This window comes from Rhizobium sp. 2YAF20 (assembly GCF_052114685.1).
In the GTDB taxonomy this organism is placed as follows: Bacteria; Pseudomonadota; Alphaproteobacteria; order Rhizobiales; family Rhizobiaceae; genus Rhizobium.
The window spans coordinates 1-55647 of the sequence record NZ_JBFRFF010000027.1 but is presented as its reverse complement, the minus strand read 5'-3'; the positions used below and the strand labels follow the sequence as shown (position 1 = coordinate 55647).

Sequence of the window (55647 nt, the reverse complement as noted above, 5' to 3'; positions counted from 1 at the left end):
ACCTCATGGGGTTTCAGGAAGACCGCGGAAAATTCTCATGCGGGGTTCGAACGCACGACGTCAATCGAAATGAGCAAGCGCCTCGAATAGAACATCCCGCGCCAAAAGGCGTCATGTGACACTGTACCGTTGCAATGGGCAATACTACCGATCCGGTAGCACCCGGTTCGGCGGGCGATGACCGTCCATGAAGGCGCGGATGTTGATGATGACCTTGTCGCCCATCTCGATACGGCCCTCGATGGTGGCCGAGCTCATATGCGGCAGCAGCACAACCTTGCCTTCGTTTGCAAGCTTGATGAGCTTCGGATTGACCGCAGGCTCGTTCTCGAACACATCGAGACCGGCGCCGGCGATCTTGCCCTCGCGCAGGATCTTGATCAGCGCCGCCTCGTCGATGATATCGCCGCGGGCGGTGTTGATGACGTAGCTCGTCGGCTGCAGCAGGGCCAGGCGCCGCGCCGAGACGAGATGGTAGGTTGCCGGTGTCGAAGGGCAGTTGACCGAGACGAAATCGACGCGGGCGAGCATCTGGTCGAGGCTATCCCAATAGGTCGCCTCAAGTTCGTCCTCGGTCGCCGGGCTGACGCGCTTGCGATTGTGATAATGGATCGAGAGGCCGAACGCCTTGGCGCGTCGGGCAACGGCAGTGCCGATGCGGCCCATGCCGACAATACCGATGCGCTTGCCGAACAGACGTCGGCCGAGCATCCAGGTTGGCGACCAGCCCGCCCATTCACCAGGCTTGTCGGTCAAGATGCGCGCACCTTCGGCGAGCCGGCGCGGCAGCGCCAGAATCAAGGCCATGGTCATGTCCGCCGTGTCTTCTGTCAGGACATTCGGCGTATTGGTGACGGTAATCCCCCGGCGGGCGGCTGCGGCGACGTCGATATGATCGACCCCGTTCGAAAAGCTGGTGATCAGCTTCATCTGCGGACCCGCCTGTTCGATCAAGGCCGCATCGATGCGATCCGTCACGGTTGGAACGAGGACGTCTGCATATTGCACGGCGGCCACGAGTTCCGCTGTGGTGCGCGGGGTATCGTCAATATTCAGCTCTGCCTCGAACAGCTCGCGCATTCGCGTCTCGACCGCATCCGGCAGCTTCCGCGTGATGTAGACCTTCGGTTTTTTCTTCGTCGTCATGCGACTTGCGATGCCTTGTTCAGAGGTCCTTAACCAAGACCGGACATAGTTTTAGCGTTCCGGGCAGTTCTACCAGACCCGCAAGCGAAGACAAACAGAACTCGCAGGCGGTATCGCGGTTTTGACCCGGGCGGAGGCGCCCCGAAGCGGCGCTCGATTACGACAAGCGAACGGAAGCCCCATGCGCCGCAAAGTTATTCAGTCCTGCGTTATCCTGGCAATCGGCCTGGTCATGGCGTTCTCCAACGCTGAAGTCGCGGACGCGCAAGCCGCAAAGGGCGCGAGCGGACTGCCGCTGCCGCGTTTTGTCACGTTGAAATCAAAGCGAGTCAACCTGCGCATCGGCCCGAGCAGCGACTACGCCGTCTCCTGGCTTTACACACGCGAGGGCCTTCCGGTCGAAATCATTCAGGAATACGACAATTGGCGCCAGGTCCGCGATGCCGAGGGAACGGAAGGCTGGGTGAACCAATCGTTGCTCTCCGGCCAGCGCTCGGCGATCGCCGCACCCTGGATGAAAAACAAGGCCGCGTCCAAGGCGATCTACGTGAACATGCGCCGCGAACCTCTGCCCTCGAGCGCCGTCATCGCCAAGCTCGAGCCTGGCGTCATCCTGCATGTGCGCGAATGCAACGGCACCTGGTGCCGCGCTACCACCGACGGAAGTGACGGGTGGGTGGCGCAGTCAGAAATCTGGGGCGCCTATCCCGGCGAAGCCTTCAAAAACTAAGCAAGGCCCGCTTCGCGCGCAGCGTCCGCGAGCGACTTCGTCGGCCGCGGTCCGATCTGCTGGATGACGATGCCGGCGGCCAGGCATCCGAGCTTGGCGCAATCTTCAAGCGACCGGCCCTGCGTGTAGCCATAGAGAAAGCCCGAGGCAAACAGATCGCCGGCACCCGTGGTGTCGACCAGTTCCTTGAGCTTGATGGCATCGACCCTATAACGCTCCTTGCCACGGAGGATAACGGCGCCTTCTTCGCTCATGGTCACGGCAGCGATCTTGCAATCGGTAGCGATCCGCGTAAGCGCTTCCTCGAAATCGCGCGTCTCATAGAGCGAAAGCGTCTCTTCACGATTGGCAAAAACGATGTCCACGGTGCCGGAACGCATGAGGTCGAGGAACTCTGAGCGATATCTGCCGACACAAAAACTGTCTGACAAGGTCATCGAGACCTCGCGTCCATTGTCGTGTGCTATGCGGGCGCATTCGAGGATAGCCTCCTTTGCGCGCGGCGGATCCCAGAGATAGCCTTCGAAATAGGTGACCTTGGCGTCGGCAACGACATCCGGCTCGACATCCTCAGGACCAAGTTCGACGCAGGCGCCGAGATAGGTATTCATCGAACGCTCGCCATCCGGGGTTACAAAGATCATGGATCTGGCGGTCGGAGGGAAAGTGCCCTTCGGCGTCGTCTGGTAGTGCACGCCCTGGGCGCGGATGTCGTGATTGAAGATCTCGCCCAGCTGATCATCGGCGACCTTGCCGAAATAGGCAGCTTTGGCGCCGAAACTGGCGACACCGGCCGCCGTATTGCCGGCACTGCCGCCCGAGGCCTCGAGCGCTGGACCCATGCGGGAATAGAGCAATTCCGCGCGCTCGGCATCGATCAGGTTCATCGCAGCCTTGGTGATCTTATTGTCGATCAGAAACTGATCGTCGCAACGGGAGATAATGTCGACGATCGCGTTGCCAACAGTCAGTACATCGAAACGAGTCATTAAATGGGGAGCCCCGGATATTTGTTACAGCCGGTATCCGGTCTTATCGAATTTTGCGAAGTTTGGAAGAGGATTCACGTCGCTGAGCGGCTCCGAAGCCCGCAAGTTCATGTGGCTGTCACTTTTTCGCTGTAGATGTTGCTCAAGCGAGCCGGCATGGGACGAAACAATCCAAGGCCGGTGTGCGAAGGGCATGAAGCCCTTGCCCACGACACTGCAACCTGACCACGGATGAACTGGCGGGATGCAAGACGGGGGTACATTCCGGAAAGACCGGATGCGGAAAAGCGGGCCTGGCCCGCTTTTTTTGTTGTCAGATTTCTGCGTTCCGTCCGCCCCGGGCGGAAGAAGGCCGGGTCAAGACGACCCGGCTCTCGCTGATCTTAATTCGTTGCCGGTGCTGCGGGGGCTGCGTTCGGATCAGGCAATGCTACCGGCGTATCGGCGAGCGTGCGCAGATAGGCGATCACATTGGCTCGGTCGTCTTCCTTCGGGAGGCCTGCAAAGCCCATCGCCGTGCCGGGGACGAATTTCTTCGGCGCCGCCAGGAAGTGGAAGAGGTGGTCATAGCTCCACTTCTCGCTGCTGCCCTTCGAAAAGTCCTTCATGCCAGCCGAATATGCGAAGCCTTCATGCGAGCCGACGGGACGGTCGACGACACCCCAAAGGCCTGGGCCGACCTTGTTCGGCCCCCCCTTGGTGCCGTCATGACAGGCCTGACACTTCTTGAATATTGTTTCGCCGACCTTTGCGTCCGCCTTCTGCAGAAGCTGCGCGACCGGAGTTTCCGGTGCTGCAGCGGCAGCCTTGTCGCCAGCGCCGGCCGACGCCGTTTCATCGGCAACGATCGCGAAGCCGGGCTTTTCCGGCACTTCCGAACTGAATATCCCGCCTGACACGAGCGAGACGGACTTCAGCACGAAAAGCGTGGCAAGAAGCGCCCCAACACCCATGTTCACGTAAGATGAATTCATATGCAATGCTCCCCTCGCCGCCGGCAATACATCCGGCCCATCTTGAATTCGGCCGAAACCTATGTCTTTTGACTGTTCCTTGCAACCGACTAAACGGTCTCCAACATGAGACTTTTTGACACTTTTCCGCCGTGATTAGAAGGCCCCAAGATGACGCATTTGAATTTAGATACGGCCGGGGTGAATTTGGATAAGACCCTGGTTCTTATCCCGGCCCGTCTCGCCTCGACCCGGCTGCCCGGCAAGCCGCTCGCCGATATTTGCGGCCTTCCGATGATCGTACAGGTTGCTCTGCGTGCACGCGAGGCGGCGATAGGTCGCGTCGTCGTCTGCGTCGACCACGAGGACACCTACGACGTGGTCACCAAGGCTGGATTCGAGGTCGTCATGACCCGACAGGACCATCAATCCGGCTCCGATCGCATCTACGAGGCGCTGCAGAAGGTCGATCCAGGGGGCCTTTGCGAGATAGTCGTCAACGTTCAAGGCGATCTGCCGACGATCGATGCAGAAACGATCCGGGCAGCGCTTCGGCCGCTTGGCGATGCCAACGTCGACATCGCAACCTTGACGGTCGAGATCAAGGAAGAGCAAGAGAAGACCAATCCGAGCGTCGTGAAGATCGTCGGCTCGCCGATTTCGAAGAGCCGGTTGCGGGCGCTTTACTTCACCCGCGCAACGGCGCCTTCGGGCAAGGGGCCGCTCTACCATCACATCGGCCTCTACGCCTATCGCCGCGCCGCTCTCGAAAAATTCGTACAGCTTGGCCCATCGACGCTCGAGAAGCGCGAATCACTTGAGCAGCTGCGAGCACTCGAAGCCGGCATGCGCATCGACGTTGAAATCGTTGACACGGTTCCGCTCGGTGTCGATACTCCCGCCGACCTCGAAAAGGCGCGCCGCATACTTGCCGGCCACTCCCGCTGACGGATTTATCATGACAACCAAGACCAACAAGATTGCCTTCCAGGGCGAGTACGGCGCCAATTCCGACATGGCCTGCCGCGATATGTTCCCGACGATGGAGCCGCTGCCCTGCCAGACATTCGAGGATGCGTTCACCGCCGTTGACAATGGCGAGGCTGACCTAGCGATGATCCCGATCGAAAATACGATTGCCGGCCGCGTCGCCGACATTCACCATCTGTTGCCCGAATCACAGCTGCATATCATCGCCGAATATTTCATGCCGATCCGCTTCCAGCTGATGGTTCTGCCCGGCGTCACCAAGGCTGAAATCCGCACCGTGCACAGCCACATCCACGCGCTCGGCCAATGCCGCAAGATCGTGCGCGCCAACGGATGGAAGCCTGTGATCGCGGGCGACACGGCCGGGGCCGCCAAGCTCGTCCAGGAAACGGGCGACCGGTCGATGGCAGCCCTTGCCCCGCGGCTGGCAGCAGACCTCTATGGGCTTGAAATCGTCGCAGAAAATGTCGAAGACGTCGAGAGCAACGTCACGCGCTTCGTCGTGCTTGCCCGCGATGAAGAATGGGCCGAACGTAGCTCCCGCGAGGAAAAGATAGTCACGACCTTTGTCTTCAATGTCCGCAATATCCCTGCAGCCCTTTACAAGGCGCTCGGCGGTTTTGCGACAAACGGCATAAACATGACGAAGCTTGAGAGCTATCAACTCGGCGGCAAATTCATCGCGACGCAATTCTACGCCGATATCGAAGGCCATCCTTCGGACCCGCATGTCCGCCAGGCATTGGAGGAGCTGCGATTTTTCTCCGAAAAGGTTCGCATCCTCGGGGTCTACAAGGGACATCCGATGCGCGGTCAGTTGTAGAATCCTTCGTTCGACCCCTTTCCCGCAGGGGAGAGGGGTCGTGCAATTCACTTATCCGGCTCACAAACTCTCAAGCGGTGGCCGTCGGGGTCGAGAACGACGAAGGTCTGACCGAAATCCATCGTTGTCAGCTCCTGCGCAATCGGCAGGCCGCGGCTGCTCCACTCGCGATAATGCGCAGCAACGGCGCCCTCACCCGGCACTATGAAGGCGACCTCGCCGCGATTTCCAAGCGCCGACGGCTGCGGCTCGACGGAGCTTCTGCGCCAGAGGCCGAGCGTGAAGCCGCCATCCAGCGGAAATGCCACGAAATTTGGGCTATCGACTGCCGGCTCGCGGCCAAGTAGGTCGCGATAAAATGCGATGCTGTCGGCTGGATCCCGGACATAAAGGATGATGAGATTGGGGCTGGTCATGGTCGATGCTCCTTGGCTGGGACAATCGAACCTTACGACGACCTACTGACAGTTTGTGGCAGCAGTCTCAGGCGTTGCGGGTATATTCATCGAGTCCGCGCCATTCCTTCAGAAGGACGGCGCGGCGTCGGGGATAGCGAACCTCCTGCTGGGCCATGTCGATGATGCGGTCGGTGCGAAAATGGCGAAAATCGTTTCTAAGTTCGCACCAGGCGACCATGACGCGGACATGCTCGAAATAGCCAAGGGCGAAAGGCCAGACGCGCCGGATCGAAACCGCGCCGCGCTCGTCGCTGTAGTTTATTTCCAGGATGCGCTCCGACCTGATCGCCTTGCGAATGGCCGAAAGATCGGCCTTGTCCTCGCCGTGACGGCGCGGCCCGACCAGAAGCGTTGCCGAATCCACCTCCTGGCGCATGTCGTCAGGCAATACCGCGGCAATTTTAGCCATCGCGTCGGCGCCGGCGGCGGCCAGACGCGGTTCGGCAGCACGAGCCACCCAGCGGGAGCCCAAAACCAGCGCTTCGATTTCGTCCTCAGAAAACATCATCGGCGGCAGCATGAAGCCGGGCCTCAGGACGTAACCGATGCCCGCCTCGCCTTCGATCAGGGCGCCCTGCGACTGCAGGCTGGCGATATCGCGATAGAGCGTGCGCAGGCTGACGCCCGTTTCCTCGGCAAGCACCGCTCCGCTGACCGGCCTGCGGTATCTTCTCAAGGTCTGCAACAGCGTCAGCAGGCGTTCGGAACGTGCCATGGTGAATACTTGCTATCGCTTCCACTCCACCCAATCGCGCATCAGGCGATGGGCGATCGCGCCCTTCGGCGGGGAGGAATTGCCAGAAGGAGCCGATCGGTCGAGCATGGCAAGGGTTTCCTCTCGCGTGAACCAGCGGCAATCATCGAGCTCTGTTCCATCAAGATGGATCTCGGTCGATCTTGCTTCGGCATAACAGCCGATCATCAGCGAATGCGGCATGGGCCAGGGCTGGGAAGCATGATAGCGAACACGTCCGGCGACGATGCCCGCCTCCTCATGCGTCTCGCGGCGAACGGCGTTCTCGATGGTCTCCCCTGGCTCGACGAAGCCGGCAAGACAGGAATACATCCCCGGCGCAAAATGGTGGCTGCGGCCGAGCAGGCAAAGATCGCGTTGCTCGTCGATGGTCAGCATGATCACCACTGGGTCGGTGCGCGGAAAGATGATGTGCTCGCAGGCGACACAGACGCGCTTGTAGCCGCCGATGCGGCTTTCCGTCAGCGATCCACAGCGACCGCAGAAGCGATTATCGCTGTTCCAGCGGATCAGACTGACGCCTTGCGCGGCTTCGCCAAGAATCTCTCCCTCAAGCAGAAGATCGCGCCAGAGCGAGCGCATGTCGGCCGGCTTGAAGTGACTGGCGAGATCGTCGGCGTCGACGCGAACTGGCACCGCCAATCGTGGCTCTCCGGTCCTGCGGTAGCCGAGGAGAACGGCATTTTCCCAGTCCGGGTCAAGCTCGGTTAGCTCGTAACGGGCAAAAAGCGGATCGAGGACCTGGCCGTCATGCTTCAGCACCAACTTGTCCTTGGCGAAGGCGAGGATGTGCGTGCCCTCGGTAGCCACTGCCTTTAGAACCGATTCCTCGTCGCGGTGTTCTGCCTGCCGATCGAGCTGATTTTCCGCAAAAGCGGTCAAACTACTGGCTTCGGGATGCGGTGCATCCGACGAAAAGATGGAGTGGCTCATGGCGAAAGGGCTTCCTGCAGTCGGGCGACAAAGGTTCTCATATCATTGTCCGAATAGGGTTCCGCCTTGCCGTGGCCCCAGACGGGGCCTGGCCAGCTCGGATCCCCTTCGAACCGCGCAATGACATGAACATGAAGCTGACGAACGATATTTCCAAGAGCCCCGACGTTGATTTTTGTCGCCCCCGTCACCGTCTTCAAGGTGCTCGCAACAAGATTGGTCTCGAAGGTCAGCATGACCTGATCGAGCGGGGTCAGTTCGAATATCTCCGATATGCCGGCGCGCCGCGGTACGAGCACCAGCCATGGCCAGCGGCGATCCTTCATCAGGCGCAGGTCGCAAAGCCCCGTGATGGAGACGGATACGGTGTCATTTGCCAGGCGCTCGTCGAGCAAGAAACCGCGCAATTCAGTGCTCCTCCAGTGTTTTATCAAATGTTTAGCAGTTTTTTTTGGCCTTGGCTTGCTTTTGATGGCGATATTGCCGATATGTGCCTCCGGGAGGTTGGTGGTGGACGAGCCACTCGCCAACCGGGTCAGGTCCGGAAGGAAGCAGCCCCAACGAGCCCGGCACGGGTCATCGTGCCAGCCTCCCACCCTTTCTTAAAGCGATGCCCGGCTTAAAGCGATGCCCGGCATTTTCCGGGCGACAAGCAGGGCGATGAGCGACACCGAGCGACCAGCAGAAAACGCCGCCTCGACCGGCACCGGCTACCGGGTGCTGGCTCGCAAATACCGCCCCAAGGATTTCACGGACCTTATGGTCGGCCAGGAGCCGATGGTCCGCACACTCACCAACGCATTCGAGAGCGGCCGCATCGCACAGGCCTATATGCTGACGGGGGTTCGCGGCGTCGGCAAGACCACGACCGCCCGCATCCTTGCGCGTGCGCTGAACTACAAGACCGCCGAGATCGACAAGCCGACGATCGACCTGCGTATCCCCGGCGAGAACTGCCAGGCGATCATGGAAGGCCGCCATGTCGATGTTATCGAGATGGACGCGGCCTCGCATACCGGCATCGACGACATTCGTGAGATCATCGAGCAGGTGCGCTACCGCCCGGTTTCGGCGCGCTACAAGGTCTATATCATCGACGAAGTGCACATGCTGTCGACGGCCGCCTTCAATGGGCTGCTGAAGACGCTCGAAGAGCCGCCTGAGCATGTAAAATTCATCTTTGCGACAACCGAGATCCGCAAGGTGCCGATCACCGTGCTCTCGCGCTGCCAGCGCTTTGACCTCAGGCGGATCAGCGCCTCTGACCTGGTCGGGCTGTTCACCACCATCGCTTCCAAGGAAGGCATCTCGGCAGACGCGGAGGCTCTCGCGATGATTGCACGTGCCGCCGAAGGCTCGGCGCGCGACGGCTTGTCGCTGCTCGATCAGGCGATCGCCCATGGCAGCGGCGTGGTCCAGGCGGAAGCCGTGCGTTCGATGCTTGGCCTTGCCGACCGCGCCCGCATCGTCGATCTGTTCCAGCATATCGTCAAAGGCGATGTCGCTGCGGCACTTTCCGAATTCAACACGCAATATGAAGCGGGCGCCAATCCCGTCGTCGTTTTGACCGATCTTGCCGATTTCACGCACCTGGTCACACGCCTCAAATACGTGCCGGACGCCGCAAACGATCCATCGATCAGTGAAGTCGAACGCGTGAAAGGCGCCGAGTTCGCAAAAGGCGTGGCGGTCAGCACTCTGTCGCGGATCTGGCAGATGCTCTTGAAGGGTATCCCCGAAACGGAAAACTCCGCCCGGCCTGCCGGTGCCGCCGAGATGGTGTTGATACGTCTTGCCCACGCTGCGCATTTGCCGGCGCCGGAGGACGCTGCCCGCCGCCTGGCAGAATTTTCAACCGATACTAGTAGCCCCGTCAGCCGTCCTTTGCCGACGGCGCCGAACGGCGCGGCGAGCGTGGGCACCCCTGTATCCTACCAGAGCAGCATCACCGCGCGCTCAACCGAAGCGACGCCGTTGCAGAGCCGCATGGGCCAGACCGCTCCCGTTGCCAAACTGCGTGCCGTGCCGGACAGCCATCCTCAGGATATGCCGGTGGGGCGGACCGAAACAAAGCCCGTCGAGCAGCCGAAGCCGCTGGTATCGGTCAATTCGGTGGCCGACATCGTCGAACTCTGCGCCACTAAGCGCGATCCGAAACTCAAGGCCCTCGTGCGCGCCTTCTTGAAGCCGGTTCGGTTGGAGGCGGGTCGGCTCGATGCCAGCCTTGCACCCGGTGCGCCGACCACACTCCTGAACGAGCTCGCGGTCAAGCTGAAGGACTGGACCGGCATCCACTGGATCGTCAGCTTCAGCCGCGACGAAGGTAGTCCGACATTGGTCGAGGCAGAGGCGCAAGCGCAGCAGCAGCGCGTCAGCGATGCGCGCCAGGATCCGGATGTCGCGGCGATCCTCACCCAGTTTCCCGGCGCCAAGATCATCGATGTTCGCGTCCGCGCCACAGAGCTTGAAGACGAAGAGCTCACCACGGCGCCGGCAACGGCGGAATCCGATGAAGGCGACATCCTCCCGGGCGACGATATCGAATTTTAAGGCAACCCTGAAGAAGAAGGAGCCACCGACATGCGCGACATCATGGGCATGATGGGCAAAGTCAAGGAAATGCAGGCCAAGATGGAAAAGATGCAGGCGGAAATCGCCGACATCCGGGCCGAAGGCAAATCCGGCGGCGGTCTTGTCACCATCACCCTTGACGGCAAGGGCGAAATGCTCTCGCTGAAGATCGACCCTTCGCTCTTCAAGGAAGACGACGTCGAAATCCTCGAGGACCTGGTCGTTGCGGCTCACAAGGATGCCAAGGGCAAGGCTGAGGCGCTCGCCGGCGAAAAGACCAAGGAACTGACGGCCGGATTGCCGATCCCGCCAGGCTTCAAGCTGCCGTTCTGATTGGTGCCCTGTTAAGCGGAGGATCGTCCGATGTCACTGACCGCCCTACTTGTTTTTGCAGGCGCCCTGTTCATGGCGGCCGGGTCGCCGGGACCGAGCGTCGCTGCGCTCGTGGCCCGGGTTCTCGCCAAGGGCTCGCGGGAGGTCCTGCCGTTTCTCTTTGCGATGTGGATAGGCGAGGCCGTGTGGCTGACCTTTGCCGTCGCCGGTCTGACTGCCATCGCCGTGACCTTCCATTGGGCGTTCGTCGCCATCAAATGGGTAGGCGTCCTCTATTTGCTCTATCTTGCCTGGAAAATGTGGCGCGCGTCGCCTGATGTGAACCAAGGCGAAATGCCCGAAGAACGCAAGCCGATAAGGCTTTTCGTCACCGGTCTGACGGTGACACTCGGCAACCCGAAGATCATGATGTTCTACGTCGCGCTGCTGCCGTCGATCATCGACATCAGCGCGGTCAGCCTCAGCGGCTGGATGGAGCTGGTCGCGACAATGTGGATCGTGCTCCTTACGGTCGATCTCCTATGGGTACTGCTCGCCGCCAGGGCCCGTGGATTCCTCAAAAGCCGACGCGCCGTCAAAATCGCCAACCGCGCCAGCGCCGGGACGATGGCCGGCGCCGCAATTGCGATCGCGATGCGCTGATCTACTTCGTATTCGTATGATGTTTTGTGTGGTGGTGCTTGACCGGCTTCTTCGCCGTTGCCACCGGTAGTGGCGCAACATAGGCCAGCTTCAATGTGGCAATGCCGGCGGCGACGTTGAGCCCCGTCGTTCCTTCGACGGAGACCGGCTGCAGGGCGACCGAGCCGTCGAAACCGCCGACGAGCGCATTTGCCCCGACGCCGAGCCCCACGGTCGCGTTGGCGGCAGCTCCCGAATAGCTACCCTGAAGCACGCCCTCGAGATGACTCGTCGGGGCGTAGACCAGCCAGATCATCGAACCGCCCGTCAGGCCGCCTAGATCAACGCCGAGCTTGGTGATGTTGCCGCGATAATGCTCGATGGGCCCTGGCGACGACGGGGTGAACAGGCAGTCGACGTCGCGCTTAGAACCGATAATCACGCTTAAGCCCGCCGAGATGTCGCAGGTCAGCGATCCGGCCTGCACGCGGGTCGGCGCCGACATTGCGGGAGTGGCTCCTGCAGACCCGGCGGCAAGCACTGCGGCGACAATGAGCTTGGAAACAGACATAGGGAATTCTCCTCACGAGTGTTCAGTCCCAAGGGTAGATAGAGGAGATTTCCAGGCCGCCAGGTGGCAAGGCCGAAATTTTAAACTTTGCCTTGCTTCGCCACTTTGGCAGCAGTTTGAATTTTCGTGGTGTGCTTACTCGCTGCCGATTCCGTTTCAGCAACATATGGGATAAGAACGCGTCATGGCAAAGCGAGTCACCGGCCCCGAAATCGAAAAACTGATACAGCTTCTGGCAAAGGTGCCGGGGCTCGGGCCACGCTCGGCGCGCCGGGCCGCCCTGCATCTGATCAAGAAGAAGGACCAGCTGCTTGGCCCCCTGTCACACGCCATGGGCGAGGCCTACGACAAGGTGAAGATCTGTTCGCGCTGCGGCAATGTCGATACGGTCGATCCTTGCACGGTCTGCACCGATGAGCGCCGCGATCAGAGCGTCATCATCGTGGTCGAGGATGTCGCCGATCTATGGGCGCTGGAGCGGGCAAGCGCTATGAATGCAGCCTATCATGTGCTCGGCGGCACACTGTCGCCGCTTGACGGCGTAGGCCCTGATGACCTCAACATTCGGGGCCTCGTGGCCCGCGTCGCAGAGGGAGGCATCCGCGAGATCATCGTCGCGGTCAACGCTACCGTCGAAGGGCAGACCACAGCACACTATATAACCGATCAACTGGCGGGCCTCGACGTCAGGATCACGCGCCTTGCCCACGGCGTGCCCGTAGGCGGCGAGCTCGATTATCTCGACGAGGGCACGCTAACGGCGGCCCTGCGGGCACGGACAGTGATTTGAGGAAACGCCGCCAAATGTGCATCACAATTCGCGCCTTCTTGCTTGTGGCCTCTGTCATTGCCGCATTGTTTCCCCTTCCTGCACTCGCCGCCTCCAAGGGCGATGTCGAAGCGCAGTTCGAGACCTGGGTGAACAAGGACCTATGGCCAGACGCACAGAAGGCTGGCGTCTCGGACAGGATATTCAAGGCGGCGTTTGCCGGCGTGACATTGGAATGGGATCTGCCGGATCTTGCCCCGCCCGGCTTCCCACCACCGAAGCAACAGGCGCAGAGTCAGGCCGAGTTCTCGTCTCCGGCTCCCTATTTCGACGAAGGCCGACTTCAGAAGCTGGCGACCACCGGGCGCGGCTTTGCCTCGCAATATGGCGCAGTGCTGAAGCGCATCGAAAAGACCTATGGCGTTCCAGGACCCATCGTCCTTGCCGTCTGGGGACGCGAGACGGGCTTTGGCGCTGCAAAGATGCCGAACTCGGCAATCGAAGTTCTCGCGACGAAGGCCTTCATGTCGACCCGCAAGGAGATGTTCCGCACCGAGCTTATCGCGGCACTCGGCATCCTTAACCACGGCGATGTCACGCCTGACCAGTTCAAGGGTTCCACTGCAGGTGCACTCGGGCAGCCTCAATTCATGCCGACGAGCTACCTGAAATATGCTGTCGATTTTGACGGTGACGGCCATCGCAACATCTGGACCTCGGTGCCGGATACGCTTGCCTCCATCGCCAACTACCTCGTGCAGAAGGGCTGGCAGCGTGGTCGCGGCTGGGGCTACGAAGTGACAATTCCCGCAAATGTCTCCTGCGCCCAGGAAGGGCCGGATCTCGCAAAGCCGATTTCACGCTGGGCGGCACTTGGCATCGCGCCGATCTCGGGCAGGCCCTTTGGCGCGGATGAGGCCAAGGCAGACGGGATGATGCTGGTACCGGCAGGGCGGGACGGGCCGGAATTCGTCGTCACGCCGAATTTCTACGTCATCAAGGAATACAACAACTCCGATCTCTACGCGCTCTATATCGGCAACCTTGCAGATCGCATCGCGAGCAACGCCGGCGCATTCCATGGCGTCTGGGGGGATGTCGGCCGGATGCTGCGTTCCGATGTGGCCTCGATGCAGAAGACGCTGGAGCAAAAGGGCTATGACGTCGGCGGCACGGATGGACTGCCCGGCTACAAGACAAGACGCTCGATCGGCCAATGGCAGGTCAAAAACGGCATGAAGCCGACCTGTTATCCCGAGAGCTCCATGCTCGGCGTGCTTAAATAGCCAGAGCCTGTCGCAGACCTTGCAATTTCAAAAAAACGCGCTTATATCGGCTTCAAATTCTTGATCGTGTGATGAGGGGTGGGCCGCAAGGACCCGCTCCTTTTTATTAGCGCGATCCGCAAGTCCGTGAAATTGCCAGGAGCGCACCGCTTGTCAGATTTGACAAACGCAGACAATACGAACGAACCGAGGCTGATCGTCGAAACCGGCCTGGACCAGCGCGTTGCCGCCATTATCGAACCTGTCATCGTCGGCATGGGCTTTCGTCTTGTCCGCGTGCGGCTAATGAACCAGAATGGCTCAACGCTGCAGGTGATGGCCGAGCGCAATGACGGCACAATGACCGTGCAGGACTGCGAGGCGCTGTCACAGGCGATTTCTCCGGTTCTGGATGTGGATGATCCGATCGATAAGGCGTATCATCTGGAAGTGTCTTCGCCCGGCATCGACCGCCCCATGGTGCGCAAGTCGGACTTCAGCCGCTGGCAGGGCAACCTGGTCAAGTGCGAGACGTCGATCCTTGTGGACAATCGCAAGCGGTTCCGCGGCAAGATCGTCGACGTCGATACAGACGGCTTCACGATCGAGCGCGACCAGGTGGCCTATGGCGAAGAGCCGCGGGTCGTCATCCCGTTCTCGACGCTGGCCGAAGCCAAGCTGATACTCACGGACGACCTCATCCGCGATGCATTGCGTGCCGACAAGCTGGCGAAGGCCGAAGCGGCCAATCAGAACGAAGAAGACAACGACACGCCGATAAACTAACCGCTCAAAGGGACGGGAACCCGGGCAGGAAAGACGGAGATTTAAAGCAATGGCAGTCAGTGCGAACCGCCTAGAACTTTTGCAGATCGCAGATGCAGTGGCGCGCGAAAAGGTCATCGACCGCGAAATCGTGCTTGCCGCAATGGCAGACGCGATCCAGAAGGCAGCGCGCTCCCGGTACGGCACCGAATCCAATATCCGGGCTGATATCAACCCGAAGACCGGTGAGATCCGCCTTCAGCGCCTGCTCGAAGTGGTCGAGATCGCCGAGGACTATTCCACTCAGATTCCGCTGGAACTGGCTCGCGACCGCAACCCGGATGCAGCTCTCGGCGATTTCATCGCCGACCCGCTGCCGCCGATGGATTTCGGTCGTATCGCTGCCCAGTCCGCCAAGCAGGTCATCGTCCAGAAAGTTCGCGAAGCCGAGCGTGACCGCCAGTACGACGAGTTCAAGGACCGCACCGGCGAGATCGTCAACGGCACCGTCAAGCGCGTCGAATACGGCAATGTCATTGTCGATCTCGGCCGTGGCGAAGGTATCATCCGCCGCGACGAAATGATCCCGCGCGAGAATTTCCGCTATGGCGACCGCGTCCGGGCTTTCGTCTATGACGTCCGTCGCGAACAGCGCGGCCCGCAGATCTTCCTGTCGCGCACGCATCCGCAGTTCATGGTCAAGCTCTTCACCATGGAAGTGCCTGAAATCTACGACGGCATCATCCAGGTGAAGTCGGTTGCCCGCGATCCGGGCTCGCGCGCCAAGATCGCCGTCATCTCGAACGACAGCTCGATCGATCCGGTCGGCGCCTGCGTCGGTATGCGCGGTTCGCGCGTCCAAGCCGTTGTCGGCGAGCTTCAGGGCGAGAAGATCGACATCATTCCCTGGTCGCAGGACCCGGCGACTTTTGTCGTCAACGCCCTGCAGCCGGCAGAAGTATCCAAGGTCGTGCTTGACGAAGATGCCGAGCGCATTGAAGTCGTGGTTCCCGACGAACAGCTGTCGCTGGCCATCGGCCGTCGCGGCCAGAACGTCCGCCTCGCATCGCAGCTGACCGGCTGGGACATCGACATCATGACGGAGGCCGAGGAATCGGAACGCCGTCAGAAGGAATTCAACGAACGCACCAACCTGTTCATGGATGCGCTCGACGTCGACGAAATGGTCGGCCAGGTGCTTGCCTCCGAAGGCTTCGCGCAGGTTGAGGAACTCGCCTTCGTCGACCTCGAGGAAATTTCCTCGATCGACGGTTTCGACGAAGAGACTGCCCAGGAAATCCAGCAGCGTGCCCGCGAATTCATCGAACGCCAGGAAGCCGAGATGGACGAGAAGCGCAAGAGCCTCGGCGTTGCCGATGAACTGCGCGAGATCAACGGCATGACGGCCCAGATGATGGTGGCGCTCGGCGAAGACGGCATCAAGACGATCGAAGACTTTGCCGGCTGTGCTGCCGACGATCTGGTCGGCTGGTCCGAACGCAAGAACGGCGAAACGAAGAAATTCGAGGGGCTGTTCGCCAAGCTCGACGTTTCGCGCGTCGAGGCCGAACAGATGATCCTCCAGGCGCGCATCTCTGCCGGCTGGATCACCGCTGAAGAGGCTGTCGCTGAGGCTGAAGCGCCTGCGGAGGTGGATGCCGAGGCCGAGCAGGAAGCATGATGTCGGCGCTCGAACCGGACGCTGCAATCGAGGACGACGCCGTGTCGGACGACGAAGCGAACGGACGGATGTGCATTGTTACACGCGACCGCGGATTGCCGGAGGAGCTGATACGCTTTGTTGCCGCTCCTGATGGAACCGTGGTTCCGGACCTGAAGCGGCAATTGCCGGGACGCGGATGCTGGGTCTCGGTGAGCCGGGCAAACGTTGACAAGGCGGTGGCTAAGAAGCTGTTTTCCCGCGCCTTGAAGGCAGAGGTGACAGCGCCTGCTGATCTCGGCGCTACTGTCGACAAGCTGCTTTCGGCGCAGCTTGCCGGCATGATGCATATGGCTCGCAAGGCGAGTCAGTTCGTGACGGGGTCGTCCAAGGTCGACGGCGCGATTCGCAGTGGAAATGCCCTTGCGGTATTCCACTCGCTGGATGCGGCAGCCGACGGTGTCCGCAAGATCGACCAGGCTCGCAAGGCCTGGCATCTCGGCATGGAGACCGAAAAGGAAATACCATCTTTCCGTCTCTTCGGAGACGCGGAAATGGAAGAACTGATGGGCCAGAACGCTTTTATCCATGCCGCAGCGCTTGCAGGGCAGGCGGGTGAAGGTGTAGTGAAGCGCGCAAACCTGCTCGAACGGTACCGCAATGGCGGTCAGTCCCGGGCAATGGGTGGCGCTGGCCGGCAAGAACTATGACCCGGTCAACGGCGCGTGCCGGACTGGTCACCAAGGTACATGTATTGAACGACAGGGGTCTGATGTAAGTCATCCGCTCCTGTCCGAAGGAACGGGAACGGAATGACCGACAACAAAGACGACAATACACCAGGCGTATCGGCTAAGAAGACCCTCACCCTGAAACCTTCAGGCATGAGCCAGGGTACCGTGCGCCAGGATATGGGTCGCGGTCGCACCAAGGCGGTCGTGGTCGAGACGCGCAAGCGCCGCCCGCTGCGCCCGGAAGACGAAAAGACTGTGATTGCTCCAGTAGCCGTCGCCCCGGTGACGCGCGTCGCGGAACCGACGCCGCAGCCACCGCGGCCGCCACAGCCACAGCCGGGTGCCCGCCTTCACCAGCCGGGCGGCCAGCAGCGTCCCCAACAGAGCAGCCCTCAGCGTCCACAGCCGGATCGTCCGTCGCGGCCGGTCGTACTCAACCACCTCTCCCCGGATGAGATGGACGCCCGCCGACGCGCACTTGCCGACGCCCAGGCTCGTGATGCTGCCGACGCAATCCGCCGTGCAGAAGACGATGCCCGCCGCAAGGTCGAAGACGAACAGCGCCGTGTCGCGGAGGCAGCCGAGGCTGTTCGCCTGGCAGCGGAAAGGGCCGCGCGCGGTCCAGAACCGGTCGAAGCCCCAGTTGCCGAGGCGGCTCCCGCAGTCGATGCCAAGATCGAAACGCCGGCACCCGCTGCCCGCCGTCCCGATGCCACACCTTCTTCCGTGCGGACGGCACCGACAATCGCAGAGACCCCGGCCAATCGTGCCCGTCGCGGCGCTCAGGAAGAGGAAGAACGCTCACCACCCCGCACCGGCACGCCCGTACGCGGCAAGATCGTTCGTGCCGAACCGGCCAAGCCCGCAACGCGCCCAAAGACCGAAGAAGAACGCCGCCGCGGCAAGTTGACGGTGACAGCTGTCGGTCTCGACGACGACGGCGCCAACGCCCGTGGCCGTTCGCTTTCCGCCATGCGCCGCCGGCAGGAGAAATTCCGCCGCAGCCAGATGCAGGAAACGCGTGAAAAGGTCATGCGCGAGGTCATCCTGCCGGAAACCATCACCATTCAGGAATTGTCGCAGCGCATGTCCGAGCGTGCCGTCGACGTCATCAAGTTCCTGATGAAGGAAGGCCAGATGATGAAGCCCGGCGACATCATCGATGCTGATCTGGCAGAACTCATCGCGGTTGAATTCGGCCACACCGTCAAGCGCGTGTCGGAATCGGATATCGAACTTGGGATCTTCAACGTTTCCGACGACGAAGGCGAACTGGTTTCGCGTCCGCCTGTCGTGACGATCATGGGTCACGTCGACCACGGCAAGACCTCGCTGCTCGATGCCATCCGCAAGACCAGCGTCGTGTCAGGCGAAGCCGGCGGCATCACCCAGCACATCGGCGCCTATCAGGTCGAACATCAGGGCCACAAGATCACCTTCATTGACACGCCCGGCCACGCGGCTTTTACCGCAATGCGTGCCCGCGGCGCCCAGGCGACCGACATCGCAATCCTGGTGGTTGCGGCCGACGACAGCGTGATGCCGCAGACGATCGAATCGATCAGCCACGCAAAGGCTGCCGGCGTTCCGATCATCGTGGCGATCAACAAGATCGACAAGCACGAGGCCGACCCACAGAAGGTTCGCATGCAGCTGCTGCAACATGAAGTCTTCGTGGAATCCATGGGCGGTGAAGTGCTCGACGTCGAGGTTTCGGCCAAGAACGGCACGAACCTCGACAAGCTGCTCGAAGCCATCCTGTTGCAGTCTGAAATTCTTGACCTTAAGGCCAATGAAAACCGGACTGCCGAAGGTACGGTTATCGAAGCCGAGCTCGACCGCGGCCGCGGTTCCGTTGCCACGGTTCTTGTCCAGAAGGGTACGCTTCGTCCGGGCCAGATCATCGTGGCCGGCGATCAGTGGGGCCGCGTGCGCGCGCTCGTCAACGACAAGGGCGCACATGTCAAGGAAGCGACACCGGCGACCCCCGTGGAGGTTCTTGGCCTGTCGGGTACCCCGGCTGCCGGCGACAGGTTCGCTGTCGTCGAAAGCGAAAGCCGCGCCCGCGAGATTTCCGAATATCGTCAGCGGTTGGCCCGCGACCTGGCCGCTGCTCGTCAGTCCGGCCAGCGCGGTTCGCTTGAACAGATGATGACCAAGCTCCAGACGGTCGGCGTGAAGGAATTCCCGCTGGTCATCAAGGGCGACGTGCAGGGCTCGATCGAAGCGATTGCCGGGGCGCTTGAAAAGCTTGGAACCGACGAGGTCCGGGCACGTATCGTGCATTCGGGCGCCGGCGGGATTACCGAGTCGGATATCTCGCTTGCCGAGGCATCGGGTGCGGCCATCATCGGGTTCAACGTCCGTGCCAACATTCAGGCCCGTGCATTCGCCGAGCGCGAGGGGATCGAAATCCGCTACTACAACATCATCTACGATCTCGTCGATGACGTGAAGGCAGCGATGTCGGGCCTGCTCTCGCCGGAACGTCGCGAAACCTTCCTCGGCAATGCCGAGATCCTGGAGGTGTTCAACATCACCAAGGTCGGCAAGGTCGCAGGTTGCCGCGTTACCGAAGGCAAGGTCGAGCGTGGGGCAGGCGTACGCCTGGTTCGCGACAATGTCGTCATCCACGAAGGCAAGCTCAAGACGCTCAAGCGCTTCAAGGACGAAGTCTCTGATGTGCATGTCGGCCAGGAGTGCGGCATGGCGTTCGAGAACTACGAAGATATGCGCGCCGGTGACGTTATCGAGTGCTTCCGCGTCGAACACATCACACGGACGCTTTGATCCAGCAGGATCGCCGCTAATATTGAAACCGCCGGCCTTGTCCGGCGGTTTTTTGTTGAATTCGGCACATGAACCGTCACAACTTGGCAAACTGCTTTTGCTGATTTGGTGTCATGTTCGTGCCAGCGCCTTCTTCGATCATTGTCGATTTTCCTTCAGAGCCGATGACGGCCGAAGATATGTCGCTTTATCTCGGCATAGGCTTGCCGTGATGATGAACTCGCCAGTGGACGACCGCATCGTGATTACCTACGTCCGTCAGCCGGCGGAACACGCCGACGTGATGCGACAGGCGGGCAGGCGCTTTGCCGCCGCCGATGTCAGGCCGAGATTCGACGGTTGGTATCTGCTCCTCGGGATGCTTGGCGGCGCCGGACTTTATTTCTTCTTCTATGCCTATCGCCGGCTTGTCCTCATACCTCTGCTTGGCCTATCGCCAACGGTCGAAACCGGCGAAATTCTCGTCATATGCCTTCTGCCCTGCCTGCTGGCTTACGCTCTGCTGGTCACCTATCTCAAACATGCTTCCACGGTTCGGCTGGCGGCGATGAAGGCGCGGATACGGCCTGACGTTCAGGTGACGACAACGATTTCACATGATGGCATCACCTGGGAATCGCCGGGCTCTTCGCTGCGGCTCGACTGGCGCTCGGTCTCCGACATTGCCACGCGAAACGGCCGCATCGAGTTCGATATCGACAGCTTCGTCTGCTATATTCCCGGCCACGCCTTCCACAATCAGCAGGAGCAGGCCGCCGTTCTCGAACGGATTCTGGCGTTCTGGGCGCCCCACGAAGTCGTCAACCCTTGACCTTTGCCTCGTATAGAGTCATGTGAGCCGCTTTATTGCGTCACGAGCCGCAGGCTCCAGGACGCCATTTACGGAAACACCATGACCAGACCGACTTCTTCCGCACCTTCGCAGCGCATGTTGCGCGTTGGCGAACAGGTCCGCGCAGCCATCACGCAGGTGCTGCAGCGGGGCGAAGTGCGCGACGACCTTATCGAGCGCACCGTGATCTCGATTTCGGAAGTCCGCATGTCGCCGGACCTCAAGATCGCCACCGCCTACGTCACGCCGCTCGGCGTTGCCGACCATGAGACCGTGATCGATACGTTGAACCGGAATGCGCGATATATCCGCGGGCGCCTCGGTCCCCTGCTTCGCCAGATGAAATATATGCCGGAAGTGCGCTTTCGCGACGATACCAGCTTCGACAACTACAAGAAGATCGATGAACTGCTGCGCTCGCCCGAGGTCCAGCGCGATCTCGATGACGGCACCGACGACGAACAATCATAGTAGAGACGAATGTCCAAACCACGCAAACCCAAGGGCCGCCCGGTTTCCGGCTGGCTGATCCTCGACAAGCCCGTCGATTTCGGCTCCACCGAAGCTGTCTCCAAGATCAAATGGCTGTTCAAGGCGCAGAAGGCCGGCCATGCGGGCACGCTCGATCCGCTGGCCTCCGGCATGTTGCCAATCGCGCTTGGCGACGCAACCAAGACCGTGCCCTACGTCATGGACGGCCGGAAAATCTATGAATTCGCCGTTACCTGGGGTGAGGAGCGCACAACGGACGATCTCGAAGGCGAGGTGACGCAGGTATCGGCCAAGCGTCCCAGCCAAGAGGATATACGAGCCTTGCTGCCCAAATATCTCGGCGTGATCAACCAGGTGCCGCCGCAGTTCTCCGCAATCAAGATCGCCGGCGAGCGCGCCTACGACCTGGCACGCGAGGGCGAGACGGTCGAGATTCCGTCCCGCGAGGTCGAGATTTTTCGCATGACGCTGCTTGCCTGCCCGGATGCCGATACCACCCACTTCGAGGTTGAATGCGGCAAGGGCACCTATGTCCGGGCGCTGGCGCGCGATTTCGGCCGCGAACTTGGTTGCTACGGCCATATTTCCGGCTTGCGCCGCAGCTTTGTCGCGCCCTTCGCCGAGGAGACGATGATCCCGCTTGCCGAACTGGTCGAACTCGAAAAGATCGAAGATCTGGACGAGCGGCTGGCAGCGCTCGACGCGCTGATGATCGACACCAGCGAGGCCCTGTCGGCCCTGCCGCATCTTGCCGTCACCGACGATCAGGCGCACCGGTTGAAGATGGGCAACCCGATCCTGATCCGCGGCCGGGATGCGCCGGTTGCCGAGAGCGAGGCTTACGCCACCGCACGTGGCAAGCTCATCGCCATCGGCGAGATCGGCGAAGGCGAATTCCGCCCGAAGCGGGTGTTCGTCTAGCCTAGGATGCACGTCTCGAGGCGCTGGTTTCAACGCCTCTTCCCTTTGCACCCTTAATAGTCTATAGGCTGCGCCAGCATCAGGCAGGCCTGAATGCATTCGCGGCCAATGCTGGACGACATCCCGGCTTTTGGCGACTTCTTCCTCTCATCGAAAGGACCATCCGATGTCGATTACTGCTGAGCGCAAGTCTGCGCTGATCAAGGAATATGCGACCGTCGAAGGTGATACCGGTTCGCCGGAAGTTCAGGTTGCGATCCTCACCGAGCGCATCAACAACCTGACCGATCACTTCAAGGATCACAAGAAGGACAACCACTCCCGTCGTGGCCTTCTGACCATGGTTTCCAGCCGTCGCTCGCTTCTTGACTATCTCAAGAAGAAGGACGAAGGCCGTTACACCAAGCTCATTGGAAGCTTGGGCATCCGCCGCTAAAGAATTTTCCGGCGGGCGTTCTTCAAGGACGCCCGCCGGTTGCTTATCAGGGGGTCGAAAGCCCCGATCGACATGTTTCTGCGGCGCTCTATTCATCGCGCGGCATGAGACAGACCGGCAGGCCCCGGATGAGCCGGACCTGCCAACGCCAACCGTTGACCTGTCATGGGGCAGGATTGCCGGATGCTTTTGGCTGAAGCGGGCGCTTCAGCCCGGCTCGGAGGTCGCAAGCGACCCAGGCCGAGATACCGAACGAACGAATGCCTCCGCCGACCTAGATGTCGCCGACGGCGTCGTACCCTAGGAAAAGCCTCCCGTTGTCTTGCCCATGATGTGTCACATCAGTGCGGTCGTAAGATGTGCCTTGCCGAAAACGGCGACGGCGCGCCTTCCCGCATCACGCAAGGAAAAGAATAATGTTCGACGTCCATACTGTTGAAATCGAGTGGGCAGGCCGCCCGCTCAAGCTTGAAACCGGCAAGATCGCCCGCCAGGCCGATGGCGCCGTCATGGCAACCTACGGCGAGACCGTGGTCCTTGCCACTGTCGTCTCCGCCAAGGCCCCGAAGGCTGGGCAGGATTTCTTCCCACTCACCGTCAACTACCAGGAAAAGACCTACGCAGCCGGCAAGATTCCCGGCGGCTACTTCAAGCGCGAAGGCCGTCCGAGCGAAAAGGAAACACTGGTTTCCCGCCTGATCGACCGCCCGATCCGCCCGCTTTTTCCTGAAGGCTACAAGAACGACACCCAGGTTGTCGTCACTGTCGTTCAGCACGATCTCGAGAACGATCCGGACATTCTGTCGATGGTCGCGACCTCTGCCGCGCTGACGCTTTCCGGCGTTCCATTCATGGGCCCGATCGGCGGCGCACGCGTCGGCTACATCAACGGCGAATATGTGCTGAACCCGCATATCGACGAGATGGACGAGAGCTCTCTCGACCTCGTCGTTGCCGGCACGCAGGAAGCCGTCCTGATGGTCGAGTCGGAAGCTAAGGAGCTTTCGGAAGAAATCATGCTCGGCGCCGTCATGTTCGGCCATCGCGGCTTCCAGCCCGTCATCGACGCGATCATCAAGCTCGCGGAAGTCGCTGCCAAGGAACCGCGCGATTTCAACCCGGAAGACTATTCGGCGCTCGAAGCAGAAATGCTCGGCATGGCTGAAGCCGAACTCCGCACCGCCTACAAGAACACCCAGAAGGCAGAGCGCTATGCTGCCGTCGACGCCGTCAAGGCCAAGGTGAAGGCGCATTTCTTCCCGGAAGGCCAGGAAGCCAAGTATTCGGCCGAAGTCATCGGTGCCGTCTTCAAGCACCTCCAAGCCAAGATCGTCAGATGGAACATCCTCGACACCAAGAGCCGCATCGACGGCCGCGACCTATCGACCGTTCGCCCGATCGTCTCGGAAGTCGGTGTGCTGCCGCGCACGCACGGCTCGGCCTTGTTCACACGCGGTGAAACGCAGGCAATCGTCGTTGCTACGCTCGGCACCGGCGAAGACGAGCAGTATGTCGACAGCCTGACCGGCATGTACAAGGAACGCTTCCTTCTGCATTACAACTTCCCTCCCTACTCGGTTGGCGAAACAGGCCGCATGGGCTCCCCGGGCCGCCGCGAAATCGGCCATGGCAAGCTTGCTTGGCGCGCCATCCGCCCGATGCTTCCGACGGCAGAGCAGTTCCCCTACACGCTGCGCGTGGTCTCCGAGATCACCGAATCCAACGGCTCCTCGTCGATGGCTACCGTCTGCGGCACCTCGCTGGCGCTGATGGATGCGGGCGTTCCGTTGTCGAAGCCGGTTGCCGGCATCGCCATGGGCCTGATTAAGGAAGACGATCGCTTCGCGGTTCTCTCCGACATCCTCGGTGACGAGGATCATCTCGGCGACATGGACTTCAAGGTTGCCGGCACCGAAGGCGGCATCACCGCCCTTCAGATGGACATCAAGATCGAAGGCATCACCGAAGAGATCATGAATGTCGCCCTGAACCAGGCAAAGGGCGGCCGTCTGCACATCCTCACGGAAATGGGCAAGGCGATCTCCGAGAGCCGCGGCCAGCTCGGCGAATTCGCACCGCGCATCGAAGTGATGAACATACCGGTCGATAAGATCCGTGAAGTCATCGGCTCTGGCGGCAAGGTCATCCGCGAAATCGTCGAAAAGACCGGCGCCAAGATCAACATCGAGGACGATGGCACGGTCAAGATCGCCTCTGCTTCCGGCAAGGAAATCGAAGCCGCCCGCAAGTGGATCCACTCGATCGTTGCGGAACCTGAAATCAACCAGGTCTACGAAGGAACTGTTGTCAAGACCGCAGATTTCGGCGCCTTCGTCAACTTCTTCGGCGCCCGCGACGGTCTCGTGCACATCTCGCAGCTCGCTTCCGACCGCGTCGCCAAGACGACCGACGTCGTCAAGGAAGGCCAGAAGGTCTGGGTCAAGCTTCTCGGCTTCGACGAGCGCGGCAAGGTTCGCCTTTCCATGAAGGTTGTCGACCAGGAAACCGGCAAGGAAATTCCTGCCGACAAGAAAAAGGAAGAAGCGGCCGAATAAGCCGCGCCTTCACCTGATTTCCGGGGCGCGGGACAAATTCCGCGCCCTTTTTCTATCTGCCCTGCCCGTATTCGATCTACCCCTGCAAGACGAGATGACATCATGAGCCGCGACGCGCTTAAGACCCTGTTCCATCCCTTCGCCTCCGGCACGGTCGCCGTTCCAGGCGAAGGCGAGCGCATGCTCTTTCTCGGCGCAGAAGCCGGTTTCTCGCTACCTGAAGGCTTCGGGGCGGCGCTGACCGCCGTTCAGGGCTTCCGTCCGCTTCACCGGCAGCTTCTCGCCCAACGGGTCGAGGCCACCCCTGAGATCGAAGGCGAGGACTACGATGGCGCGCTCATCCTTTGCACCAAGCACAAGGGCGAGAACGAGGGCAATCTTGCGGAGGCAATCTCGCGCGTGAAGCTTGGCGGGCTGATCGTCGTTGCCGGCGGCAAGGAAGACGGTATCCAGCCGCTGCGCAAGCGCGTCGAAGGCTTGGCCGTTGCGGTTGATTACATGCCGAAATACCACGGCGTCGCCTTCTGGTTCGGCCGCCCCGACGACATCGCGCCTTTGCTTGCAAAGTTTGAAAAGAAGGCCGCGAATGTCGAGGGACGCTTTGTGGCGGCGGCGGGGATGTTCTCCCATGATCGCGTCGATGCGGGATCCGAATTGTTGGCATCGCGCCTGCCGACCGATTTCACCGGCGACGTTGCCGATTTCGGTGCAGGCTGGGGTTACCTCTCCGTCGAAATGGCGGCCAAGTCACCGAGGCTCGGCCGTATCGACCTCTATGAGGCCGACCATGCATCGCTGCAGGCTGCCAAGGCCAACCTGGCAAGAAACTGCCCGGCGGTCACTGCGCGCTTCTTCTGGCACGATCTGGCAGGAGAGCCTGTCCGGGACAAGTACGACCTTGTCATCATGAACCCGCCCTTCCATGAGGGCCATGCCGCCGATCCCGCGCTGGGCGCTGCAATGATCAAGACCGCGGCCTCAGCGCTGCGCGGCAACGGCCGCCTCATGCTCGTCGCCAATCGCGGCCTGCCCTACGAGCCGGTGCTGGCAGAGCACTTCAAGGAGCACGGCGAAACCTGCCGTAACGCCCGTTTTAAGGTGCTCTGGGCGCGCAAGTAGCGGTTTCTGGCAGCGGGTGTGGTCGGCCAGAGAGCTGATTGCACGATCCGGCGGGAAGCCATAGACATTAAAAAAGGCGCAGATCGATCTGCGCCTTTTTTCGTGCTTGCCGGTGGCCTTATTCGGCGTCGGCCCGGGTCAATGTTTCGAGTGTCGGCATCGAAGTGATGTTGTAGCCGGCATCGACATGGTGAATCTCACCGGTGACGCCGGCCGACAGGTCCGACAGGAGATAGAGCGCCGAGCTGCCGACGTGATCGATCGTCACCGTCTTACGCAGCGGCGCGTTGTGCTGGTTCCACGACAGGATGGCGCGCGCGTCCGAAATGCCGGCACCGGCAAGCGTGCGGATCGGGCCGGCCGAGATCGCGTTGACGCGTATGCCGCGCGGACCGTAGTCGGCGGCGAGGTAGCGCACTGACGCTTCAAGGGCTGCCTTGGCCACGCCCATGACGTTGTAGTTCGGGATGACGCGCGCGGAGCCGTTATAGGTCAGCGTCAGGATGCTGCCGCAGTCGTCCATCATGCTTGCCGCGCGCTTTGCGACCTCTGTGAAGGAGAAGCAGGAAATCACCATGGTGCGGGTGAAGTTCTCGCGCGTGGTGTTGGCGTAGAGGCCCTTCAGCTCATTCTTGTCGGAAAAGCCGATCGCATGCACCAGGAAGTCCAACTTGCCCCAGCGGGCCCGCAATTCGTCCATGGCGGCATCGACGGAGACGATGTCCTCGACGTCGCAGGGCACGACGAAATCCGAGCCGACTTCGGCCGCCAGCGGCTTGACGCGCTTGCCGAGCGCCTCGCCCTGATAGGTGAAGGCGAGTTCCGCCCCCTCAGCCGCCAGCGCTTTTGCAATACCCCATGCGATGGAATGATTGTTTGCGACACCCATGATGAGGCCGCGCTTGCCGTGCATTATTCCGGTCATTGGGTTATCCGTTGTAGCGCTGGAACACGAGCGTGGCGTTGGTGCCACCGAAGCCGAACGAGTTGGAAAGAACCGTGTCGATCTTGGGATTGTCGATGCGCTTTCTAACGATCGGCACGCCTTCAAATTCCGGGTCGAGTTCGGTGATATGGGCGCTCTCGCCGATAAAGCGCTCCTGCATCATCAGGATCGAATAGATCGATTCCTGGACGCCGGCAGCGCCGAGCGAATGCCCTGTCTGTGATTTGGTGGACTGGATAGGCGGGATCTTGGCGCCGAACACCTCGCGGATAGCGCCGATTTCCTTGCTGTCGCCGACCGGCGTCGAGGTGCCGTGGGTGTTGATATAGTCGATATCGGACTTCACCGTCGCAATGGCCTGGCGCATGCAGCGTGCAGCACCTTCGCCGGAGGGAGCGACCATGTCGTAGCCGTCCGAAGTGGCGCCATAGCCGACGACTTCGGCGTAGATCTTTGCGCCTCGGGCTTTGGCGTGTTCCAACTCTTCGAGAACCAGTACGCCGGCACCACCGGCGATGACGAAGCCGTCACGGCTGACGTCATAGGCGCGAGAGGCGGTATCCGGCGTGTCGTTATACTTCGACGACATAGCGCCCATGGCGTCGAAGAGGTTCGACATCGACCAGTCGAGGTCCTCGTGGCCGCCAGCGAACATGACGTCCTGCTTGCCCCACTGGATCATTTCGGTCGCATTGCCGATGCAATGGGCGGAGGTCGAGCAGGCCGAAGAAATCGAATAGTTGACGCCGTGGATCTTGAACCAGGTGGCAAGCGTGGCCGACGCCGTCGAGGACATGGCCTTCGGCACGGCAAAGGGGCCGATGCGCTTCGGGCTGTTGTTCTTTTCAGTGATCTCGGCAGCCTCGATGATCGTGCGGGTCGACGGACCGCCGGAACCCATGATGATGCCGGTGCGCTCGCTGGTGATCTCAGCCTCTTCGAGACCTGAATCGGCAATCGCCTGCTTCATGGCGACGTGGTTCCAGGCGCCGCCCTGCGACAGGAAGCGCATGGCGCGGCGATCGACCAGCTCGGTCGGATCCAGCGACGGGCGTCCCCAGACCTGGCACTTGAAACCATGGTCGGCGAAATCCTTTGAAAATGAAATGCCTGACTTTGTCTCGCGCAGCGAGGCGGCAACTTCCGCGGCATCATTCCCGATCGAAGAGACAATACCAAGACCTGTGACAACTACCCGTCTCATGTGTTGGACCTTTTCCTTATTGTCGAATCTATGCGCAGGGTGCAGCACCTATCATGCCGCGCCTCAGCCGCCATCACTCAGCCTTGTCCTTGGACAAACCGACGCGCAGGTCGGTTGCCCGGTAGATTTCCTCGCCGTCGGCCTTCATCCAGCCGTCGGCAGTGCCGAGCACCATTCGGCCGCGCATCACGCGTTTGAAGTCGATGCCGTACTCAAGGAGCTTCGTGGACGGACGAACCATGCCCTTGAACTTCACTTCGCCGGTCGAAAGCGCCATGCCGCGGCCCGGCTCTCCGAGCCAGCCGAGAAAAAAGCCCGTCAGCTGCCACATGCCGTCCAGGCCGAGGCAGCCGGGCATGATGGGGTTGCCTGCAAAATGGCATGGGAAGTACCAGTCATCCGGGCGCACATCGTATTCGGCGCGGATATAGCCTTTGTCAAAAGCGCCGCCCGTTTCGGAAATGTCGGTAATGCGATGGACCATCAGCATAGGCGGTAACGGCAGTTGCGCATTGCCCGGGCCGAACAGTTCGCCGCGGGCGCAGCTCAAGAGTTCGCTATAGGTGAAGCTGGATGGTTTCGTCGTCATAAAAGTTCCGTTTCCCCCGCAAAGTGCCGATGGATGGTGAAGCTAGTTCAAGTCCGGCAGAAAATGAAGCGCAAGCGCGACATACTGTATTTCGGCCGGCCAGCTGAACAAGCAGTACGGTGTTATTTGGTGGTCGCATACAGGAAGGCCAAGGCTGCTGCCAGAGGCAAATGCACGAATAGCCCTATTTTGCGGCCAATGGCACATTCTTGTCCCCATCGAAACTATTGAAAGCCGGGCGCGCAAAAGTTATATGCTCAGGTCAACATCGCGTGACATCAGGAATCCGGAGCTCCTTTGAATGGCGGCTGAAGCCAATATCGCTATCGAGACCAGGCTGCGCACGGCAGGTCTCAGGCCGACCCGGCAGCGCGTGGCGCTCGGCGAGCTCCTGTTTGCAAAGGGCGACCGACATCTGACGGTCGAGGAGCTGCATGAAGAAGCGGTCGCCGCGCATGTGCCCGTCTCGCTCGCCACAGTCTACAATACGCTCCACCAGTTTACCGAGGCGGGGCTCATTCGCGTGCTCGCCGTCGAGAGCGCCAGGACCTATTTCGACACCAATGTGTCCGACCATCACCACTTCTTCATCGAGGGCCACAATGAGGTACTCGACATACCGATCAGCAATCTGACGATCGACAATCTGCCCGAGCCGCCTCCGGGCATGGAAATCGCGCATGTCGACGTCGTCATCCGGCTTCGCGCCAAGCAAAGCTGAGAGTTAGAGCGGTTCATCGTTTCATGGACGTGCTTCACAGCTCTATCTGTTTGTTTTGACGCAATTCCTAGCGAAAACCGCTTCGCACTTTTCCCCGAATTGCTCAAGCCGCCGCCCTTACATCACTTCGTCCGGATGCCTGCCCGCCCTTGGCTTGTAGCTCGGGAACGTCCACCCGAACCATAGAGCGCCGCCGCGCACCGCGAATGCCGCAGCGACGCCGAGAGCGGACGAGGCATAGAGAGGCATGGGCGTCGCGTTGGCCAGGGTAAAGACGGAGGCGCCCGCAAGCGCTGCCGTCACGTAGATTTCGGGACGCAGCAGCACGGACGGCTCGTTGGCAAGTAGATCGCGCAATATGCCGCCGAATGTCGCCGTTAGCGTTCCGGTGACGATCGCCACGGTCGGAGAACCGGTCGCAGCAAGCCCCTTGGCCGCGCCCATGACGCAATAGGCCGAAAGACCGATAGCATCGAGCCAGATCAGCAGCCGGTAACGCGATTCAAACATATGGGCGGTGAAGAAAACGACGGCGCCAACGACGCAGCAGACCAGGATATAGGTTGGGTTCAGCACCCAGAAGACAGGGACACGCCCAAGGACCACGTCTCTTAGCGTCCCGCCGCCGATACCGGTGACTGCTGCCAGGAACAGATATCCGATGAGGTCCAGCTGCTTGCGGGAGGCGGACAGCGCACCGGTCGCGGCAAAGACAGCAACACCGGCGTAATCCAGGAAGATAAGAAGAGACATCGGCTGCTCCGGTGGGTGGCTGTCGGAATATTCGTCGGAATGGATCACGGCGGCAAGGGCGGCGCAAGCAGTGAAGCCTAAGATCGCACATCTGCCATCGCCATACGTTGCGGCACGGCATTCTAAGAGGAACGACTGACTGTGAAATCGCTATTGATCGTGATCCTGAACGTGATCGCACTTGTGGTCACGCCTGCCGTCGTGCAAGCCCAGCAATCCCTGATGCCAGACCCCGCCGCTTTTGAGAGAGACCATTTCAACAAGCGCTGCGGCGGTGAGGTAAGCTTCGGCGAGGGGTTTGCAACCGAACAGGACATCAACAATGACGGGCTGAAGGATGTCGTCATCAATGAGGGCGAAATCACCTGCAAGGGCGAGAAGGGTCCCGACTGCACCGACGAGGGCTGCCCGCGCAACTTCTACCTTCAAGTGGCCGAGGGCGGATATTTCATGGTCGCGACGGCACGAATCTACGGCTACGACTTCATCCAGCGCTTCGGCAACATGGTTCTGGTCATGAAGATGCATCCGCATTTTTGCGACCGCACCGACACCGAACCCTGCGAGATCACCGTGCGGGTGCGCGGCACCAAATTCGTAACGATCTCGAAAAAGTAGCGCGATGTCGGCGGGGGGTTACGGTCCCGGGTAAAATTCCGACGTGCGACCGGAAAAATAATAGCCGACAAGGCCGATCCATTCCCTGACCGCGGTCGACAGCAGGGCGACATTCAGCGACGGCTGCGACGCATCCAGGCGCAGATATTCCTTGCCGCTGGAACGATAGTCGACCGGCCATGGCACGACGTCGATGCCAAGCTTGCGGAAAATGCCCATTGAGCGCGGCATATGAAAACCTGATGTAATCAGCAGGCAGTTGGACATGCTATTACTTGCAAGAAGCGCCTTCGTATTGATCGCGTTCTCGAAGGTCGTCCGCGAATCCTTGTCCTCGACGAGCCTGGAGCTATCGAGGCCAAAGGCTTTGAACATGCGCTCCGATATGACGGCGTCGCCCTCATAATTGCCGGTAATCGATCCATCTCCGCCAGATACCAGGATACGAGCCTGCGGATATTTCTGCGCCAGGCGCAACGCCTCGACGAACCTGTCGCCCGCGGCATCAAGATCGTAGCCGCCGCGCGACGTCGTGACGACTGTATCGAAGGCGCCACCGAGAACGATCATGCATTTGAGGTCGACGGGATCACCAGCATGCTTTGGAAAGCGATCCTCGAGCCCCTGAACCAGATAGGCACCGGTCGAAGTAAAGAGGGCGGTAAACAGAATTGCGACCGAAAGTGCTGACGTTGCAACCCCCAACCTGCGCCACCGCAGCAACGCCGCAAGGAAAGCGAGCGTCGCGAAGAAAAATGCGAGCGAAAGAGGCTGACCCAAAATCCAGACGAGTTTAGAAATCAGGAACACACGGTCATCTCCTGTTGCACCTTGCCTCTCCTAGCAGATTCTTATGCCATTCAAAGGACAGCTATCTCGCGACTTTCCTGGCTGCTGGCGCGATTGCGATGCGATGACCGAAGCGCTGCTGCAGCGGGCGTGGGATGAAAAGGGTGCCGATCGCGACGAGAAGTGCGACCATTGAGACAAACCAGAGTGCCTCTGCGCCGAATTGGTGCACAAGCACCGCTCCGAGAACGGCACCGGCCAGCATTCCGGCCCACGGCACGATCTGGATCGTCCAGGCGATATCGCGATCTCCCATCAGAAAGCGGCCGATACCGCGCCCGAAACGCGAAAGCGCACCCGTCACATAGGTCAGACCAATCGGCAAACCCTCGATATGCTCGACCGCGGCATTGACCATGCCCATTGCCAGCACGATGAGATAGAACTGAGCGAGCAACATCGCTGGCGCGGAAAGCATTGAGGCGACGGCAAGGGTGATGCTGACGCTTGCGAGCACGACGAACGTGCGGCGCGGCACCGCGCGAGCAAGGACGACGCCAAGCGCGTTGCCCGCAACGAAGGCGAGGATGGCAAATAGCAGCACAAGCCCGTGTCGCAGGTCGCCGGCGGCAAGCGCGATGGCCGCTCGCGTCGTATTCCCAGTCATGAACGAAACGAAATCGCCACTCAGCACCAGGCCGACCGCATCGGTCATGCCGGCAAGGAAGGCAATAGATCCGGCAAGAACCAGGCCGGTCGCCTTTCGGCGGATCTTGATGAGGCTGCGACGGCGCTGTCTGGTCATGGTCGATTCGGAATGAGTTGCTTCACGGCTGATGCTAGACCTCAGCAGATGCTCTTGACCAGACCCGATCGTTTCATAGCTACGATGTGCTCCATGCTGGCGCGCCGACGGTCTGACCGGCTCGCTTCCACAGTCGGCGCCGGGGTTCGGTAACCAGGGGAATGATCTCCGCCGTGTGTGTTGGCGCTTCTATCGGCGCCACCACCGCAACGGTCTCGTCGTTAATCATCAGGCCATCCGGCTTGCCAAACATCCGCTGCATCAGGCCTGAGAGCGCGGCGCGCGGATGAGCCCGCGCCGGCATTGCTTCCGGCATCTCGCTAAACAGGCGCTCGATCATGGTCTCGCGCACGGCCTCAGGCGTCTTTCTGATCTCGCCGCCGTTGCGCCTGTCCTTCAGCGCGACGATCGAAAGAGTAAAGCGCGATCGAAGATGGTCGGCAGCAGAAACGCGACCGACAACATCAAGATCCTGAAACGGGCTAAAGATCAGCAGATCACCGGGATCGACGAGCTTGGCGACACGCATTTCGGGGATGACCATTTGTGCCTCATGGACCGATATTTCCTCGACCATGCAGGCTGTGGCGCTGTTGCCGTAGCCGACGCGGGTACGAAGCGCTAGGGGAAAGCGGATATCGTCGAGAGGGATGCGCGGCAGCTCGATGCAGACGAGCATCGACACGAACGCGTAGATCATCACGACCATGCCCCAGGCGACGCTGAAACCGTCCAACGCGTGGTAGGTATTGAGCAGCGGGCCGTTCAGCATGCCGACGAAAGTCAGAACGATGATGGACAGGAAGACGAACGCAAGAGGATAGAGGACGGTGACCTGGCTGCGGTCCTCTCCCTTTGCGGTAACCTTGAACGGGCGGCCGAATGGCCGCAGGACGGCATGGAAGATCGCGACCGTGATCGGGATGGCGGCGACCATCTGCGACACTTCGGTAAACAGCGGCAAGCTCCGTCGATCCGATACCCAGTAGTGGAACGCCCACATGCCGCCGACCATCGGCAGCGCGTACATGAAGAATGCCTCAGGCTCCATCAGGATCGCCGGCAACCCCATGAAATAGTAAAGGATCGGCGCTGCCAGAAGCAGCAGAATGAACGGTCGGCAGAACCAGAACAGCAGGCCATGGAAATAATGGAGGCGCTGCATGAAGGTATAGCCGCGGCCAAGGAAGGGGCCGTCTCTCAGCAGCGCGACCTGGATCGTGCCGAGACACCAACGGCAGCGCTGGGTTATGTAGCCGGACAGCGTTTCGGCCGAAAGGCCGACGCTGAGGCGCTCGTTCAGCCAGCGTGTCCGCAGGCCCTTTTGCATCAGCCGGTAAGTGAGATGGATGTCTTCGGTCACGGTCTCCTGTGGCATGCCGCCGATCAACTCCAGCGCATCGCGACGGACGATGCAGGATGTGCCGACGCAGAAAGCCGCACCCCAGCCATCCTTGGACGGCTGCATGACATCGAAGAAAATGCGCTGGTCGTCGACCCATGCCTTGCTCGCCAGCAGGTTATGCTGAACGGGATCAGGATTATAATAGAATTGCGGGGTCTGGATCAGGCCGATGTTCGGATCGGAAAACTGGCCGATCGTGCGTTTCAGGATGGATCGCTGCGGTGCGAAGTCCGCATCGAGGATGAGAATATAAGGCGCGTTCGCCCCGGCAGACTGGCGCAAGGCATTGTTGATGTTGCCGCCCTTGGCGCCGACATTGTCGTCGCGACGGAGATAGCTGACGCCAACCTCCTCGCAATATTCCCGCAGCCAGTCGCGGCGACCGTCGTCCAGAACCCAGACGGTATAGTTTGCATAGTCGATGACCTTGGCGGCAAGGATGGTTCGCTCGAGGATCGGCAGCTCTTCATTATAGGTGCAGATAAACACGTCGACTGCCGGCGGCGTTTCCATCCCGGAAATCATCCGCTCGCTCTCATCTGCCTTGCCGCTGTGGTCCGTCCGGCGGAAAAAGAAGACGATCGACAGGATCGTATAGAAAATGATGATCGTCTCGAAGGCGATGTAGATGCGTGGCCACAGCGAATAGGCGCTGCCGTCAAGTTCCGGCAACGTCCGGGTCGCACGGAAGAACAGGTAGTTCAGCAGCATCACGATGAGGATCGTACCGAACAGGATACGGTCGCTGGCCTTGCGGCTATCGAGAAAAAGCGAGCAGGCGAGGATGAGGAGAATGGCGACCGCGCAGAAGAGGATTGAATCGGACAGGGTTACTATTTCTGGGGACATGGATCATCCTCGTTCGCAGTCTTGCGACCTTTCAGGCCGACAAATGGATTGATGTCGAGAGCGGCAAGCGCAGCCCAGCCGGTTGCTCCCACGTGGGGGAGCCGGTAATATTTAAAATCACCGGGCGTGGAGTTCGGGCCGACCTGCAGGCCGGTCGTCAGTTGCTCGTTGACGGTGGCGTAGATCAGTCCGTCGGGCGCGAGCTGCTGTTTTATGGTCTCGAACAACGGGTCGGCTTTTTCGGGGTGACCGGTCAGCCGGAAGACGAGGGCTGCCTGGGCCGTACCCTCAAGCCATATGCCGTCGCGGTCGTTGTTGAAGTCGAAGCCGCCAGGAACGCCGTGATTGACCTCGGTCCAGGCAAGCGTGCGCTCGGCCTTGTCCTTCAGGCTCGGGACCGCAATCAACGGCCACAGCTCGGCATCGAGGCCCGACATACCCGCGTTTGGAGATGAAGTGTCCGGCAGCGTCCCGATATAGAAGCGCCCCTCGCCATTGTCCCACATGCTCTTCACAAAGGATTCGGCGCTATCGGCATAGCGGCTCCAATCTCCGCCGGTATCCACCCGCGCCAACCAGGCGTCGGCTGCGTAAACGTCGAGATTGTGCTCCGTCGATTTCCAGGTCATTCGGTCCGGCGTCGGCTCATGGCCGAAGAAGCCGCCGAAATAACCCTTCCCCTTCTGGTCGAAGGTATTCTTGTGGATCCAGTCCATAATCTTGCTGGCAGCGTCCAGGTAGGCCTTCTGATCGGTCTGTTCATAGGCCATCAGCAAGGCCAGCGCGCCCCAGGCCGTGCTGCCGGTGGCGGATCCCACCTGATAGCCATCTTCGACCCAGGAATTGCTTGCCGTGCTCCAGTAGCCAGGCAAAAGGATGCCTTGCTTGTCGACGGCAACGGGGCCTGAGCGATAGGCGTTGCGCAGCCGGCCGTCGTGGTAATGGCGGTCGGTCTCGACGGCGAGCACGAAAGCGTCGGCAACGCGGCGGGCCTCGTCTTTACGATTGCAGCCGTAGAGCGTCATCATCGCTAGAGCATTGTCATAGATGAAGCCGGTATTTTCCAAGGCTGGATGAAGGGCAGAGCCGCCATTGGCGGGCTCGAAGCTCCGAAAGAAGAACGGCTGCGTCGGCGGGCCGGTCATGTCGTTGACGATGCCCTCGCAGATCGCGCAGGCAAGGGCCTGGCGCACCCCGTCCGGAGCGGCATCGGCGGAAAAGGCTCCGGGCGGCAGCAGGGCGGCAAGGAACGCTGCTCGCGCAGCAAACGCGACAATCCCCAAACTTGCTCTGCGCCAATGGGAGCTGGGGGCAGACAGTCTTGGCGGATGGCTCAACATCGGACACACCCTTTCGGTACGCATCACCCGGCCCGGTATCAACGATCTACGGTTTTCAGAACAACCGAGCTCTGCCCGGTCACCCTGTCGAAGATCGTTGAGGCTGAAAGCCTTGTTGCGGACGAGGGCGTCAATTCCGCAACAGCCTCCTTGGAATAGCGCATCAGCTTCGAGACGATCGATTCGCCCAGCGATACGATCACCTCTTCGCCGACATGACAGCCGAAGAACTTATCGTCGCTTTGCTTGGCGAGCGTGTCAGAGCCCGGCGCCTTGTCATCCAGCTTCAGGAGCACGTAGACTTCGTTGCCCTCTGCCTTGGGGAATTTTTCAAAATAGCGGTTTTGCGTGCCAGAGGAGAAATAGCGCACGATCTTGTAGATGTGCGCCGCACGCTTTATCCCGAGGCTCCGGAAATTGATCATCGCCGGAGTGCCGATTTCCAGCTCGGAGACGTCGCGACTTTCGTAAACGGCAGCCGCGAAAGCCTCCTTGCAATCCAGCGACCGCGCGACCGGCTGGCCCTGAACCAGGAAGTCGCCGGAGGACGCATCGACGCTCACGACCTGCCCATGCTGTTCGGCGACCACATTGGCTGCGCCCGTGTTTCCGAGCCTGCCCTCTTCGCGGGCGATCAGATTATCCACCTGGCCCTGACGAACGGTCATTTGATTGATACCGATCTGGTCCTCATCGATTTCGCCGGCAATCTTGGTGCGCTGCATCTCGAGCGTCAGCAGATTTCCGGCAACAGGTCCGCCGGTATAGATATTTCTTTCGACCAGGCTGCGGATGATCTGGTTGCGGCGGACTTCGCCATTTGCCGAATCGAGATCATATTGCGCGGCGTTGCGCTTCTGGCGCTGGGGCTCGACGCTCATTTCCGACATCATGCCCTTCTTGACCATGGTCGTCTGACGCAGCAACAGAGCGTCCTGTTCGCTGAGCTTGGCCTGATAGGACTGGACGTTGGATTGGGCATTTTCAATGACGGCCGCCAGTTCGCTGAGCACGCCCTTTTTCACGTCTTCGATCTGCGCCACCACGGTGGCGAGTTGCGCCTTGCGCTGGTCGACAACAGCGGTCTGATTATTCATCTTTTCAGCAAGGTCGATCTTTTCGAGGCGCAAGCCGGTCAGCGAAGTCTGATCCTGGTTTGGATTGGAAACCGTTGCCGTCACATCGCCGGGGTTCACCACCTGACCAACCTGGAGTGATATCTTGTCGACGCGACCATAGATCGGCGCGGCTATGAGTTGCACCGGGGCGTTAATAACTGCCTTTGTCGAGACAATGAAAAACTGGTTCGGAATCATCGCCATCGCCATGATGGTGATAAGCATTATCGCAAAAACATAACCAAATATCCTGGATACCGACAGTATCTTCCGATTTCTCGTAATTTCATTAGAGGATATTTTCCGCATGTACTTCCAATCCCGACATACAATGGTCACAAGTCTAAATTGAAAGGCGCTTCCTCTGCCTCTTATTTCGTATCTTTTGTTATTTTTATTCTTGGTTGAATTAGCACATTGCGTTTTATGCTGCAATGCGACTTATTTGGGCACGAGACCGATGGTTTTACACCGTGTTAAAAACATCACTCTCGTTACGTGGAGCCATGAGCCTCGATGTTGCTCCGGACAGCTGACCCGTTAATTTTAGGGGGAAGACGGCACTTAAAACAATTCAGCATTTCGGGCTATGCGCGAGGAACGATCAACGGGAAGGAGAAATTTCCGTTTTCTATCAACAACAAGGCAGATCTTGACTGTTTTTTGCTGCGATGAGCCCTTGGCGTCCCGCTTTAGCGGAAACCCTGTTGTGAAAGCGCCAAATGGGGAACCTGCGCCACTTTATCTGAACAATTGATTTGTCGAGTTCAGCGCCATCCGGGAGACCTGCTCGCCGTCGCTTCTACTCCTTTGGGATAATAAACCCAAAATACTTCACGTTTCGCAGATGCGAAAAAATTTATACTACCTGGAAGTGATTCGGAAGATTTGGTGGAGCTAAGCGGGATCGAACCGCTGACCTCTTGCATGCCATGCAAGCGCTCTCCCAGCTGAGCTATAGCCCCATCGAAATGGTCCGGTCTGGCCGGCCTGGGACCCTTCCGAGCGCTTTGCCCATCGGGGTGGCGGCTTATTACTTCCCGTTATGAAAGATAGCAAGCCGAAAAATCTCGGCCCGGACACTTTTCGCATCATCCGGGCCGAAGGATGTCTATCAGACTTCGTCGTCGTCGCCCGTGACGCCGATAATGTCGCTCATATCGTCGTCGTCATCGTCTTCGTCAGGCGCAAGGAAGGTGTCATCATCATCATCGCCGTCGATCTCGACTTCGTCGTCGCCGATATCGGGAATGTCGTCGCCAGCCGCTGCCTCATCGGCGTCTTCGAGCGAAACCAGCTCGACTTCCGTGTTCTCGGTATCGACCTCGGCCACCTCTTCCTCTTCTGGAATTTCCTTCGCCGCGGAGGTTTCCTCGAAGAAGGACAAGGGCCAGGATTTGCCGCTATAGGGCGACACAACCGGATCCCGGTTCAGATCGTAGAACTTCTTGCCGGTGTCCGGATCGGTACGTTTTGTTCCAAGTTCCGCTTTCGCCACTGTCAAAGCCTCATGAATGGCCGATAAAATTTCGGCAATGCCGTCTAGATCGGCGTTATAAGGTAAATTACAAGCCGGTCCCCATAGTCGTTGTGACTGCCTCTGTCAAAGCCAAACTTTCGCCAGGCAGAAAAGGCATTCTCGCATCGTGTCGGATGACGTGGCAAACCGCATATGTTAACGACCCGAAGCGACCACAATCGTTTGGATCTTCGGCTGTTCAAGGATCGACTTCAGATCGAACAACGGGTGAGACTTAGGGGTAGGCAATGTATCAACCACCGCATTTCCGTGAGGACGATCTTGCCGTCCAGCATGCTCTGATCCGTGCCCAGCCGCTCGGATTACTGATCTCGACGGGGGCCGAGGGGCCGGTCGCCAACGCCGTTCCCTTTCATCTCGACCCAACCAGTGGACCGAAGGGGCGGCTGCAGCTGCATGTCGCCAGGGCCAACAGCCAGTGGCAGGATATTCGCGATGGGGCGCCCGTGCTTGTCGTCTTCCAGGGCGTGCATTCCTACGTGACGCCGTCGTGGTATCAGACGAAACGCGAGACCGAGAAAGTCGTGCCAACGTGGAACTATGCCATCGTCCAGGTTAGAGGCCCGGCACGGGTCATCGACGATCCGGCCTGGATCAGGGCGCAGATCGAGGCGCTGACACGAGGGCAGGAGGATCATCGCACTGAGCCCTGGAAGGTCGGCGATGCGCCCGACCAATTTATCGCCTCCCAGATCAAGGGCATCATCGGTATCGAGATCGACATCGCGGCGATCGACGGGAAATGGAAGGTCAGCCAGAACAGATCCGCCGCAGATCGGCAGGGCGTTATCGAGGGGCTGACCGCAAGTGGCGACGCGGATGCAGCCGAAATGGCCGAGCTTGTCCGGCACTACGGCAAAAATGACTGATGTCGGAGTGGGATAGGGCCATGATCATCGCCATCGACGGGCCGGCTGCTGCCGGAAAGGGAACATTGTCACGGCTGATTGCCGGGCAATACGGCTTCCACCATCTCGATACGGGCCTGACCTATCGCGCCACGGCAAAGGCTCTGCTCGATGCCGGGCTGCCTCTCGATGATGCGGCGGCCGCGGCAAGGATGGCAGCGGAGCTTGACCTTGCGAACCTCGACAGGACTGTACTGTCAAGACATGACGTGGGTGAGGCGGCTTCGAAGATTGCCGTCATGCCCGCCGTCAGACGGGCGCTTGTCGAAGCGCAGCGGACGTTCTCGCGGAAGATGCCGGGAACTGTCCTCGATGGCCGGGACATCGGCACCGTTGTATGTCCTGATGCGCCTGTGAAATTCTACGTGACGGCATCACCGGAAGTGCGCGCAAGGCGGAGATATGACGAGGTCGTTGCGAACGGCGTAACAGCTGATTACGCGGAAATATTCGAGGATGTGAAGCGACGCGACGAGCGCGACATGCGACGTGCAGACAGTCCGTTGAAGCCGGCTGAAGACGCACTCTTGCTTGATACCTCGGAAATGAGTATAGAGGCGGCGTTTCAGGCGGCAAAAACGATCATCGATGCCGAACTGAGCCGAAACGCCTAAATGACAGCGGCTTTCCCGTGCTCATGCACGAGATGCCGCTTTTGCCTTATAAGCTTGGAATTCCGTCCCCGCGCCGGATTGCTCTCGATCAAGAGGGCGGACTGGATCCAGGCCCGTTCAACACAAACCCACCGGCGCATAGTGTCCAGACCTTTCCGGACACGCCAGGAGATTTTATGTCTGTAGCTTCCCCCTCACGTGAGGATTTTGCATCCCTTCTCGAAGAGTCCTTTGCCACGCACGATCTGGCAGAAGGCTACGTCACCAAGGGTATCGTCACCGCCATCGAAAAGGATGTTGCGGTTGTCGACGTCGGCCTGAAGGTCGAAGGACGCATCGCTCTCAAGGAATTCGGCGCCCGCTCCAAGGACGGCCAGCTGAAGGTCGGCGATGAAGTCGAAGTTTATGTCGAGCGCATCGAAAATGCCCTCGGTGAAGCTGTTCTGTCGCGCGAGAAGGCTCGCCGCGAAGAAAGCTGGGTCAAGCTTGAAGCCAAGTTCGAAGCCGGTGAGCGCGTCGAAGGCGTGATCTTCAATCAGGTCAAGGGCGGCTTCACCGTCGATCTCGACGGCGCTATCGCCTTCCTGCCACGCAGCCAGGTCGACATCCGCCCGATCCGCGACGTCACCCCGCTGATGCACAACCCGCAGCCCTTCGAAATCCTCAAGATGGACAAGCGCCGCGGCAACATCGTCGTATCGCGTCGTACCGTGCTTGAAGAGTCCCGTGCCGAACAGCGTTCTGAAATCGTTCAGAACCTTGAAGAAGGCCAGGTTGTCGACGGCGTCGTCAAGAACATCACCGATTACGGTGCGTTCGTCGACCTCGGCGGCATCGATGGTCTGCTGCACGTGACCGACATGGCATGGCGCCGCGTCAACCATCCGTCGGAAATCCTGTCCATCGGCCAGCAGGTCAAGGTTCAGATCATCCGCATCAACCAGGAAACCCACCGCATCTCGCTCGGCATGAAGCAGCTCGAGAGCGATCCCTGGGATGGCATCCAGGCCAAGTATCCGGAAGGCAAGAAGATTTCCGGTACCGTCACGAATATCACCGACTACGGTGCATTCGTCGAACTGGAGCCTGGCATCGAAGGCCTGATCCACATCTCGGAAATGTCCTGGACCAAGAAGAACGTTCACCCCGGCAAGATCCTGTCCACAACGCAGGAAGTCGAAGTGGTCGTCCTCGAAGTCGATCCGACCAAGCGCCGTATCTCGCTTGGCCTGAAGCAGACGCTCGAAAATCCGTGGCAGGCATTTGCCCATAACCACCCGGCCGGCACCGAAGTCGAAGGCGAAGTCAAGAACAAGACCGAATTCGGTCTGTTTATCGGCCTCGACGGCGACGTAGACGGCATGGTGCACCTCTCCGACCTCGACTGGAACCGTCCAGGCGAACAGGTCATCGAGGAGTACAACAAGGGTGATATGGTCAAGGCTGTCGTTCTCGACGTCGATATCGACAAGGAACGCATCTCGCTCGGCATCAAGCAGCTCGGCAAGGACGCAGTCGGCGACGCCGCCGCTTCCGGTGAACTTCGCAAGAATGCAGTTGTCTCGTGCGAAGTCATTGCGGTCAACGACGGCGGCATCGAAGTCCGTCTCGTCAGCCACGAGGACATGACCTCGTTCATCCGTCGCGCCGATCTTTCGCGCGATCGCGACGAACAGCGTCCTGAGCGTTTCTCGGTCGGTCAGATCGTTGACGCCCGCGTCACGAACTTCTCCAAGAAGGACCGCAAGATCATGCTGTCGATCAAGGCGCTCGAGATCGCAGAAGAGAAGGAAGCCGTTGCTCAGTTCGGTTCGTCCGACTCGGGCGCTTCGCTCGGCGATATCCTTGGCGCGGCTCTGAAGAACCGCGGCAGCGAATAATCTTCGCGTCTGCCATATACGAACATCAAGAGCCCGCCGGAGCGATCCGGCGGGCTTTTCATTGCCCTGCTGGTTCGGGTATCAGTCCCAGCCTACCATTCGCTGATATAGATCATAGGCACGATCACGCAGAGGCTCGAGAGGTACGGAGGCGGGCAAGGCAAGCTGCTTTGGCTCGACACTTGCCTTTGGCGCCTCTTTTGCTGCGATGCCGTCGCTGTCATCTTCTGACGCTAGACTGATCGGCCGGGCTGGAGCTTGATCTTCCGGCTCTTCACCATCTGCCGCGTCCTCTTCCGCCTGCCCGCCGGGCTGCCCTTGGCCTTGTTTCTCGTCATCGACCGGATCGACGCTATCTATGAAGATATCCTCGCGCTCATCGACGATTTCATGCGTCGGGAGATACTGGGCAATGGCGAAGGGAACCCCGACCACCGGGACAACGACGGCCTGCATTTGTGCGCCGGTCACAGGGACTGCCGAAGGGGCAGGCGGTTCGCTTGCAGGTAAGAGAGCGCGGCCGGTCTGGCTCAACTCTTCACTTGCCAAGATCGGTTGGGATGTCGACGCTGAGGCCAAGGCGACGGCAGGCGCTTTGGTTGGATCGGGAGCGGTCGTCTGTGGCAGGGACTGAAGCGTGACGCTGTCCATCATGTCCGCGACCAATGCTTGAGCAACCACCTTGTCTGCCAGGGGCTCGCCTTGCGCCATGATCTGCAGGAGCTCCGGGCCGGCGACTTCGATTGCAAGATGTACAACGACCTTCAGCCCTTCCTGAACGGCGGCCTCGATCTGCTGTATTTGACGCGGCACCGATGCTTGAGCCACCGGCTGTGGTTGCGCGCTCAAATCCGTCTGCGGCGGTAGAGAGACCTTCACTGGTATTGGGCTCTGTGTTGCTTCGTTCGGCACGGCGGTGGCGATCGGGAGCGAAACGGCAGCCGCCACCTTGGCATTCTTGGCCTCGCTGGTGACCGCTGCCCCCTGCGGAACAACAACTCCGGCTTTTTCGGCCTTCTCGGGTCCGACTTCGGGCGCCTGTGTGGAAAGTGCGGGATCTGCGGCCGGGGTTGGTGGAGTTTTCAACGTCCCAACGGCATCGGCTGAGGGAGACATCGCTTTCCCCGCCACTATTTGCCCGGCCGATGGATTGATGGTCGGCGCGTCCATTTGCTTCATGGCCTGCGGCCGCATCTCAGCCGCGACGGGTGCATCCGGTTGGCCGTCGTTAAGACCATAGGAACCGACAACGGCCTTCGTTGCCAGATCTCGCTCCTTGTATTTGACAACTTCGAGATAGGCGACGACCTGAGCCGCAGCAGGGCCGGTCGGCTCTTGGAGCGCTTGCGCAATCAAGGGCAACGGCAGTGCCTTTACCTGTGGGTTCACCTGCTGCTGGACGTTGTCAAGCTGGGTGGGCGTGAGCTTGCCGATGCTGTCGGCAAGGCGCAGTGCGAAGGCTATGGTCGTCTCGCCTTGCTTCTGCGGCGTGTTGAGCGCGGCGCTGATCGCATCGATCGCTGCAAACAGACTGTCCACCATGCGCGCGCGGGCCGCAATCAGCAGCATGTTGAGCTTGCCTTCGACGCCGGCGCTCGCAGCCATGGACAAGGCAACCGCAGCATCGGGGGCGGCGACGAGGCTGGACAGCGTCTCGGAAACGACGGCCGCTTCACTCTGGACTACGGGGGCCACGACACCGGAAACTGCGCGAATTGGAGGCAACATGGCATGCTCCTTTTCTTGCAATAGATGATGGAAGCGGGAGACAATTAGCCCGCTTGCGCAGGTCGCATTCCATAGCCGCTGAGATGGGCCGGGCGCCTCATGGCGCCTACCGAATGCATATCAAGCGTCGAGCATACTTCCGGTGGCGTTAACGAAGTACTAACAAAAAAGCCGGCGCCCAGGTTTGGGGCGCCGGCTTTCGTTTGAAAGTGAGCGCTGAGGGCTCAGCTGTGGGCAAAAATATCCGTCTCTTCCCATCCAAGCAGATCGAGCTTGGCACGGGTCGGCAGGAAGGTGAAGCAAGCCTCTGCATGCGCCATGCGGCCATCGCGGATCAGGCGTTCCGTCAGCTTGTCGCGCAACGCATGAAGATAGAGCACGTCGGACGCGGCATATTCGAGCTGGGCCTGCGACAGGGTCGAGGCGGCCCAATCCGACGACTGCTGCGCCTTGGAGATGTCAATATCAAGCATTTCCTTTAGGTTGTCCTTCAGACCGTGGCGGTCGGTATAGGTCCGGCAAAGACGGGAGGCGATCTTGGTGCAGAAAATCGATACGGTCGTTACATCGAAGGCGTTGAACAGTACCGCGATGTCGAAACGGCCGTAGTGGAAGATCTTCTGGCGTGAAGGATCGGCCATCATCGCGACCAGGTTCGGCGCCTGCTTCTGGCCGCTGGCAATGCGGATGACATCGGCAGATCCGTCACCCGGCGAGAGCTGGACGACGCAAAGCCTGTCGCGCCGAGGAACCAGCCCCAGCGTCTCGGTGTCGATTGCGATCGCGCCGGTATAACGTGCGGCATCGGCGGTGGAAATATCGCCTTCGTGATAACGGATGGTGGCGGCCATGAAACTCTCCAGTCCCGGTCTGTCAACAAATCTTCGTTCGGCCCGCTATAGCGTAGAGGAGCGGCCGACGATACAGCCCCCATCAGGCTTCGGCAGGCCGAACTCAGAATGTCGGCGGCGTGTTGATCCAGAGCAAGACCGTTTCTCCGTCATGCCGATTGCGCCAGGAATGGTCCCGGCGACTTTCGAAATAGAGCGAATCCCCCGGCCCAAGATCGAAGAACTGGTCGCAATCGAGCACAAGCTCCAGTCGTCCTGACAGAACGTGCAGGAACTCTTCGCCGTCGTGGCTATAGGCGCCCTCGCTGGTTGCACCCGCAGCCAGCACAAAGCGATGGCAGTCCATCATCGCCGGACCTTCCGCCAGAAGCTGGACGGTCACCCCCGTTGTCGTTGCCGGCCATGCCCGCCATTCGCCCGAGCGCACGAGTTCCGAGGCTTCGGATCGCTCTTCACCCGAGAGCCGCGAGGCGGTGGTGCCGTAGTAGCTGGCGATATCATGAAGGGTCTTGAAGCTGACGCCTTGCGATGTTCGCTCCAGTGTCGAGAGGGTCGAGGCGGTAGTGCCGATATCCGCAGCGACCTGATCGAGGGTCTTGCCGGAAGCATGACGGAGGGCCCGCAGGCGCCGCCCTATTTCCGATGGCGCGCCGGTATCGGTGGCATCGGCACCGGCATCTTGCAGATCCTCGCCTTCCAGCGCTTCGCGAATGGCCGCCGGATTGAGGCCGCGCTCGGCTCTCAGCCATGATATCCGTTTCAGTCGTGCCACGTCGTCGACGCTATACTGCCGGTGGCCCGTCTCGGAACGAAACGGGATAACAAGACCCTGACTTTCCCAAAGCCTGAGCGTTGACGCTGAAACGCCTGCCAAGCGCGCGGCTTCCGCAACCTTGTAACGCACGGGCGCGGTGTTGTTCATCAGCCAATATCCCTGATTGTCGTTTTTCCGTTGGTTAGCATGATTTCCAGCATTCGCCGAACCTGCCGCCAAGCAAATGACACTGTTACAAAATGCCACTTGAAGTCCTACAGAAAAAATATAAGATTTTTTTACCTACTACAATTCTGCAAGATAATTCGCAAAATTCAAGGGCTCATGTCGATGACCGCAACAACCATGACAGACCGCAAGAATGCCGCCATTTCCCGCGGCGTTGGCATGACGACGCAGATTTATGCCGATCGCGCCGAGAATGCCGAAATATGGGACAAGGACGGCCGCCGCTACATCGATTTTGCCGCCGGCATCGCGGTTCTCAATACCGGCCATCGCCACCCCCGCGTCATCGCAGCCGTCAAGGCGCAGCTCGATCGGTTTACCCATACCTGCCATCAGGTCGTGCCTTACGAGAATTACGTTGAGCTGGCCGAGCGCCTGAACGAGCTGGCGCCCGGAAATTTTGCCAAAAAGACGATCTTCGTCACGACCGGCGCCGAAGCTGTCGAAAATGCCGTAAAGATTGCCCGGGCCGCCACCGGTCGCTCGGCGATCATCGCTTTCGGCGGCGGCTTTCATGGCCGGACCTTCATGGGAATGGCGCTGACCGGCAAGGTCGTGCCCTACAAGGTCGGCTTCGGCCCGATGCCGGGCGACGTCTTTCATGCCCCGTTCCCCGTACCGATGCACGGGGTCACGGTCGAACAATCACTGGCGGCGCTGAAGAAGCTGTTTGCCGCCGATGTTGATCCGCAACGCGTCGCGGCGATCATCATCGAACCCGTCCAGGGCGAAGGCGGTTTCTATCCGGCGCCGACCGCGTTCATGACCGCGCTGCGCGAGATCTGCGACCAGAACGGTATCCTGCTGATTGCTGACGAGGTTCAGACCGGCTTTGCCCGCACAGGCAAAATGTTCGCGATGGACCATCATACCGTCGCTCCCGACCTTATGACGATGGCAAAGAGCCTTGCCGGCGGCTTTCCGCTCGCAGCCGTCACCGGCCGGGCCGAAATCATGGATGCACCGGGTCCGGGCGGCCTCGGCGGTACCTATGGCGGCAGCCCGATCGGTATCGCCGCGGCCCATGCAGTGCTCGACGTCATCGCCGATGAGAATCTGTGCGATCGTGCCAACCTATTGGGAAATCGACTGAAACAGCGCCTCGAATCGTTGCGGGAGACAATCTCGGAGATCATCGACATCCGCGGACCAGGCTTCATGAATGCCGTGGAACTTAACGATGCCGTGACCAAGCTGCCAAGCGCCGAGTTTGCAAACCGGGTGCGTCTCATCGCCCTTGAAAAGGGCCTGATCCTGCTGACCTGCGGCGTTCATGGCAACGTTATTCGGTTCCTGGCACCGATCACCATTCAGGACGACGTCTTTGGGGAGGCGCTCGACATTCTGGAGGCGTCTCTTCTTGAGGCGCACACCAGCAGGTAGCACCGGTACCTCGACCGAATTGAACCATCCTGCCCGACCGAACCAGGCCGGGCCATCCGTTTCCTGGAGTTCAAACAATGCCTTTTACAGACGCCCTTACCCGCCACCTCTCCTCCAGCGATTTCCTGCGCGACAGCGGCTATATCGACGGCAAATGGACAGCCGGGGCCGCGACCGGCCGCTTCGACGTGGTCAACCCGGCGACCGGCGAGATTTTGGCCTCGCTGCCGGATATGGGGGCTGCGGAGACCACCGCGGCGATCGACGCGGCCTATGCGGCGCAGCCGGCCTGGGCAGCACTGCCTGCCAAGGATCGCAGCGCCCTCTTAAGAAAATGGTTTGACCTGATAGTCGGCAATGCGGATGAGCTGGCCGCGATCCTGACCGCCGAGATGGGCAAGCCGCTTGCCGAGGCACGCGGAGAAATCCTATACGCAGCCGCCTATATCGAATGGTATGCGGAAGAGGCCAAGCGCATCTACGGCGAGACGATCCCGGCCGGCCAGACCGACAAGCGCATGCTCGTCATCAAGCAGCCGGTCGGCGTCGTCGGCACGATCACGCCCTGGAATTTTCCAGCCGCTATGATCACCCGCAAGGTCGCGCCGGCGCTTGCCGTCGGCTGTACCGTGGTTTCCAAGCCTGCGGAGCAAACGCCGCTGACGGCGATCGCGCTTGCGGTTCTGGCGGAGCGAGCAGGCATGCCCGCCGGCGTCTTGAACATCATTGTCGGCGTCGATGGCCCGGCGATCGGCCGCGAACTCTGCGGCAACGAGAAGGTGCGCAAGATCAGCTTTACAGGCTCCACCGAGGTCGGACGTATCCTGATGCGGCAGTGCGCGGACCAGATCAAGAAGGTGAGCCTGGAGCTTGGCGGCAATGCTCCCTTCATCGTCTTCGATGATGCCGATCTCGACGCCGCCGTCGAAGGCGCGATTGCTTCCAAGTATCGCAATGCCGGCCAGACCTGCGTCTGCGCCAATCGCATCTACGTGCAATCCAACGTTTACGACGCCTTTGCGAGCAAATTGGCAAGGAAAGTCGAGCAGCTCTCTGTAGGCGACGGCTTCAAGGCGGGCGTCACCATTGGACCGTTGATCGACGAGCAAGGCGTCGCCAAGGTCGAGGACCATGTCCGCGACGCGGTCTCCAAGGGTGCCAAGGTTATCCTCGGCGGCAACCGCATCGATGGCGCCGGCACTTTCTTCGCACCGACGATATTGACCGAGGTGGCGCGAGGAATGACGGTTGCGCGTGAGGAAACCTTCGGCCCGGTCGCGCCGCTGTTTCGCTTCGAGACCGTCGAAGACGTGATCAGGCAGGCCAATGATACGGAGTTCGGCCTTGCAGCCTATTTCTATGCCGGCGACATGAAGAAAGTCTGGAGGGTGGCCGAAGCTCTCGAATACGGCATGATCGGCATCAATACTGGCCTGATGTCTTCCGAAACGGCGCCCTTTGGCGGCATCAAGCAATCGGGCCTTGGCAGAGAAGGTTCGCGCCATGGCGCCGACGACTATCTGGAAATGAAATATCTCTGCATCGGCAATCTATAGCCGGCAATGCATCGGCCTTTTCGAAGGCCGATGCTCCATTGTCATGTCGAAGTGATGTGGACGCGACCCCGCCATAAGCGTGCTGCACTCAGCGTTCCAGACCGAAAGGCACCGGTGTCGAGGTTCAGCCGCTCGCCGTTGGCCATGACCCGCTTCACAGGCGTGTGCCCGTGGACGACTAGCTTCGGCATAGGATGCCGGCTATCGAGAAACTGCGAGCGAATATACACCAGGTCTTCGTCCAGCTGATCGGCGATCAACCGATCCGGATCGATGCCGGCATGGACGAAGAGCGCCGCCGGTGTATCGACCATCACCGGAAGGCTGCGGAGAAACTCGATATGAGCTGCGGGAAGCGACGATCGAATGAAATCATCGAGCTTCTTCTGAGACGAATGCTGGCGTGCGAGGTGGGCCACGTCGATCCCATAGGATTGAAGGGTCGCCTCGGCGCCCATCGAGAGCCAGTCGCTGAGCGAGATCTGCTCGTCGATATAGGCAAGCATGGTGATCTCGTGGTTGCCGGTCAGGCAGATGCGCTCAAACTCGGGAGGAGGAGGCGCAATCAGCCTGCTGATCACGCGAGCGGATGCCGGGCCGCGATCGATGTAATCGCCGAGCATGACGATCAGCTTTCGCCCAGGCAAGCGAGCCGCATCGGCAATGATCTTGCCTTCCAGCGCGGCGAGGAGATCATGACAGCCGTGAACGTCGCCGATGGCGTAGGTCGGCGTTGACGCATTGTCGATAAAGTCTCTTCGGCGCACCTGATCGGTCCTGGCCCCGAACAATCCCCGCGTCTGATTTCCCGCCATGACACTCCTTTAGTAAGCCTCCGCAAAGGCCTGCTGCGCGCCGGCGCCTTATCTGCCAGCTGATGCGATCTGTTACCAGATTTATTCAAAGGTGATAATTGTTTGCTACCATCCGAATAACGCGCTTTGCTGAACCAAAGGTTCACGCGACATATTGACTTGCGGCATAGCGTCACGACGATCGGGGCTTGTCCTGCAGATAATTGACAGCCGCCAGCGCCGAGCCTATCGCATTTGCTGCATTGTCGGCGTCATTTGCCTTAAGCCCAAGGAAACATTCATGTTCAAGATAGTCTTCAAGCTCGGGATGGCGGGCGTTATCATCACAGGTCTTTCAAGCCAGGCTTTCGCACATGCCCACCTCAAATCGTCGACACCCGCAGACAAGAGCGAAGTCATTACGCCGGCGGAGCTGGATCTTACGTTTAGCGAGGAACTGAACCTTAAATTTACCGGCGTGAAGGTCACCGGACCGAAGAAGAACGCAGTCAAGACCGGTGATGCCATGCTGATGGACGGCAATGTCGCACTGATGGTCCCCTTGTCCGAAAAGCTCGCCCCTGGCGCCTACACCGTCGAGTGGCATGCGCTTTCCGCCGACGGACACAAGACCAATGGCGCATTCACCTTCACCGTGAAGCCTTGATCGACCTCCAGACAGCGCTCGAGGCGTGCCGCTTCTTCCACAACGCATCCTTGATGCTTCTTTGGGGCACTTCGGCCTTCCTTTGCCTTCTCGTCCCCGGGCGCCTGGCAGCTGCCGCGTGGCATGCCCTTGGTCGAATGCCTGTTGTCGCAGCGGTTATTGCTATCGGCACGACCGTTCTGTTCCTGCCGCTTGAAGCCGGCACTATCGGAGACGGCTGGGGCAACACCATCGACCCCGGCACGATCCGAGACGTTCTTCTGGAAACGACTGTCGGGCAGGCCTGGCTGGCGCAAACAGCAGCGGCGGTCATCCTTGCTCTTGCCTTCGCCCTGCCTTCGCAGAAGCGCATGGCATCGATCGCATTCGGATCCGCGCTCTGCCTTGCTTTTCTCGTGCTGACCGGCCACGCCTCGATGTATCAGGGATGGCTGCGACTTCTGCACCGGAGCAACGATGTCATTCACGTTCTGGCCAGCGGAGCCTGGATCGGCGCGCTCGTGGCCCTGTTGCCCATTCTCAAGCATTTCGACAGCGACGACTTTCGGGCTGACGCCCAGATTGCGCTGCGACGTTTTTCGAACGCCGGCCACGGAGCGGTCATGCTCGTGATTGGCTCAGGGATCGCCAATACATTCCTTGTCCTTCAGCGCCTGCCGACCGACTGGTCCTCGCCCTATCAGGCCATGCTTGCTGCAAAGATCGCACTCGTCGTCAGCATGGTCACCCTTGCGGTTATCAATCGCTACGTCTTCGTGCCCTCGATCGGAAAGACGCCGACACGGACCTCCAATATCATAAGGCTTGCTTGCATCGCTGAGATCGCTCTCGGGTTCACAGTCCTTGTGCTTGTCGCGGTCCTCGGCCTGATTGAGCCCGCCTGAAACCGTCGAATTTTTTGAGAAGCTGATCTGCCTGCGTCCTTGTCGCAATGACAATTAACTGATGACATGATCCCCTTTCTCTGCGAAAACCGCAGCAGACAGGGGCGTCCGTGGTAAGTCGGGCTGAGATGTACCCTTTGAACCTGAACCAGATCATGCTGGCGGAGGGAGTCGCTCGGGCTTTCGCACATCGCGCGTTTTGCCCCCGGCGCCTGCCCCACCTAGAAAGGGGTACGATGGATATCACCATGACAGTGGGAACGAGGCTCGCCTCGATGCGCAAGGCGGCGCCGCTCGTACACTGCATCACCAATTTCGTTGCCATGAACGTCGCAGCCAATGTTCTGCTGGCCGCCGGCGCGTCGCCCGCGATGGTCCATGCCAACGAGGAAGCTGGCGAATTTGCGGCAATTGCCGGCGCTCTCACCATCAACATCGGCACCCTGTCGACGGATTGGCTGGCAGGCATGCGCTCCGCCGCCATTGCGGCCACGAAGGCAGGCAAGCCATGGGTATTCGATCCCGTCGCGCATTATGCCACGGCATTCCGACGCGCTGCCACGGCGGATCTCATGGCCTTGTCTCCGACAATCGTTCGCGCCAATGCATCGGAGATCATCGCGCTTGCCGGACGAGTGAGCAGCGGCAAGGGTGTCGACAGCCAGGATGCCGTCGAGGAGGCGGAAGAATCTGCGCTCGAACTGGCGCGGCGACACGATACTGTGGTGGCCGTGACCGGCGTGGTGGATTTTGTCACGGATGGCAGGCGGTCAACTCGCATCGCCGGCGGCTCGGCGCTGATGCCACAGGTGACCGCGCTTGGCTGCTCGCTAACCTGCCTCGTCGGCGCCTTTGCCGCAACCACGCCCGATGCCCCGTTTGATGCGACTGTCGCGGCACTCGCCACCTTCGCGGTCGCCGGCGAACGGGCGGCGCAACGAGCCGCGGGTCCTGGATCTTTCTCCTGGCACTTTCTCGATGCTTTGGCGGCGCTGGACGCAGCAGCGCTTGATCTAGAGGCAAGGGCTGCAGCCGTATGAAGACATTTGACCTGTCGCTCTATCTCGTGCTCGACCCGGACCTTTGCGCTGGTATCGGCATGATCGAAACGGCTCGGGCGGCGGTCGCGGGCGGGGCGACGATGGTGCAGCTGCGCGACAAACATGCGGAAACGGCAAAGATAGTCGAAACCGGACGGGCTCTGAAATCAGCTCTTGCCGGAACCGGTGCACTGCTGATCATCAATGACGACATCGACGCGGCGCTGGCAATCGGCGCCGACGGCTTGCATATCGGACAGGACGACATCGATATTAGGGTCGCTCGCGCGATGGTCGGTTCGGATATGATCATCGGCCTTTCGGTGGAAACTGAAGCGCTCGCAGCGGCAATTGATCCGTTGCTGGTCGACTATGCCGGCGCTGGACCGGTATTCGCGACGCCGACGAAGCCGGACCACAAGCAGCCGATCGGCTACCAGGGGCTTGCTAGGCTTGTCGTACTCGCCCCTGTTCCGACTGTCGCCATCGGCGGACTGAAGGCAGAGCATGTCAGCTCCGTTCTTGAGACCGGCGCGCGGGGTCTGGCTGTCGTGTCCGCCATTTGCGGGATGCCGGATCCTTATGTCGCCGCAACAGCCATCTCGTCGCGTATCAGGAGGTTCGAGCGATGATCCGCAACGTTCTCACCATTGCCGGTTCCGATCCCTCGGGTGGGGCTGGCATTCAGGCCGACCTGAAGACTTTTTCGGCGCTCGGCGTCTACGGCATGGCTGCGCTGACCGCGCTGACTGCTCAAAACACGCAAGGGGTCTCCGCGATCCATCTCGTTCCCCCTGAGTTCGTGGCTCAGCAGATCAAGGCTGTGTTTGCCGACATTCGGGTCGATGCGGTCAAGATCGGCATGATAGCCAATGCAGACATCGCCGAGGCGGTCGCCGACGCGCTGTCGCCACTCCGGGGCGTTCCTGTCGTTCTCGATCCTGTCATGATTGCCAAGGGCGGTGCTCCGCTGCTTGCCCGCGAGGCCATTGACACGATGGTGCGCTGCCTGCTTCCCATAGCAACGGTCCTGACGCCGAACCTGCCCGAAGCAGCAGCGCTTCTCAATCAACCGATCGCCGAAAATCGATCTGGCATGGCCGAGCAGGCAGCACGGCTGCTCTCACTCGGACCGTCCTACGTGCTGGTCAAGGGGGGTCACCTGCTGGGGCCGGACAGCCCTGACGTACTCGCGACGGCGGAAGCGTCAAGCTGGTTTGAAGCGCAACGCGTCGTGACGGCCAATACCCATGGTACCGGATGCACGCTATCGAGCGCGATTGCTGCCGAACTCGCTAAGGGCGCATCGCCCCGTCAGGCTATCGGTGCTGCAAAGCGCTATCTCTCCAGCGCAGTCGCGGCGGCCGATACGCTGTCGGTTGGATCAGGTCACGGACCGGTGCAGCACTTCCACGCGTTGTGGTGACGAAGAGGCAGGCCGCCCCGCGGGCTGGTGTCGTCCGGATCCGCGGTGACGGGCGCCACGTTAAGGCTGGCAGGCCAGAGCCAGATCGGCGTCGTCATCGTCGCAATGCATCAGAGATGGAAGCTGGCGATGTTCCGACTGCAGCGCAGCTACAGCGGAGCTCGAAACTGGAGAACTGCCCTGATTGAACAGGCCCATGCCGGCGATGAGAACGACGGCCGCCACGACAACAATGATCTCACCGAGTGATAGTCGGTGGGCGGAGACGTGCTCCCGATATTCCTTTTCGCCCTCGCCGTCCGGATCGCCAAAATAGTCGCGCAAGCGGTTATCCCGATGGGGCGTATTCAAGAAATCACAATTTGTCATATCGTCCACTCCTAAAAGCCGGCTAGAAAGCACCGACTCAGAACGCCAGGCCGGCCCCATCGCGCAGGCCAACTCCTCGACCATTGCGGCGGTCATGTCGCTGGTATGTGTGATCTCCCGCCGGCCGATTGAAGAGCAGATCCGCAAACGCAGTGTTCGCAGATCGCTATCAATACGCGGTCGAATGAACGATTCTCGTCCGAGATCGCTCGGCGCTGCCTCTGCCAGCAGCTCTTTGGTTTGGTTGCGAGAAGTCGCCCGGGCGGTCGAGGCGCCCGGTGGCCGAACGTCGAAAGCCGCTGCAGACAGAGCTTTGTGGTATCGCAGGGAGGTAATAACCTGCTGCGATCTTGCCTGCTGACGTGACACCCGCACGCTCCTCGATCGCCGGATCGTTAGATCGCCACCGGGAGCGCCGCTGCCCTCATCTGACCTCCGCGTCTTGATCTTGGCGAGCGCTTGGCTTGAACAAGCGATCCGTCGTGGCCCAGTCAAAACCTTTCCACGCCCGGTACCCGTGATGACGGTCAGCCACAACAGCGCCAGCACCACAAAAACAGAAAAGATCGCAGTACGGGCATGGCGAAGAACTGGCTGCAATCAGCGGAATTGAAAGACCGCGCAACTCATCGTCGCTGCCAGATCTCCGGCAATCAAACCTCTCCTTTTGTCCTTGGCGACGCGGCCAGCCCGAGAAAAACCAGCATCGCCTGATTGAGTCGCACGATGTCCTCATCGTCAAGCCTTCCAACCTGCCCGCCGATCTTCGATTTCGGGACGGTGGTGATCTTATCCACCATCAGCCGGGACTGCGTGGGCAGGCCGTTGCGCTCGTTTGGCTGAACAACAAGCCGGAACAACGGAGCTTCGGTCTCGGCTGATGTGAAGGCGCAAATGATGATCGAATCCGTAGCGTCGAAACTGTCGTCCTGCACGATCACGACGGGACGCGGCTTGCCCGCATAGTCCTTGCCAGCCGCGACGGTCCAGATATCGCCGCGCCTCATTCATCATCCCAATCAGACACGGCGTCGATAAATGCCTGATCCTCTGCGGCGTGCACGCTCGCAGAGACCGCGAGCGACTGGCGGTGTGCCTCAGCCCTGAACGATGGCGCCCGCACGTCCGGCACCCAAATCTGGATCGGGCGCAAGCCTTGAGCGCGCAATCGCGCACGGTGTTCTCCAACCTTCACCCGCGAGGGTATACGCTTTGATACAAAAGCCATATTTTGCTCCGTCCGCAGTGGTTACATGTAACCTATCACACGCGGTCAGCGTTACCAACATCCATTTTGGAGTCCCCGTGAAACCGAAGGGGTCCATTGTGCGAGCCGTGTGCTAGGCCTAAAACGCAAGAAAACCCTCCGCGATGGGAGGGCTTTGATGTTGATCTAGCGTGTAAAATTTGGTTGCGGGGGCAGGATTTGAACCTGCGGCCTTCAGGTTATGAGCCTGACGAGCTACCGGGCTGCTCCACCCCGCGTCACGACGTTTTTGCCATGGGCAAAATAGTTCGGGTTTTTGCTGTAGCAAAATACCCCTTTTTGGAGCAAACCGGAAGGGTTTGTCTCCAGTTGCAAATCCGACGATTTGCGTTGTTTTGTCCGGTTGCTAACGCAAGCGGGCCGCTGATGGCGGCCCGTTTACGTGCGGCT

General features: G+C 60.2%; 56 protein-coding genes, 2 tRNA genes, 1 other RNA gene and 1 riboswitch (1 of these 60 only partly in view). Of the genes, 32 read left to right on the top strand and 27 right to left on the bottom strand.

Annotated features, from left to right (window positions below):
- On the top strand, positions 1–90 hold the 3' end of the coding sequence (locus tag AB4Z52_RS24825; protein ID WP_442220566.1) for a GNAT family N-acetyltransferase. The gene continues 390 nt to the left of window position 1, outside the view; 90 of the gene's 480 nt are visible here — the last part of the coding sequence; its start codon lies off the left edge, out of view; its stop codon occupies positions 88–90.
- Between the two features lie 54 nt (positions 91–144).
- Here AB4Z52_RS24825 and AB4Z52_RS24820 read toward each other — a convergent pair whose 3' ends face one another.
- On the bottom strand, positions 145–1146 hold the full coding sequence (locus AB4Z52_RS24820; protein ID WP_442220565.1) for a 2-hydroxyacid dehydrogenase: 1002 nt from the start codon (positions 1144–1146) through the stop codon (positions 145–147).
- Between the two features lie 181 nt (positions 1147–1327).
- On the opposite strand from AB4Z52_RS24820, the gene AB4Z52_RS24815 reads away from it, so the two are divergent.
- Positions 1328–1876: an SH3 domain-containing protein gene (locus AB4Z52_RS24815; protein ID WP_442220564.1), complete on the top strand. Its 549-nt coding sequence runs from the start codon at positions 1328–1330 to the stop codon at positions 1874–1876.
- Here the strand turns inward: AB4Z52_RS24815 and AB4Z52_RS24810 are convergent.
- Entirely contained in the window at positions 1873–2865 is a 993-nt protein-coding gene (locus tag AB4Z52_RS24810; protein ID WP_442220563.1) for an adenosine kinase, read from the bottom strand. The genes AB4Z52_RS24815 and AB4Z52_RS24810 overlap by 4 nt on opposite strands.
- A 383-nt stretch (positions 2866–3248) precedes the next feature.
- Positions 3249–3839, bottom strand: coding sequence for a c-type cytochrome (locus AB4Z52_RS24805; protein WP_442220562.1), 591 nt, complete (start codon positions 3837–3839; stop codon positions 3249–3251).
- Between the two features lie 150 nt (positions 3840–3989).
- Here AB4Z52_RS24805 and AB4Z52_RS24800 point away from each other — a divergent pair, with 150 nt between their 5' ends.
- A complete protein-coding gene (locus tag AB4Z52_RS24800) occupies positions 3990–4766 on the top strand; it encodes a 3-deoxy-manno-octulosonate cytidylyltransferase (RefSeq protein ID WP_442220561.1) in 777 nt (258 codons plus the stop codon).
- A gap of 10 nt (positions 4767–4776) precedes the next feature.
- The gene (locus AB4Z52_RS24795) at positions 4777–5631 is read left to right on the top strand and encodes a prephenate dehydratase (protein ID WP_442220560.1); all 855 of its coding nucleotides are present in this window, start codon (positions 4777–4779) and stop codon (positions 5629–5631) included.
- A 47-nt stretch (positions 5632–5678) separates the two neighbouring features.
- Here AB4Z52_RS24795 and AB4Z52_RS24790 read toward each other — a convergent pair whose 3' ends face one another.
- The 4 genes from AB4Z52_RS24790 to AB4Z52_RS24775 all read right to left on the bottom strand — a co-directional run bounded on the left by AB4Z52_RS24790 (position 5679) and on the right by AB4Z52_RS24775 (position 8183).
- Complete coding sequence (locus AB4Z52_RS24790; RefSeq protein WP_442220559.1) at positions 5679–6047, bottom strand: VOC family protein; 369 nt, start codon at positions 6045–6047, stop codon at positions 5679–5681.
- 67 nt (positions 6048–6114) lie between these two features.
- The gene (locus AB4Z52_RS24785) at positions 6115–6804 is read right to left on the bottom strand and encodes a helix-turn-helix transcriptional regulator (protein ID WP_442220558.1); all 690 of its coding nucleotides are present in this window, start codon (positions 6802–6804) and stop codon (positions 6115–6117) included.
- Positions 6805–6816: 12 nt separating this feature from the next.
- Positions 6817–7776 carry an NAD(+) diphosphatase gene (gene nudC, locus AB4Z52_RS24780; RefSeq protein ID WP_442220557.1) on the bottom strand — a complete coding sequence of 320 codons (960 nt, stop codon included), beginning with the start codon at positions 7774–7776 and terminating at the stop codon, positions 6817–6819.
- Positions 7773–8183 carry an HIT domain-containing protein gene (locus AB4Z52_RS24775; RefSeq protein ID WP_442220556.1) on the bottom strand — a complete coding sequence of 137 codons (411 nt, stop codon included), beginning with the start codon at positions 8181–8183 and terminating at the stop codon, positions 7773–7775. Before AB4Z52_RS24775 ends, nudC begins: the two co-directional genes overlap by 4 nt.
- A gap of 92 nt (positions 8184–8275) precedes the next feature.
- Here AB4Z52_RS24775 and ffs point away from each other — a divergent pair.
- The 4 genes from ffs (at position 8276) to AB4Z52_RS24755 (ending at position 11322) form a co-directional block, all read left to right on the top strand.
- An RNA gene (gene ffs, locus AB4Z52_RS24770) (signal recognition particle sRNA small type) lies at positions 8276–8372 on the top strand.
- Between the two features lie 64 nt (positions 8373–8436).
- Positions 8437–10326 (top strand): DNA polymerase III subunit gamma/tau, encoded by a 1890-nt coding sequence (locus AB4Z52_RS24765; protein WP_442220555.1) that lies wholly within the window; start codon positions 8437–8439, stop codon positions 10324–10326.
- 30 nt (positions 10327–10356) lie between these two features.
- Positions 10357–10680: a YbaB/EbfC family nucleoid-associated protein gene (locus tag AB4Z52_RS24760; protein WP_442220554.1), complete on the top strand. Its 324-nt coding sequence runs from the start codon at positions 10357–10359 to the stop codon at positions 10678–10680.
- 30 nt (positions 10681–10710) lie between these two features.
- Positions 10711–11322, top strand: coding sequence for a LysE family translocator (locus tag AB4Z52_RS24755; protein WP_442220553.1), 612 nt, complete (start codon positions 10711–10713; stop codon positions 11320–11322).
- A 1-nt stretch (position 11323) separates the two neighbouring features.
- Here AB4Z52_RS24755 and AB4Z52_RS24750 read toward each other — a convergent pair whose 3' ends face one another.
- Positions 11324–11872: a DUF992 domain-containing protein gene (locus AB4Z52_RS24750; RefSeq protein ID WP_442220552.1), complete on the bottom strand. Its 549-nt coding sequence runs from the start codon at positions 11870–11872 to the stop codon at positions 11324–11326.
- Between the two features lie 184 nt (positions 11873–12056).
- On the opposite strand from AB4Z52_RS24750, the gene recR reads away from it, so the two are divergent.
- The 12 genes from recR (at position 12057) to AB4Z52_RS24690 (ending at position 26210) form a co-directional block, all read left to right on the top strand.
- Positions 12057–12662, top strand: a complete 606-nt coding sequence (gene recR, locus AB4Z52_RS24745; protein WP_442220551.1) for a recombination mediator RecR — start codon at positions 12057–12059, stop codon at positions 12660–12662.
- A gap of 14 nt (positions 12663–12676) precedes the next feature.
- Positions 12677–13927, top strand: coding sequence for a lytic murein transglycosylase (locus AB4Z52_RS24740; RefSeq protein ID WP_442220550.1), 1251 nt, complete (start codon positions 12677–12679; stop codon positions 13925–13927).
- Positions 13928–14086: 159 nt separating this feature from the next.
- On the top strand, positions 14087–14692 hold the full coding sequence (rimP, locus tag AB4Z52_RS24735; protein WP_442220599.1) for a ribosome maturation factor RimP: 606 nt from the start codon (positions 14087–14089) through the stop codon (positions 14690–14692).
- 49 nt (positions 14693–14741) lie between these two features.
- On the top strand, positions 14742–16352 hold the full coding sequence (nusA, locus tag AB4Z52_RS24730; RefSeq protein ID WP_442220549.1) for a transcription termination factor NusA: 1611 nt from the start codon (positions 14742–14744) through the stop codon (positions 16350–16352).
- Positions 16349–17041 carry an RNA-binding protein gene (locus tag AB4Z52_RS24725; RefSeq protein WP_442220548.1) on the top strand — a complete coding sequence of 231 codons (693 nt, stop codon included), beginning with the start codon at positions 16349–16351 and terminating at the stop codon, positions 17039–17041. The genes nusA and AB4Z52_RS24725 overlap by 4 nt, the downstream gene beginning before the upstream one ends.
- A 102-nt stretch (positions 17042–17143) precedes the next feature.
- Positions 17144–19855, top strand: a complete 2712-nt coding sequence (gene infB / locus AB4Z52_RS24720) for a translation initiation factor IF-2 (protein WP_442220547.1) — start codon at positions 17144–17146, stop codon at positions 19853–19855.
- A 211-nt stretch (positions 19856–20066) separates the two neighbouring features.
- Complete coding sequence (locus AB4Z52_RS24715; protein ID WP_442220546.1) at positions 20067–20666, top strand: hypothetical protein; 600 nt, start codon at positions 20067–20069, stop codon at positions 20664–20666.
- Positions 20667–20747: 81 nt separating this feature from the next.
- Entirely contained in the window at positions 20748–21158 is a 411-nt protein-coding gene (rbfA, locus tag AB4Z52_RS24710) for a 30S ribosome-binding factor RbfA (RefSeq protein ID WP_442220545.1), read from the top strand.
- A 9-nt stretch (positions 21159–21167) separates the two neighbouring features.
- Positions 21168–22100 carry a tRNA pseudouridine(55) synthase TruB gene (gene truB / locus AB4Z52_RS24705; RefSeq protein ID WP_442220544.1) on the top strand — a complete coding sequence of 311 codons (933 nt, stop codon included), beginning with the start codon at positions 21168–21170 and terminating at the stop codon, positions 22098–22100.
- A 166-nt stretch (positions 22101–22266) separates the two neighbouring features.
- Positions 22267–22536 carry a 30S ribosomal protein S15 gene (rpsO, locus tag AB4Z52_RS24700; RefSeq protein WP_442220543.1) on the top strand — a complete coding sequence of 90 codons (270 nt, stop codon included), beginning with the start codon at positions 22267–22269 and terminating at the stop codon, positions 22534–22536.
- Positions 22537–22952: 416 nt separating this feature from the next.
- Positions 22953–25091, top strand: a complete 2139-nt coding sequence (pnp, locus tag AB4Z52_RS24695) for a polyribonucleotide nucleotidyltransferase (protein WP_442220542.1) — start codon at positions 22953–22955, stop codon at positions 25089–25091.
- Between the two features lie 102 nt (positions 25092–25193).
- Positions 25194–26210, top strand: coding sequence for a class I SAM-dependent methyltransferase (locus AB4Z52_RS24690; RefSeq protein WP_442220541.1), 1017 nt, complete (start codon positions 25194–25196; stop codon positions 26208–26210).
- A gap of 118 nt (positions 26211–26328) precedes the next feature.
- Here the strand turns inward: AB4Z52_RS24690 and fabI are convergent, their stop codons facing one another.
- The 3 genes from fabI to fabA all read right to left on the bottom strand — a co-directional run bounded on the left by fabI (position 26329) and on the right by fabA (position 28949).
- Complete coding sequence (fabI, locus tag AB4Z52_RS24685) at positions 26329–27135, bottom strand: enoyl-ACP reductase FabI (RefSeq protein WP_442220540.1); 807 nt, start codon at positions 27133–27135, stop codon at positions 26329–26331.
- A 4-nt stretch (positions 27136–27139) separates the two neighbouring features.
- Complete coding sequence (fabB, locus tag AB4Z52_RS24680; RefSeq protein WP_442220539.1) at positions 27140–28360, bottom strand: beta-ketoacyl-ACP synthase I; 1221 nt, start codon at positions 28358–28360, stop codon at positions 27140–27142.
- A 73-nt stretch (positions 28361–28433) separates the two neighbouring features.
- Positions 28434–28949, bottom strand: coding sequence for a 3-hydroxyacyl-[acyl-carrier-protein] dehydratase FabA (gene fabA, locus AB4Z52_RS24675; RefSeq protein WP_442220538.1), 516 nt, complete (start codon positions 28947–28949; stop codon positions 28434–28436).
- A gap of 301 nt (positions 28950–29250) precedes the next feature.
- Here fabA and irrA point away from each other — a divergent pair, with 301 nt between their 5' ends.
- The gene (gene irrA / locus AB4Z52_RS24670; protein WP_442220537.1) at positions 29251–29670 is read left to right on the top strand and encodes an iron response transcriptional regulator IrrA; all 420 of its coding nucleotides are present in this window, start codon (positions 29251–29253) and stop codon (positions 29668–29670) included.
- Positions 29671–29787: 117 nt separating this feature from the next.
- On the opposite strand, the gene AB4Z52_RS24665 is transcribed toward irrA, so the two are convergent.
- Positions 29788–30423 (bottom strand): trimeric intracellular cation channel family protein, encoded by a 636-nt coding sequence (locus AB4Z52_RS24665; protein WP_442220536.1) that lies wholly within the window; start codon positions 30421–30423, stop codon positions 29788–29790.
- A gap of 141 nt (positions 30424–30564) precedes the next feature.
- Here AB4Z52_RS24665 and AB4Z52_RS24660 point away from each other — a divergent pair, with 141 nt between their 5' ends.
- The gene (locus AB4Z52_RS24660; protein WP_442220535.1) at positions 30565–31041 is read left to right on the top strand and encodes a hypothetical protein; all 477 of its coding nucleotides are present in this window, start codon (positions 30565–30567) and stop codon (positions 31039–31041) included.
- A gap of 18 nt (positions 31042–31059) precedes the next feature.
- Here the strand turns inward: AB4Z52_RS24660 and AB4Z52_RS24655 are convergent, their stop codons facing one another.
- The 7 genes from AB4Z52_RS24655 to AB4Z52_RS24625 form a co-directional block, all read right to left on the bottom strand.
- Positions 31060–31851 (bottom strand): YdcF family protein, encoded by a 792-nt coding sequence (locus AB4Z52_RS24655; RefSeq protein WP_442220534.1) that lies wholly within the window; start codon positions 31849–31851, stop codon positions 31060–31062.
- 61 nt (positions 31852–31912) lie between these two features.
- Positions 31913–32635, bottom strand: a complete 723-nt coding sequence (locus AB4Z52_RS24650) for a YoaK family protein (protein WP_442220533.1) — start codon at positions 32633–32635, stop codon at positions 31913–31915.
- 79 nt (positions 32636–32714) lie between these two features.
- On the bottom strand, positions 32715–34889 hold the full coding sequence (locus AB4Z52_RS24645) for a glycosyltransferase (RefSeq protein WP_442220532.1): 2175 nt from the start codon (positions 34887–34889) through the stop codon (positions 32715–32717).
- Entirely contained in the window at positions 34874–36172 is a 1299-nt protein-coding gene (locus tag AB4Z52_RS24640) for a hypothetical protein (RefSeq protein WP_442220531.1), read from the bottom strand. The genes AB4Z52_RS24645 and AB4Z52_RS24640 overlap by 16 nt, the downstream gene beginning before the upstream one ends.
- A 95-nt stretch (positions 36173–36267) precedes the next feature.
- Complete coding sequence (locus AB4Z52_RS24635) at positions 36268–37545, bottom strand: hypothetical protein (protein ID WP_442220530.1); 1278 nt, start codon at positions 37543–37545, stop codon at positions 36268–36270.
- 691 nt (positions 37546–38236) lie between these two features.
- Positions 38237–38312: transfer RNA gene (locus tag AB4Z52_RS24630), tRNA-Ala, on the bottom strand.
- A 149-nt stretch (positions 38313–38461) separates the two neighbouring features.
- Positions 38462–38845, bottom strand: a complete 384-nt coding sequence (locus tag AB4Z52_RS24625) for a TIGR02300 family protein (RefSeq protein WP_442220529.1) — start codon at positions 38843–38845, stop codon at positions 38462–38464.
- 269 nt (positions 38846–39114) lie between these two features.
- Between AB4Z52_RS24625 and AB4Z52_RS24620 the strand changes: the two genes are divergently transcribed.
- From AB4Z52_RS24620 to rpsA, 3 genes are all read left to right on the top strand, one after another.
- Positions 39115–39756 (top strand): FMN-binding negative transcriptional regulator, encoded by a 642-nt coding sequence (locus AB4Z52_RS24620; protein WP_442220528.1) that lies wholly within the window; start codon positions 39115–39117, stop codon positions 39754–39756.
- Between the two features lie 20 nt (positions 39757–39776).
- Positions 39777–40409: a (d)CMP kinase gene (cmk, locus tag AB4Z52_RS24615; RefSeq protein WP_442220527.1), complete on the top strand. Its 633-nt coding sequence runs from the start codon at positions 39777–39779 to the stop codon at positions 40407–40409.
- A 176-nt stretch (positions 40410–40585) separates the two neighbouring features.
- Positions 40586–42289, top strand: a complete 1704-nt coding sequence (gene rpsA, locus AB4Z52_RS24610; RefSeq protein ID WP_442220526.1) for a 30S ribosomal protein S1 — start codon at positions 40586–40588, stop codon at positions 42287–42289.
- Between the two features lie 81 nt (positions 42290–42370).
- On the opposite strand, the gene AB4Z52_RS24605 is transcribed toward rpsA, so the two are convergent.
- The 3 genes from AB4Z52_RS24605 to AB4Z52_RS24595 form a co-directional block, all read right to left on the bottom strand.
- Entirely contained in the window at positions 42371–44017 is a 1647-nt protein-coding gene (locus AB4Z52_RS24605; RefSeq protein ID WP_442220525.1) for a hypothetical protein, read from the bottom strand.
- 224 nt (positions 44018–44241) lie between these two features.
- The gene (locus AB4Z52_RS24600; protein WP_442220524.1) at positions 44242–44868 is read right to left on the bottom strand and encodes a ribonuclease D; all 627 of its coding nucleotides are present in this window, start codon (positions 44866–44868) and stop codon (positions 44242–44244) included.
- A gap of 103 nt (positions 44869–44971) precedes the next feature.
- Positions 44972–45790, bottom strand: coding sequence for a MerR family transcriptional regulator (locus tag AB4Z52_RS24595; RefSeq protein ID WP_442220523.1), 819 nt, complete (start codon positions 45788–45790; stop codon positions 44972–44974).
- A gap of 183 nt (positions 45791–45973) precedes the next feature.
- Between AB4Z52_RS24595 and AB4Z52_RS24590 the strand changes: the two genes are divergently transcribed.
- Entirely contained in the window at positions 45974–47254 is a 1281-nt protein-coding gene (locus AB4Z52_RS24590) for a 4-aminobutyrate--2-oxoglutarate transaminase (protein ID WP_442220522.1), read from the top strand.
- 77 nt (positions 47255–47331) lie between these two features.
- Positions 47332–48810, top strand: coding sequence for an NAD-dependent succinate-semialdehyde dehydrogenase (locus tag AB4Z52_RS24585; protein ID WP_442220521.1), 1479 nt, complete (start codon positions 47332–47334; stop codon positions 48808–48810).
- 41 nt (positions 48811–48851) lie between these two features.
- Here AB4Z52_RS24585 and AB4Z52_RS24580 read toward each other — a convergent pair whose 3' ends face one another.
- Positions 48852–49625 (bottom strand): metallophosphoesterase family protein, encoded by a 774-nt coding sequence (locus tag AB4Z52_RS24580; RefSeq protein WP_442220520.1) that lies wholly within the window; start codon positions 49623–49625, stop codon positions 48852–48854.
- 280 nt (positions 49626–49905) lie between these two features.
- Between AB4Z52_RS24580 and copC the strand changes: the two genes are divergently transcribed.
- From copC to thiD, 5 genes are all read left to right on the top strand, one after another.
- Positions 49906–50271, top strand: coding sequence for a copper homeostasis periplasmic binding protein CopC (copC, locus tag AB4Z52_RS24575; RefSeq protein WP_442220519.1), 366 nt, complete (start codon positions 49906–49908; stop codon positions 50269–50271).
- Entirely contained in the window at positions 50268–51155 is an 888-nt protein-coding gene (copD, locus tag AB4Z52_RS24570; RefSeq protein WP_442220518.1) for a copper homeostasis membrane protein CopD, read from the top strand. Before copC ends, copD begins: the two co-directional genes overlap by 4 nt.
- 90 nt (positions 51156–51245) lie before the next feature.
- A riboswitch (TPP riboswitch) is annotated at positions 51246–51342 on the top strand.
- A 61-nt stretch (positions 51343–51403) separates the two neighbouring features.
- The gene (gene thiM, locus AB4Z52_RS24565) at positions 51404–52195 is read left to right on the top strand and encodes a hydroxyethylthiazole kinase (protein ID WP_442220517.1); all 792 of its coding nucleotides are present in this window, start codon (positions 51404–51406) and stop codon (positions 52193–52195) included.
- Entirely contained in the window at positions 52192–52827 is a 636-nt protein-coding gene (gene thiE / locus AB4Z52_RS24560; RefSeq protein ID WP_442220516.1) for a thiamine phosphate synthase, read from the top strand. Before thiM ends, thiE begins: the two co-directional genes overlap by 4 nt.
- Positions 52824–53621: a bifunctional hydroxymethylpyrimidine kinase/phosphomethylpyrimidine kinase gene (gene thiD, locus AB4Z52_RS24555; protein WP_442220515.1), complete on the top strand. Its 798-nt coding sequence runs from the start codon at positions 52824–52826 to the stop codon at positions 53619–53621. Before thiE ends, thiD begins: the two co-directional genes overlap by 4 nt.
- A 60-nt stretch (positions 53622–53681) precedes the next feature.
- On the opposite strand, the gene AB4Z52_RS24550 is transcribed toward thiD, so the two are convergent.
- The 4 genes from AB4Z52_RS24550 to AB4Z52_RS24535 form a co-directional block, all read right to left on the bottom strand.
- Positions 53682–54086, bottom strand: a complete 405-nt coding sequence (locus AB4Z52_RS24550; protein WP_442220514.1) for a hypothetical protein — start codon at positions 54084–54086, stop codon at positions 53682–53684.
- Positions 54087–54643: 557 nt separating this feature from the next.
- On the bottom strand, positions 54644–54997 hold the full coding sequence (locus AB4Z52_RS24545) for a type II toxin-antitoxin system PemK/MazF family toxin (RefSeq protein WP_442220513.1): 354 nt from the start codon (positions 54995–54997) through the stop codon (positions 54644–54646).
- Complete coding sequence (locus tag AB4Z52_RS24540) at positions 54994–55218, bottom strand: antitoxin MazE family protein (RefSeq protein WP_442220512.1); 225 nt, start codon at positions 55216–55218, stop codon at positions 54994–54996. The genes AB4Z52_RS24545 and AB4Z52_RS24540 overlap by 4 nt, the downstream gene beginning before the upstream one ends.
- 180 nt (positions 55219–55398) lie before the next feature.
- Positions 55399–55475: transfer RNA gene (locus AB4Z52_RS24535), tRNA-Met, on the bottom strand.
- Positions 55476–55647: the final 172 nt, after the last annotated feature.

What these genes read in the sequence shown, in the direction of transcription:
- AB4Z52_RS24820 (WP_442220565.1), bottom strand. Translation starts at nt 1,146, where the DNA reads ATGACGACGAAGAAAAAACCGAAGGTCTACATCACGCGGAAGCTGCCG.
- AB4Z52_RS24815 (WP_442220564.1), top strand. Translation starts at nt 1,328, where the DNA reads ATGCGCCGCAAAGTTATTCAGTCCTGCGTTATCCTGGCAATCGGCCTG.
- AB4Z52_RS24810 (WP_442220563.1), bottom strand. Translation starts at nt 2,865, where the DNA reads ATGACTCGTTTCGATGTACTGACTGTTGGCAACGCGATCGTCGACATT.
- AB4Z52_RS24805 (WP_442220562.1), bottom strand. Translation starts at nt 3,839, where the DNA reads ATGAATTCATCTTACGTGAACATGGGTGTTGGGGCGCTTCTTGCCACG.
- AB4Z52_RS24800 (WP_442220561.1), top strand. Translation starts at nt 3,990, where the DNA reads ATGACGCATTTGAATTTAGATACGGCCGGGGTGAATTTGGATAAGACC.
- AB4Z52_RS24795 (WP_442220560.1), top strand. Translation starts at nt 4,777, where the DNA reads ATGACAACCAAGACCAACAAGATTGCCTTCCAGGGCGAGTACGGCGCC.
- AB4Z52_RS24790 (WP_442220559.1), bottom strand. Translation starts at nt 6,047, where the DNA reads ATGACCAGCCCCAATCTCATCATCCTTTATGTCCGGGATCCAGCCGAC.
- AB4Z52_RS24785 (WP_442220558.1), bottom strand. Translation starts at nt 6,804, where the DNA reads ATGGCACGTTCCGAACGCCTGCTGACGCTGTTGCAGACCTTGAGAAGA.
- nudC (WP_442220557.1), bottom strand. Translation starts at nt 7,776, where the DNA reads ATGAGCCACTCCATCTTTTCGTCGGATGCACCGCATCCCGAAGCCAGT.
- AB4Z52_RS24765 (WP_442220555.1), top strand. Translation starts at nt 8,437, where the DNA reads ATGAGCGACACCGAGCGACCAGCAGAAAACGCCGCCTCGACCGGCACC.
- AB4Z52_RS24760 (WP_442220554.1), top strand. Translation starts at nt 10,357, where the DNA reads ATGCGCGACATCATGGGCATGATGGGCAAAGTCAAGGAAATGCAGGCC.
- AB4Z52_RS24755 (WP_442220553.1), top strand. Translation starts at nt 10,711, where the DNA reads ATGTCACTGACCGCCCTACTTGTTTTTGCAGGCGCCCTGTTCATGGCG.
- AB4Z52_RS24750 (WP_442220552.1), bottom strand. Translation starts at nt 11,872, where the DNA reads ATGTCTGTTTCCAAGCTCATTGTCGCCGCAGTGCTTGCCGCCGGGTCT.
- recR (WP_442220551.1), top strand. Translation starts at nt 12,057, where the DNA reads ATGGCAAAGCGAGTCACCGGCCCCGAAATCGAAAAACTGATACAGCTT.
- AB4Z52_RS24740 (WP_442220550.1), top strand. Translation starts at nt 12,677, where the DNA reads ATGTGCATCACAATTCGCGCCTTCTTGCTTGTGGCCTCTGTCATTGCC.
- nusA (WP_442220549.1), top strand. Translation starts at nt 14,742, where the DNA reads ATGGCAGTCAGTGCGAACCGCCTAGAACTTTTGCAGATCGCAGATGCA.
- AB4Z52_RS24725 (WP_442220548.1), top strand. Translation starts at nt 16,349, where the DNA reads ATGATGTCGGCGCTCGAACCGGACGCTGCAATCGAGGACGACGCCGTG.
- infB (WP_442220547.1), top strand. Translation starts at nt 17,144, where the DNA reads ATGACCGACAACAAAGACGACAATACACCAGGCGTATCGGCTAAGAAG.
- AB4Z52_RS24715 (WP_442220546.1), top strand. Translation starts at nt 20,067, where the DNA reads ATGATGAACTCGCCAGTGGACGACCGCATCGTGATTACCTACGTCCGT.
- rbfA (WP_442220545.1), top strand. Translation starts at nt 20,748, where the DNA reads ATGACCAGACCGACTTCTTCCGCACCTTCGCAGCGCATGTTGCGCGTT.
- truB (WP_442220544.1), top strand. Translation starts at nt 21,168, where the DNA reads ATGTCCAAACCACGCAAACCCAAGGGCCGCCCGGTTTCCGGCTGGCTG.
- rpsO (WP_442220543.1), top strand. Translation starts at nt 22,267, where the DNA reads ATGTCGATTACTGCTGAGCGCAAGTCTGCGCTGATCAAGGAATATGCG.
- pnp (WP_442220542.1), top strand. Translation starts at nt 22,953, where the DNA reads ATGTTCGACGTCCATACTGTTGAAATCGAGTGGGCAGGCCGCCCGCTC.
- AB4Z52_RS24690 (WP_442220541.1), top strand. Translation starts at nt 25,194, where the DNA reads ATGAGCCGCGACGCGCTTAAGACCCTGTTCCATCCCTTCGCCTCCGGC.
- fabI (WP_442220540.1), bottom strand. Translation starts at nt 27,135, where the DNA reads ATGACCGGAATAATGCACGGCAAGCGCGGCCTCATCATGGGTGTCGCA.
- fabB (WP_442220539.1), bottom strand. Translation starts at nt 28,360, where the DNA reads ATGAGACGGGTAGTTGTCACAGGTCTTGGTATTGTCTCTTCGATCGGG.
- fabA (WP_442220538.1), bottom strand. Translation starts at nt 28,949, where the DNA reads ATGACGACGAAACCATCCAGCTTCACCTATAGCGAACTCTTGAGCTGC.
- irrA (WP_442220537.1), top strand. Translation starts at nt 29,251, where the DNA reads ATGGCGGCTGAAGCCAATATCGCTATCGAGACCAGGCTGCGCACGGCA.
- AB4Z52_RS24665 (WP_442220536.1), bottom strand. Translation starts at nt 30,423, where the DNA reads ATGTCTCTTCTTATCTTCCTGGATTACGCCGGTGTTGCTGTCTTTGCC.
- AB4Z52_RS24650 (WP_442220533.1), bottom strand. Translation starts at nt 32,635, where the DNA reads ATGACCAGACAGCGCCGTCGCAGCCTCATCAAGATCCGCCGAAAGGCG.
- AB4Z52_RS24645 (WP_442220532.1), bottom strand. Translation starts at nt 34,889, where the DNA reads ATGTCCCCAGAAATAGTAACCCTGTCCGATTCAATCCTCTTCTGCGCG.
- AB4Z52_RS24635 (WP_442220530.1), bottom strand. Translation starts at nt 37,545, where the DNA reads ATGATTCCGAACCAGTTTTTCATTGTCTCGACAAAGGCAGTTATTAAC.
- AB4Z52_RS24620 (WP_442220528.1), top strand. Translation starts at nt 39,115, where the DNA reads ATGTATCAACCACCGCATTTCCGTGAGGACGATCTTGCCGTCCAGCAT.
- cmk (WP_442220527.1), top strand. Translation starts at nt 39,777, where the DNA reads ATGATCATCGCCATCGACGGGCCGGCTGCTGCCGGAAAGGGAACATTG.
- rpsA (WP_442220526.1), top strand. Translation starts at nt 40,586, where the DNA reads ATGTCTGTAGCTTCCCCCTCACGTGAGGATTTTGCATCCCTTCTCGAA.
- AB4Z52_RS24605 (WP_442220525.1), bottom strand. Translation starts at nt 44,017, where the DNA reads ATGTTGCCTCCAATTCGCGCAGTTTCCGGTGTCGTGGCCCCCGTAGTC.
- AB4Z52_RS24600 (WP_442220524.1), bottom strand. Translation starts at nt 44,868, where the DNA reads ATGGCCGCCACCATCCGTTATCACGAAGGCGATATTTCCACCGCCGAT.
- AB4Z52_RS24595 (WP_442220523.1), bottom strand. Translation starts at nt 45,790, where the DNA reads ATGAACAACACCGCGCCCGTGCGTTACAAGGTTGCGGAAGCCGCGCGC.
- AB4Z52_RS24590 (WP_442220522.1), top strand. Translation starts at nt 45,974, where the DNA reads ATGACCGCAACAACCATGACAGACCGCAAGAATGCCGCCATTTCCCGC.
- AB4Z52_RS24585 (WP_442220521.1), top strand. Translation starts at nt 47,332, where the DNA reads ATGCCTTTTACAGACGCCCTTACCCGCCACCTCTCCTCCAGCGATTTC.
- AB4Z52_RS24580 (WP_442220520.1), bottom strand. Translation starts at nt 49,625, where the DNA reads ATGGCGGGAAATCAGACGCGGGGATTGTTCGGGGCCAGGACCGATCAG.
- copC (WP_442220519.1), top strand. Translation starts at nt 49,906, where the DNA reads ATGTTCAAGATAGTCTTCAAGCTCGGGATGGCGGGCGTTATCATCACA.
- thiM (WP_442220517.1), top strand. Translation starts at nt 51,404, where the DNA reads ATGACAGTGGGAACGAGGCTCGCCTCGATGCGCAAGGCGGCGCCGCTC.
- thiE (WP_442220516.1), top strand. Translation starts at nt 52,192, where the DNA reads ATGAAGACATTTGACCTGTCGCTCTATCTCGTGCTCGACCCGGACCTT.
- thiD (WP_442220515.1), top strand. Translation starts at nt 52,824, where the DNA reads ATGATCCGCAACGTTCTCACCATTGCCGGTTCCGATCCCTCGGGTGGG.
- AB4Z52_RS24550 (WP_442220514.1), bottom strand. Translation starts at nt 54,086, where the DNA reads ATGACCGCCGCAATGGTCGAGGAGTTGGCCTGCGCGATGGGGCCGGCC.
- AB4Z52_RS24545 (WP_442220513.1), bottom strand. Translation starts at nt 54,997, where the DNA reads ATGAGGCGCGGCGATATCTGGACCGTCGCGGCTGGCAAGGACTATGCG.
- AB4Z52_RS24540 (WP_442220512.1), bottom strand. Translation starts at nt 55,218, where the DNA reads ATGGCTTTTGTATCAAAGCGTATACCCTCGCGGGTGAAGGTTGGAGAA.